41 protein-coding genes and 1 tRNA gene (1 of these 42 cut by a window edge) are annotated in these 57,671 nt (G+C 55.8%); 27 read left to right on the top strand and 15 right to left on the bottom strand.

All coding sequences use genetic code 11. From position 1 onward, the window contains the following. From B2R17_RS03720 to B2R17_RS03680, 9 genes are all read left to right on the top strand, one after another. A protein-coding gene (locus B2R17_RS03720; RefSeq protein WP_286762901.1) for a PDZ domain-containing protein crosses the window boundary here: on the top strand, positions 1-101 show its final stretch. 2,941 nt of this gene lie to the left of the window's left edge; only the last 101 of its 3,042 coding nucleotides appear in the window; the start codon falls outside the window, past its left edge; its stop codon occupies positions 99-101. A gap of 101 nt (positions 102-202) precedes the next feature. Beyond that, the gene (locus tag B2R17_RS03715) at positions 203-2,071 is read left to right on the top strand and encodes a sulfatase (RefSeq protein ID WP_286762900.1); all 1,869 of its coding nucleotides are present in this window, start codon (positions 203-205) and stop codon (positions 2,069-2,071) included. A gap of 71 nt (positions 2,072-2,142) precedes the next feature. After that, positions 2,143-5,700 carry a dienelactone hydrolase family protein gene (locus B2R17_RS03710; protein WP_339887290.1) on the top strand — a complete coding sequence of 1,186 codons (3,558 nt, stop codon included), beginning with the start codon at positions 2,143-2,145 and terminating at the stop codon, positions 5,698-5,700. Then, entirely contained in the window at positions 5,697-8,054 is a 2,358-nt protein-coding gene (locus B2R17_RS03705) for a right-handed parallel beta-helix repeat-containing protein (RefSeq protein WP_339887288.1), read from the top strand. Before B2R17_RS03710 ends, B2R17_RS03705 begins: the two co-directional genes overlap by 4 nt. After that, a complete protein-coding gene (locus B2R17_RS03700) occupies positions 8,051-9,577 on the top strand; it encodes a hypothetical protein (protein ID WP_286762897.1) in 1,527 nt (508 codons plus the stop codon). Before B2R17_RS03705 ends, B2R17_RS03700 begins: the two co-directional genes overlap by 4 nt. Before the next feature lie 410 nt (positions 9,578-9,987). Next, positions 9,988-12,180 (top strand): hypothetical protein, encoded by a 2,193-nt coding sequence (locus B2R17_RS03695; RefSeq protein ID WP_286762896.1) that lies wholly within the window; start codon positions 9,988-9,990, stop codon positions 12,178-12,180. Positions 12,181-12,287: 107 nt separating this feature from the next. Further along, positions 12,288-13,757: an arylsulfatase gene (locus B2R17_RS03690; protein ID WP_339887325.1), complete on the top strand. Its 1,470-nt coding sequence runs from the start codon at positions 12,288-12,290 to the stop codon at positions 13,755-13,757. 200 nt (positions 13,758-13,957) lie between these two features. Continuing rightward, entirely contained in the window at positions 13,958-15,496 is a 1,539-nt protein-coding gene (locus tag B2R17_RS03685) for an arylsulfatase (protein WP_286762894.1), read from the top strand. Next, positions 15,496-17,496: a vWA domain-containing protein gene (locus B2R17_RS03680; RefSeq protein ID WP_286762893.1), complete on the top strand. Its 2,001-nt coding sequence runs from the start codon at positions 15,496-15,498 to the stop codon at positions 17,494-17,496. Before B2R17_RS03685 ends, B2R17_RS03680 begins: the two co-directional genes overlap by 1 nt. Before the next feature lie 10 nt (positions 17,497-17,506). Here the strand turns inward: B2R17_RS03680 and araD are convergent, their stop codons facing one another. Then, a complete protein-coding gene (gene araD / locus B2R17_RS03675) occupies positions 17,507-19,240 on the bottom strand; it encodes an L-arabinonate dehydratase (RefSeq protein WP_286762892.1) in 1,734 nt (577 codons plus the stop codon). A 138-nt stretch (positions 19,241-19,378) separates the two neighbouring features. Between araD and B2R17_RS03670 the strand changes: the two genes are divergently transcribed. From B2R17_RS03670 to B2R17_RS03650, 5 genes are all read left to right on the top strand, one after another. Then, positions 19,379-20,062, top strand: a complete 684-nt coding sequence (locus B2R17_RS03670) for an MOSC domain-containing protein (RefSeq protein WP_286762891.1) — start codon at positions 19,379-19,381, stop codon at positions 20,060-20,062. Continuing rightward, positions 20,052-20,846, top strand: a complete 795-nt coding sequence (locus B2R17_RS03665) for an ATP-binding protein (protein WP_286762890.1) — start codon at positions 20,052-20,054, stop codon at positions 20,844-20,846. Before B2R17_RS03670 ends, B2R17_RS03665 begins: the two co-directional genes overlap by 11 nt. A gap of 45 nt (positions 20,847-20,891) precedes the next feature. Continuing rightward, positions 20,892-22,625, top strand: a complete 1,734-nt coding sequence (gene polX, locus B2R17_RS03660) for a DNA polymerase/3'-5' exonuclease PolX (protein ID WP_286762889.1) — start codon at positions 20,892-20,894, stop codon at positions 22,623-22,625. A 66-nt stretch (positions 22,626-22,691) separates the two neighbouring features. Further along, positions 22,692-22,982 (top strand): putative quinol monooxygenase, encoded by a 291-nt coding sequence (locus B2R17_RS03655; protein ID WP_286762888.1) that lies wholly within the window; start codon positions 22,692-22,694, stop codon positions 22,980-22,982. 130 nt (positions 22,983-23,112) lie between these two features. Continuing rightward, entirely contained in the window at positions 23,113-24,744 is a 1,632-nt protein-coding gene (locus tag B2R17_RS03650) for an FAD-dependent oxidoreductase (RefSeq protein WP_286762887.1), read from the top strand. Positions 24,745-25,024: 280 nt separating this feature from the next. On the opposite strand, the gene B2R17_RS03645 is transcribed toward B2R17_RS03650, so the two are convergent. Both B2R17_RS03645 and B2R17_RS03640 read right to left on the bottom strand, forming a co-directional pair. Continuing rightward, a complete protein-coding gene (locus tag B2R17_RS03645) occupies positions 25,025-26,440 on the bottom strand; it encodes a DUF58 domain-containing protein (RefSeq protein ID WP_008654965.1) in 1,416 nt (471 codons plus the stop codon). Next, positions 26,437-27,480: an AAA family ATPase gene (locus tag B2R17_RS03640; RefSeq protein ID WP_008654969.1), complete on the bottom strand. Its 1,044-nt coding sequence runs from the start codon at positions 27,478-27,480 to the stop codon at positions 26,437-26,439. Before B2R17_RS03640 ends, B2R17_RS03645 begins: the two co-directional genes overlap by 4 nt. A 292-nt stretch (positions 27,481-27,772) precedes the next feature. Between B2R17_RS03640 and B2R17_RS03635 the strand changes: the two genes are divergently transcribed. Next, positions 27,773-28,174 carry a response regulator gene (locus B2R17_RS03635; protein WP_008654971.1) on the top strand — a complete coding sequence of 134 codons (402 nt, stop codon included), beginning with the start codon at positions 27,773-27,775 and terminating at the stop codon, positions 28,172-28,174. 56 nt (positions 28,175-28,230) lie between these two features. Then, positions 28,231-29,361, top strand: coding sequence for a hypothetical protein (locus tag B2R17_RS03630; RefSeq protein ID WP_286762886.1), 1,131 nt, complete (start codon positions 28,231-28,233; stop codon positions 29,359-29,361). Here the strand turns inward: B2R17_RS03630 and miaA are convergent. After that, positions 29,341-30,351 (bottom strand): tRNA (adenosine(37)-N6)-dimethylallyltransferase MiaA, encoded by a 1,011-nt coding sequence (gene miaA / locus B2R17_RS03625; RefSeq protein WP_286762885.1) that lies wholly within the window; start codon positions 30,349-30,351, stop codon positions 29,341-29,343. The two genes, B2R17_RS03630 and miaA, sit on opposite strands and share 21 nt — an antisense overlap. Before the next feature lie 72 nt (positions 30,352-30,423). Here miaA and B2R17_RS03620 point away from each other — a divergent pair, with 72 nt between their 5' ends. Then, entirely contained in the window at positions 30,424-30,990 is a 567-nt protein-coding gene (locus B2R17_RS03620; protein WP_286762910.1) for a GNAT family N-acetyltransferase, read from the top strand. 67 nt (positions 30,991-31,057) lie between these two features. Here the strand turns inward: B2R17_RS03620 and B2R17_RS03615 are convergent, their stop codons facing one another. From B2R17_RS03615 to B2R17_RS03600, 4 genes are all read right to left on the bottom strand, one after another. Further along, positions 31,058-31,528 carry a hypothetical protein gene (locus B2R17_RS03615; protein ID WP_286762884.1) on the bottom strand — a complete coding sequence of 157 codons (471 nt, stop codon included), beginning with the start codon at positions 31,526-31,528 and terminating at the stop codon, positions 31,058-31,060. Beyond that, a complete protein-coding gene (locus B2R17_RS03610) occupies positions 31,525-33,144 on the bottom strand; it encodes a hypothetical protein (protein ID WP_286762883.1) in 1,620 nt (539 codons plus the stop codon). The genes B2R17_RS03615 and B2R17_RS03610 overlap by 4 nt, the downstream gene beginning before the upstream one ends. A gap of 307 nt (positions 33,145-33,451) precedes the next feature. Continuing rightward, complete coding sequence (locus B2R17_RS03605; RefSeq protein WP_286762882.1) at positions 33,452-34,339, bottom strand: DUF58 domain-containing protein; 888 nt, start codon at positions 34,337-34,339, stop codon at positions 33,452-33,454. Then, complete coding sequence (locus B2R17_RS03600) at positions 34,336-35,025, bottom strand: ABC transporter ATP-binding protein (protein ID WP_286762881.1); 690 nt, start codon at positions 35,023-35,025, stop codon at positions 34,336-34,338. The genes B2R17_RS03605 and B2R17_RS03600 overlap by 4 nt, the downstream gene beginning before the upstream one ends. Before the next feature lie 657 nt (positions 35,026-35,682). On the opposite strand from B2R17_RS03600, the gene B2R17_RS03595 reads away from it, so the two are divergent. From B2R17_RS03595 to B2R17_RS03580, 4 genes are all read left to right on the top strand, one after another. Then, a complete protein-coding gene (locus B2R17_RS03595; RefSeq protein ID WP_286762880.1) occupies positions 35,683-36,804 on the top strand; it encodes a DUF1559 domain-containing protein in 1,122 nt (373 codons plus the stop codon). Then, positions 36,801-37,115, top strand: a complete 315-nt coding sequence (locus B2R17_RS03590) for a hypothetical protein (RefSeq protein ID WP_286762879.1) — start codon at positions 36,801-36,803, stop codon at positions 37,113-37,115. Before B2R17_RS03595 ends, B2R17_RS03590 begins: the two co-directional genes overlap by 4 nt. After that, the gene (locus tag B2R17_RS03585) at positions 37,112-37,282 is read left to right on the top strand and encodes a hypothetical protein (protein ID WP_286762878.1); all 171 of its coding nucleotides are present in this window, start codon (positions 37,112-37,114) and stop codon (positions 37,280-37,282) included. The genes B2R17_RS03590 and B2R17_RS03585 overlap by 4 nt, the downstream gene beginning before the upstream one ends. Positions 37,283-37,398: 116 nt before the next feature. Further along, the gene (locus tag B2R17_RS03580) at positions 37,399-38,385 is read left to right on the top strand and encodes a YdcF family protein (protein ID WP_339887280.1); all 987 of its coding nucleotides are present in this window, start codon (positions 37,399-37,401) and stop codon (positions 38,383-38,385) included. Positions 38,386-38,459: 74 nt separating this feature from the next. Here the strand turns inward: B2R17_RS03580 and B2R17_RS03575 are convergent, their stop codons facing one another. Next, complete coding sequence (locus tag B2R17_RS03575; RefSeq protein WP_286762876.1) at positions 38,460-39,239, bottom strand: SGNH/GDSL hydrolase family protein; 780 nt, start codon at positions 39,237-39,239, stop codon at positions 38,460-38,462. A 48-nt stretch (positions 39,240-39,287) separates the two neighbouring features. Between B2R17_RS03575 and B2R17_RS03570 the strand changes: the two genes are divergently transcribed. Both B2R17_RS03570 and B2R17_RS03565 read left to right on the top strand, forming a co-directional pair. Beyond that, positions 39,288-40,679 (top strand): B12-binding domain-containing radical SAM protein, encoded by a 1,392-nt coding sequence (locus tag B2R17_RS03570; protein ID WP_286762875.1) that lies wholly within the window; start codon positions 39,288-39,290, stop codon positions 40,677-40,679. Continuing rightward, the gene (locus B2R17_RS03565; RefSeq protein WP_286762874.1) at positions 40,676-42,064 is read left to right on the top strand and encodes a hypothetical protein; all 1,389 of its coding nucleotides are present in this window, start codon (positions 40,676-40,678) and stop codon (positions 42,062-42,064) included. Before B2R17_RS03570 ends, B2R17_RS03565 begins: the two co-directional genes overlap by 4 nt. Positions 42,065-42,105: 41 nt before the next feature. Here the strand turns inward: B2R17_RS03565 and B2R17_RS03560 are convergent, their stop codons facing one another. After that, positions 42,106-44,022, bottom strand: a complete 1,917-nt coding sequence (locus B2R17_RS03560) for a serine/threonine-protein kinase (RefSeq protein ID WP_286762873.1) — start codon at positions 44,020-44,022, stop codon at positions 42,106-42,108. Further along, positions 44,015-45,199 (bottom strand): aldose 1-epimerase family protein, encoded by a 1,185-nt coding sequence (locus tag B2R17_RS03555; RefSeq protein ID WP_008665614.1) that lies wholly within the window; start codon positions 45,197-45,199, stop codon positions 44,015-44,017. The genes B2R17_RS03560 and B2R17_RS03555 overlap by 8 nt, the downstream gene beginning before the upstream one ends. A 194-nt stretch (positions 45,200-45,393) precedes the next feature. Between B2R17_RS03555 and B2R17_RS03550 the strand changes: the two genes are divergently transcribed. Further along, positions 45,394-46,644 (top strand): hypothetical protein, encoded by a 1,251-nt coding sequence (locus B2R17_RS03550; protein WP_008654990.1) that lies wholly within the window; start codon positions 45,394-45,396, stop codon positions 46,642-46,644. A 94-nt stretch (positions 46,645-46,738) separates the two neighbouring features. Here the strand turns inward: B2R17_RS03550 and B2R17_RS03545 are convergent, their stop codons facing one another. After that, on the bottom strand, positions 46,739-48,208 hold the full coding sequence (locus B2R17_RS03545) for a Y4yA family PLP-dependent enzyme (protein ID WP_286762872.1): 1,470 nt from the start codon (positions 48,206-48,208) through the stop codon (positions 46,739-46,741). A gap of 186 nt (positions 48,209-48,394) precedes the next feature. Between B2R17_RS03545 and B2R17_RS03540 the strand changes: the two genes are divergently transcribed. The 3 genes from B2R17_RS03540 to B2R17_RS03530 all read left to right on the top strand — a co-directional run bounded on the left by B2R17_RS03540 (position 48,395) and on the right by B2R17_RS03530 (position 53,658). Beyond that, positions 48,395-48,479 (top strand) — tRNA-Leu (locus B2R17_RS03540). A 245-nt stretch (positions 48,480-48,724) separates the two neighbouring features. Continuing rightward, the gene (locus tag B2R17_RS03535; protein WP_286762871.1) at positions 48,725-52,501 is read left to right on the top strand and encodes a secretin N-terminal domain-containing protein; all 3,777 of its coding nucleotides are present in this window, start codon (positions 48,725-48,727) and stop codon (positions 52,499-52,501) included. 269 nt (positions 52,502-52,770) lie between these two features. Continuing rightward, positions 52,771-53,658, top strand: a complete 888-nt coding sequence (locus B2R17_RS03530; protein ID WP_286762870.1) for a hypothetical protein — start codon at positions 52,771-52,773, stop codon at positions 53,656-53,658. Positions 53,659-53,973: 315 nt separating this feature from the next. Here B2R17_RS03530 and B2R17_RS03525 read toward each other — a convergent pair whose 3' ends face one another. The 3 genes from B2R17_RS03525 to rpe all read right to left on the bottom strand — a co-directional run bounded on the left by B2R17_RS03525 (position 53,974) and on the right by rpe (position 57,085). Then, entirely contained in the window at positions 53,974-55,398 is a 1,425-nt protein-coding gene (locus tag B2R17_RS03525; protein ID WP_008655003.1) for a Gfo/Idh/MocA family protein, read from the bottom strand. A 401-nt stretch (positions 55,399-55,799) separates the two neighbouring features. Beyond that, complete coding sequence (locus tag B2R17_RS03520; RefSeq protein ID WP_007332332.1) at positions 55,800-56,381, bottom strand: histidine phosphatase family protein; 582 nt, start codon at positions 56,379-56,381, stop codon at positions 55,800-55,802. Continuing rightward, complete coding sequence (gene rpe, locus B2R17_RS03515; RefSeq protein ID WP_286762869.1) at positions 56,378-57,085, bottom strand: ribulose-phosphate 3-epimerase; 708 nt, start codon at positions 57,083-57,085, stop codon at positions 56,378-56,380. The genes B2R17_RS03520 and rpe overlap by 4 nt, the downstream gene beginning before the upstream one ends. Positions 57,086-57,671: the final 586 nt, after the last annotated feature.

The following is a 57,671-nucleotide window of genomic DNA, read 5'->3' as shown; positions in this document are numbered from 1 at the left end:
AATCGCTGGGCCGTTTTCGATGGGTCGTTTGGAAAGTCCAACCCGTCACCCAACGCGGTGAGAACACTGCCTTTCAAGAACTGCAAGTTCTGACGCGGTGAGCTGGTGCATTCGCCGCTCGCCGCGATTGAAGTCCGACCAAACAACCTCCCTCCTTCCCGCCCCCACCTTCACCTCCCTCCTCTCACCTCGGTGAACCCTCATGTCTTGCTTCTTGAAAATTCAGGCATTGGCCACGTGCGCCGTTCTTGGTGCGATCGGTTTCGCTGCTCCAGCATTCTCGCAGGATCGTCCGGACAAGCCCAATGTGGTGTTGCTGTTGACGGATGATCTCGGATGGCAAGACGTCGGTTGCTACGACATAGACGAACCCTGCCCCTATGAGACTCCCAACATCGATCGGCTGAGTCAGCAGGGCGTCTTGTTTTGGCAAGCGTATTCGCCGGCACCAACTTGTGCCCCGTCGAGGGCTGCGATTCTGTCAGGCAAGCATCCCGCCAGAACACAGAAGACTCATGTGGTTGGAGGAGCACCTCCGTCGCCTTACACCAAGAAATCGCCTCTGATCTCGCCGTGGTACAGCGGCCGAATGAAGTTGAGCGAAATCACGATTGCTGAGGCGCTTCGCGAAAACGGGTATCGGACGGGGCACGCGGGGAAATGGCATGTCGCGATCAATCATTTCGCGTTCCCACAACCGGAAGACCAAGGCTTCGATTTCACTCGGGCCGAACGAGGCGTGACCCGACCAATGCGTCCCAACCGCTTGTCCGGATTCGCGAGCGATGCGGACGACGATCCTTACAAGCTGGATGAGGATGGATTCCCGTTTCATCAGAATGTGGCTGACGCGATGTCGTTCATGGACGAAGCCAAAGCCGAACCCTTCTTTCTGTATCACGCGACGTACTTGGTGCACGCTCCGATTCACACGCGATCGGAACGGTTGCTGCGGAAGTACTGTGAAAAAATGAAGGTTCCGTTCCCGACTGATCCGAAGATCTGGGAGCTCGAAGGGCAACGCAATCCGTTCTACGGTGCGATGGTTGAGATGCTGGACCACTATGTTGGCAACGTGTTGCGTTACCTCGACACCACGGAAGACCCGCGTTGGCCGGGGCATCAACTGAGCGAGAACACGTACGTGATCTTCACGTCGGACAATGGCGGGATGGAGCGTCATCCGGGCGAAATCATCACCGACAACTATCCGCTCGACAAAGGCAAAATCAACGCGAAGGAAGGCGGCGTCCGCGTCCCATTGATCATTCGCGGCCCAGGGATCGCACCGGGAACGGAATCCAATGCGATGGTCAACGGTTTGGATTTCTATCCAACCATTTTGTCTTGGACCGGAACACCCAAACCGGCCGAGCAATATCTCGATGGAGCGGACCTGTCGTCGTTGCTTGCATCAGATCCAACGGATGCGTCCTTGATCGTTGGTCGCGACGGAAAGCCTCGTGATTCGATGTTCTGGCATTTCCCGCACTCGTCGATGCAGTCCACTCTTCGCGTCGGCGGCTACAAGCTGATTCGAAATTGGGACGATGTCTTGCAAGGCGATGACAATCCGCTGGAGCTGTACCGCCTCTATGACGAGCGGAACCAACGCGTGGACATCGAGGAGTCCAACAATTTGGCCGCTGACATGCCGGAGAAGGCAGCGGCGATGAACGAAGAGCTGCAACGGCGTCTCGATGAAACGGCCGCGAGTACGCCCTATCTGAACCCAAATTGTTTGCGTCGTTTGCCCAACAAAGACAAGGTTTGCCAGGTGGCCGATCACGGACGGGATGGAAACATCGTGTGGGCGAAGTTTCAAACGAACGGGGCGAAGGTGGTGAAAGCCAATCTGATCTACACGGACAACGGAGGCGAACGATACGAGGAATGGTATCGGCTGCCCGCGAAAATGGTGGGTGACCGTGTGGAGGTTGAATTGCCCAAAGAGGCGACGCATTACGTTTTCAACCTGATCGATGAAAATCATTTTCTGGTCAGTTACCCGACGATGAAAAACGGAAAGGATTCGTCGGAACCGTATTCGAAACGGGCGATCGCGAAATAGTTGGGTAGCCACGTCTGCCTCTCAGATCCGCTCTCATTCCCCATCCTTCCCACCAGTCCAATCTCGATCCTATGAAGTTCTCTCCTCGTCATCGATGTGCGTCGATTCGTTGCGTGTTGTTGGCTCTCATGGTTGTTTTGTGCGGCGCAGATTTCGCGCCGGCACAATTGGATGAGACTTTGCCGTCGCTCGTCGACGGACGTGCTCCGGAAAACTTTGAGGAGATGTGGCGTGGCTTCGATCCCACGAGCGAGCCTCTGAATGTGGAGGTGGTGAGAGAATGGGAAGAGGACGGCGTCGATCTCAAAATCGTTCGCTTTCGAATGGGTGTGTTCAAAGGACACGAAGCCAAACTCGCCGCGGTCTTTGGTGTTCCCAAAGGTGCCACGAATGTGCCGGGGTTGGTTCAAATTCACGGCGGCGGTCAATTCGCGGACTACAAGGCTTGCGTTGCCAATGCGAAACGAGGTTATGCGACGGTCTCGATCGCTTGGGCCGGTCGGATCTCAGCACCCGGCCACCGAGTTTCTCGCGACGAAGTGAAGCTGTTCTGGGATCAGAAAACGGATGATCCCGCTTACAGGCTTACCACCGACTGGGGCGTGGTGGATGGCTATCACGCTCCATCTCGCAATCCTGGGAATCAGTTCCCGAGTGCGAAGCCTGGGGAGTGGACGTTGGACGATGTGGAGTCGCCACGCAACAGCGGTTGGTTCTTGTGTGCGATCGCTGCCCGTCGAGCGTTGACGTTTTTGGAATCGCAACCGGAAGTCGACGCAAACCGACTTGGCGTCTACGGGCACTCCATGGGCGGCAAATTGACAGTGTTGACCGCGGTGGATCCTCGAGTCAAAGCCGCTGCGCCATCATGCGGCGGAATCAGCGATCGCTACAACGACAGCGAATTGTTTCGAAAGACATTGGGCGATGACGTGAGCCTGAGTGAGATCCAGTGCCCGATCATGTTCCTCAGCCCCGCGAATGATTTCCATGGACGGATTGGTGACCTGCCCAGTGCGGTGAGTGAGATTCAAAGTCAAGATTGGCGGGTGACTTGCTCACCCCATCACAACCACCAAGACACGCCCGCCTATGAAGCGGCGACGTTGCTTTGGTTTGATCAGCATCTAAAGAACGCCTTCCAATTTCCCCAGACACCAAAGGTGACGATGGTTTGGGATGGTTCCGATGGCGTTCCGAAAGCCAAGGTTCAGGCGGACGCGTCCATGCCGATCGAGTCGGTCGATGTGTACTACACCCAAAACGGCAAACCCGGCGAAACACCATCCGATCGAGACGACGTGGTGCATCGATTTTGGCACCATGTTTCCGCCGCCGAAGGTGATGACGCCTGGACCGCGAAAATGCCGATTTCAAGTACGAGCAAACCGTTGTGGGTTTATGCCAACGTGACCTATCGGTTGTCTGAAACAGTGGAAGGCGTTGGCTACTACTACCGAACGTATCGCACCGACGAAGTGAACCTGTCATCGGTGGTTCAAATGTTTGACTCCGAACAGTTGCGTGCCGCAGGTGTCAAAGCGACCAAGCAACACACCAACCTCATCGAAGATTTCGCGAGCGATTGGGAGCGTGAATGGTTCACCTATCGGCCGGAACAGTGGGCTCGGACGACGAATAAGCTCAGCGCCGATCAGTACAAAGCTCCCGCAAACGCGAAGCTGACTCTGGAGGTGCAGTCAGTGCAAGCGAATTCGTTGGTGGCCGTGATTGATGAATACGCGGCGACTGTCGAGCTTGATGGCGGTGAGACTTGGCAAACGATCGAGTTAACGCCTGGCGATTTTCAGAATGCCGCTGCAGAGTCGCTTGCCAATTGGGAAGGAATTCGTCAATTGAAACTGAGCGATGTCGAACGTCTCACCAGCGGCAGAGGCGAATCGGCTCAATCACGTATCGTCGGCCAGCGTTGGAAAGGCGAACCACCTCAATTTCGAAACTTGCGATGGACAACCCAAGCGGCCGACTCCGCCAATTCCAGATTGGACGTGTTTCCTGGGTCCACAGTTGGAGTCGAATCGGTCAACGGCGAAACCAAATTTCAGACGCAGTATTCGCCCAGCCCAAGCGTGTGGGACGACCGGATTGATGAAGCGGCTGTCTTCCAAGTCGAGATGCAACATCAACAATCTCCTGCAGATTCGTTTCGATTGCGAATGGGCAAAGGCGGTCAAATCTATTCGCTGCGAGGCTCGTTCGGTGAAAGTTTGCCGCCATCTTGGAGAAAGCCCGGTGGCAAACTGTCGCCTTGGAACGACGAGGTTTGGCAGTTCGTTGCTGTGTGCACCCAGTTCAACGGCATCAAGACAGAGCGGCCCAATCGACGTCGACCGGAACAATCATCGTCACAAGTCGAAGAGGTCAAGAACAAGCTGGCGGAACTTGGGCTGAGTGACACTTTCTTTGTTCACAACTCGGGGGCGTACATCCCCAATTCGTCGGAGCTGAAGTCTCTGTACTGTCCGCTGTTGGCCTACGAGATTGACGAAGACGCTCGTGCCATTCGAATGTTGAACTGGGGTTTGGTTCCGCAGATCCGAAGCGTGCATCGATCGCCGTTGCTGTACTACACACAAATTCGCGATGCGGGCGATGGCGTGATCGAGATGACTTGGGTGGTGCATAATTTCAGCCAAAGAGACGACGTCGTTTTTGATCACCTCAATGCACCTTGGGGCGGCACACGGATCAGCAGTCTGCCGCTTCGGTACGTGGCGTCTCCGGAAGGCGAATTGCTTGAGCGGGAAGGCTTTTTGAGCGAACACGGCACCGTGGACGTTCGCGAAACCGCGGGTTGGAATTTATCGTGTCAATCCAATGCGGAAGACAGCCCAAGTTTGGCGTTGGTGTACGGTCGCGACAAACATCTGGAACGCGAATTGGAACGCAAGGCCAACGGCGAAGCTTATTGCCAATTCAAACACTCGTTGTATCGCGATTGGCGTGCGAGCGATCCGCTCTACAAAAACGAATGGAAAGATTGGGCGACTCGGCCGGAAAATAGTTTTCGAAACTACGACGTTTGCGAGATCATTCCAAAGCTTCGCATCGTTCCGGGATCGACGATTTGGTTCCGCAGTTACCTGGTTGTTGGTGAAAAAGTGGAAACCATGAAGCGGGCTCAATCGCTGGTGGACCACGTCGATTATGGGCTGTTGGACTTCAGTGCGGACCAGTGCCCCATGACGACGGTTGTTCGTGGCGGCGTGTCGATGCAGTTGTTTGCGAAGCCGGTTTCCGGATCGTTGCCGGTGTTTGAAATCGAACATGCCGAAACCGGGCAAAACATTCTGACCACCGATCCTTATTACTTTGTCGAAAACCAACCGCTGGATCTGGATCTGCCGAGCGATCACCCACAGCGAGATTATTTCGCTAGCGTTCGTGGCTACTTTCTCGATCGCAACCACAGCAAGTGGAAACGTTTGGTGGGATACGCCATGGTCGAACCTCCTGCCGAAGGCGGCTCACATGCGAAAGGGACCTGGAAACGTCTGTCCAGCGTGCTGAACTCGCAAGTGGCGGCGGAGGACAACAAGTATCATCGAGATGTCTGGGTTCAATGCAGTGACACGGCATCCAATGTAGAAGCGAGGGCAACGGAATGAACGGCATGTATTGTTTGCTCCCTTTTCCAAATGCAAAGCTTGGTTCAATAGTCATTTCCATGCAGCGTTCTCTGTTTGCATCCCGTTTGTTCGTTGTTTTCGCCGTGTTGCTCGGCGGTGGTCACTTCGTCGTGGCCGGTGCTGAAACGGCGAGCCAGTTCGAATCGTCGGGAGCTGTTCAGACGGACGAGTCGTCGCCTGTTGTGCTCGGCTATGGCGTGGGGAACTTTCGTGTTGGCAAGTTGCTCGCGAATGACAACTTTGAAACGCTCGACGACTGGGTGGTGCAGATCGAAGACCGCAAAGGCTTCCCAGAGGCATCGGTTCGGGCGAAGGATGAGACGTTGGATTGTTTGGTTCCGGGACGCGGCTGCACGGTTTGGTACCGGGAAAAATTGCCGACGCGAATCGCGATCACGTATGACGTGGTTTGCCCCACCCATGATCCCGCCATTCGCGGTGTGGAACCGCGGGATTTGAATCAGTTTTGGATGGCGACCGATCCCGCGGATTCTGAGAAGGGATTGTTTGATGAGTCTCGCTATTGGGGGAAGTTCACGGACTACGACAAAATGCATGGCTACTACGCCAGCAGTGGAGGACGCAAGAACACGACGACTCGCATGCGCCGCTACCCTCGGTCAAAGAACGGCAAGCCCGTTCCGCATGTGGCTTTGAACGAACAAGACAACCACCCCGGTTATCTGATCCAGCCCAATCGCAAGATGACGGTCCAGTTGGTCGCTTATGACGACGTGGTTCAGTACATCCTGGACGGAAGGTTGGTCTATCAATTCCGGCAAGGCGACTCAGTCGGATTGGAAGACCGAGATTCTGATGGCAAGATTGTTCAACGTATGACGCAACTGGGGCCTGAAGGCGGCGTTGCTTATCGCGAAGGTTTCTTTGGTTTCCGCATGGTCGGAACCCACCATGTTTATTCCAGTTTTCGCGTGCACGAGTTGCTGCCGATCGAACCGGATGAGACGTCTGCCAGCCGACCTGTCATTCGAGTCCATTCCATTGAAGGACTTCGGCACGCTGCGAAGGAAAGTGGACAGCAGATAGTGATGACGCCCGGTGAGTACCTTTTGGCGGACCGCAAAGGGCTGAGGTTTTCCGGTTCCGACAATGACGTCGAGCTGACTGGCGTCAAACTGAACGTGCCAATTGAGGTTGCATCGGGGCGGAATCTCTTTCGGTTGTCAGGGAGTGGGATCACCATTCGTGGCGGTTTCGTGGAGGACACCTATCCGGATGGCTCAACGGAAGTGACCGACTTTGGAAGCTACAACCGAGGTCGCAAGTATGGCGGCATGAATGAGATGGTGATCCCCGGTGACAACAATCGCGTGTTCGGGATGAAGATGATCATTCGCGGGTCGTACCCGTACGGGTATGGCAATATGTACGGGATCGGTGCGGGCAGCGTGCTCGGATTGCGAAAGCATTGCGGCATTCAAATCACTGGCGACAACGTGGTGATCGACGGGTGCCAAATCAAAATGGAAGCCTTCGGCCACGCCATTTATGTGCAGGGCGGCAATCGAACAACAGTGAGAAATACGATCGTCGAAGGAACGTTGCGGCCCAGCAACGATTGTTACGAGGAACGCAATGAACGTGATCTGGCCAAGCGATTTGACTATCAATTGCAATGGCCGGAAGACGTTCGTGGGCTGCCAATTCCTCGCGACCACATGATCAACTGCACCGAAGACGGCATCCGAGCCTACAAGGGCGCCGGAGAAATGATCGTTGATAACTGTGTAGTGAAAACATCACGTGGCGGAATCAAGCTTTACATGGCGAAGAAGGCGACGGTGACGAATTGCACCGTGCTGGACTGCGTTGTGCAAGGGTATTCGTTGCCCAGCCGAGGTGTGATTGAAAATTGCCGTGGCAACGCAGCGTACGGGCCTCTGTTGTACGTGCACTCCGATTCTCACTCGGGTCAGCAAATTGATCTGGAGGTGCTGCCAGCTCCTCATTCACTCGGTGATCACCCCTTGGCGGCGATTAAAGGCAAGGGGCATGACATCCGGCTGTGGCAACGCTCGCCTGCGGAAGAAACACTGCGTCCGATCATCATTGGCTACGCTTTGAGGTTTGATTTCTTGAGCGTTGACTTTCCAGATGTTCCAAAGGGGCATGAGACGCTCTTTGAAAAACACGCTCCGAAGACCTATCGAGCCTCTGATATCACGCTCACCAACGAGACACAGCACCCCGTTGTGCTGGCTGAACTGTCGAGCGGCAATCACGTCAGCAGTCTGGGCTCCGTGACGGATCTTGGCATCGACAATGAACTGGAATCAATTACCCACACCGACAACGTAAAGGACACACCATGAAATCACGACGATCGTTGAACGCCCTTTTGCCCTCATTGCTGCTTGGCATGGTCTGTTGTCCGAATCTCGCAGTGTCCGATGAGACCTGGCGGATTGAAACGCAGGAAGAGTGGACGTCGGGCTTGGAATCGAGTTCTGAACTCAAGCTGAAGGATGGCCAAGCTGTTCCGACGGCCAAGCTCGCGACTTTGAAGAGTGAGCTGAAAACGTTTCCGATGAAGCGGTCGGCCAAGTCCATCGTTGTGACTCAGTCGGCTGCTTGGTTGAACTGGGAACCAGCGGGAAACCTCGGACCAGTCAATTTGGGTGACGCGCCGGTGATGTTGAGTCTCGGACCAGACAATTACTGGATGTTTGGTCGATATGGAAATGGCCGAAACCGTAAAGACCGATCCAAACAAGCTCCGTTTCAGCCGGAGCCCGCCACGCTGGACGGATTTGAGATGCCGCTGATGACGACTCCGTTTGCCAATCAATACGACGCACCCGGCGGCAAGAAGAAACGCCTCGGTGGCTATCACGCTTGGCAGAGTCGTGACATGGTCAACTGGGTGCACCATGGCCCGATCACGGAAAGCTTTGCTAAGTGGATGACCACCGCAGAATTCGCGGACGGCAAGGCGTACTTTTACTACGATTTCCCCAACGACCAAGACCCGCATGTTTACGTGGATGACGATCTGTTCGACGGCCTGCCGGGCGAGAACAAGGGCATGGCCTACGACGACCCAACGCACGGATCGGATTGTGCGATCATCCGTGATTCGGACGGTCAGTTTCATCTGATCTTGGAAGATTGGAGTCCCATCAACGCGCAGACGCATGCGTGGGATTCGCCTTTGGCTGTGCACGCGGTCAGTCCCGATGGTTTGCAGGATTTCAAAGCGTTGTCGCCACCGATCGATGAACGCACCAAGCCAACCGGTAAGATCGGAACGTACAAACACCCGCACTGGTTGAAGGAAAACCCCGAGCGATTCAAGACCAACGTCGCGAAGTATGAAATTCACAAGCCAGAACAAAACGCGTACGGCGACTGGGCAGCGATCTCGATCGGCGGCGAGTACTACTTGTTCTGCGACTACGATCCAGCGGACAGCAAGTCGATGAGCGTCGGTTGGTTCACTTCCAAGAGCATCGATGAACCGTTCACTTGGTGCGGCAACATTGGCAAGGGCCATCCTGATCCGGACATCATGTTTGCCGAGGGCAAGTTCTATCTCGCGACGCAGCAGGCAATGGACTTTGTCAGCGATGGGCCTTGGGTGGATGGAGTGCAAGTTCGAGTCGGCGTGGATGTCGACCAAGATCAGTCGATTGATCAGTGGACCGAGTGGACCACCATCAAAGAAAGCTACGACCACGTGCCCGGCTTCGCCAAACAAGTTGCGAGAACACCTGCTGAGCTGGATTTATCCAAGTTGCCGGACGGGTTCGGCTACCAATTTGAAATCAAGATCGAAGACACCACCGAGAACGATTCGAAACCCGTGCTGGATGCGGTGGAGTTGATGTTCGACTGAGTTGGAGGCTGGTTTGGTGTGTCACCGTTCGACCTCCCCTCGCTTCGCTCGACCCTCCTGCCAGGAGGGTGAATTGAGGAAGTGTTCGAACGCTTCCGTCCGAATCACGCTAGAATGTCGCCACCCAACTTCACTTCACCGGCCAAAAAACTTCACCCTCCCTCTGGGAGGGGCGAGCGATGCGAGGGGAGGGAACACGCACGGAGCCAACCCAGAATGTCCCACGATCAGGCAAGCAATCGCCGCAGGGCGGTTGAGGGGATGACGAGGCACGGACCGGAAGAGCATTCCGGAGCACAACCAGGACGGTTCTGGTCTGTGCTAGAGTGTGGGTTGCTCCCGCTCGTTGGGGCCGAACTCGATGACGTCACGAAACACGACCTGAAAATGACCAGGCACGGGAGTTTCAAATGCAATTCCATGTTCCACTCGATATGAAGGGACCAATCGCGATGAGGTGTTTGATTCTGAATTCGGCTGGCTTGATCGCGGCCGTGCTGATGGGTTGGTTCTGGAGTTTCGAAGCCGCCGCCAACGAACTGCCGATCAGCTTCCCGCCCGATCAAGAGGTCGTCACCGTTCTTGATTGGAGTGAGCAGAAGTACGAGTTCAATCGTGGAACCATGATCGACGCCTATCAAACGCATGGTGATCGCAATCCCAAGTGGGATGAGCAAGCAATCGACTTTCTGGATGATGTCGCACGTTTCTTTTCAGGATTGGAACGAACCAACTGCGAATCAAAACCTCGCGGCGTTGGATCGGACGTCATCGAATTGGGATGCAAGGATCCGCTTGTGATTTATTGTTCCGCACGGATGATGTTGGAGGGCGAACCCTCGGCCGCAACCACCGGCAAAGCGATCCAGATGATCGAAGAAGCCTACCCGCTGTTGGTGATTCGCGGCTATCCGGCCAACCGCTGCTTCGCCGCTGCCGACCGCCTTCGGAACCACTACGGAAATTTGCCTGACGACAACGAGCACAAGCATGCCAAGGCCAAAGCGAAGAAGTACTTTGACAAGTGCTGGAGCCATTCGCTGCAAATGATTCTGCAGGACGATCCCAGCAACCCCGGAACGTTGGTGATCGTTGACAATGTGATGAAATTTTTTGGTGACATTCCCGCGAAGGTTCGCGGCAATTACTTCTTCACCGCCAAAAAATTGGAGAAGGAATCACCGTGGTTGGTCAACCTGATTGGCGGTGAATTGCATCTCGCTAAAGCGTGGGAAGGCCGAGGCGGTGGTTGGGCCTACGACGTGACCCAAGAAGGTTGGGAAGAGTTCGGTGACCACTTGCAGCGTGCCAGGAATTGTTTCACCCGCGCCTGGAAAATCACTCCGAATCGCCCCCAGCCTGCCGCCGGAATGATCACGGTCGCGATGGGATCGTCGGATCACCCCCAGCAAGAAATGCAACTTTGGTTCGAACGTGCCGTGAAAGCCCAATTGAACTACCTTCCTGCGTACCATCGGTTTTTGCGGGGGCTGATGCCGCGCTGGCATGGCTCACACGGGAAGATGCTGCAGGTGGGGCGGCAGGCAGTGGAAACCGACCGCTACGACACCGATGCGCCGTACATGCTTTGCGAAGCGGTCTGGCGAATCCTGCAAGACTTTCAAAACGATGAGGGAGAAGCGTTTCTTTCCCAACCTGGGTTATTCGATGAGATCGAGACCGTCTGTAATCGCTACATCGAATACCGAGAAGAACATGAGTGCGACACGCGATGGTGGAAAACCGTTCTGCTTGGTTTTTGCTACCTGACCGAACGTTGGGACAAGGCCAAGGTCCTGTTAGACGATCTCGACAAGGAGTTGGATGAGAATGCCTTGAAACGTTTCCCTCTGCAACGCGAGTCGGTCGTCGCCTCCGTCTTGATGCACAGGGGGCCCCAGCGGGATCGGATCGGCCTGGCAAATCAAGCGATTGAAGAGCGTCAGTTCGCAGAAGCGATCGTGCAATTGGAGGCGTTGTTGGAACAAGAAGACTTGCAGGAGGATCTCGCGTCCTTGCTTCGCGATCGACTTCAGATGGTTCGCTGGATCGTCGCTTTCGAAAGTGGCGAAGAGGTCTCTCTGCTATCAGGAAAAGGACTCCATGGTTGGAAAACCGTCTCCGGGAAATGGATCAGTCGTCCTACCGGTGCGATCCGTGGCGAGGCAGCGGGCGAGGGATTGTTGTTGAAGTGCACCGCTCAGTTCGGCAACCATTGGATTCTCGGCGGGGACTTGGTTCGCGGTGGCAGCAGCGGCTCCAAACGCACGGCCGGAGTTTATCTGTATGCCGGACGATCTCGCGAATATTCAATCGTGTTCAGCCCGACCTACAAGTGGCTCACTTTCGGCAGGCTCGAAAACCTGGATGTGAATGAACAATCGTTCCGCCCCAAATCCGACGTGGTTCCTTTCGAGGTCCATTTTGACGACGGCGTCATCGATGTTTGGTTGGACCATCGAAAAATTGTGGCGGGGTATTCGCTGAGTGGATACAACGCCGGTCAACGTCTTCAGATTGTCCTGGGGACGGTGGCCCACTATTCCGAAGCCGTGCTCACCTACCGAAACCTGAACATCCGTCGTCCCGCCGCGACGAACTGATGGTGCGAGTCAAATCACTCGCGGTACGAAGTTGCTGGCTTGCTGTGCTGAGCGTTCGGCGGCTGGCTGGCGGAATGTGCTTGGGCATGGTTGGAGAGAGCATGAATATGGTGAAACGACTTCGTGTTCGCTGCAGCAAGTGGGCGTTTGGTTTGCGAATCGGATATGCCGTCGCAATCCTTGGATGCTTTTTGGGGGCTGGTTCGAAGGTTTCAGCAGAGACCAATGGCAGCATTCAACCGCCGCACATCGTGTACATCATTGCTGATGACTTGGGGTGGAATGATGTTGGTTTTCATGGCAGTGATATTCGCACGCCCAACATCGATCGGCTGGCTCGTGAGTCGGTGGTGCTCGATCGGTTTTATGTGACCCCCATTTGCTCGCCGACTCGTGCAGGAGTGCTGACCGGTTTGTACCCGTTTCGTTTTGGAATCTGGGGCGGTGTGGTCTCGCCGACCAAGAAGCACGGTCTGCCGTCGGAGCTTGAAACGACACCGGAATATTTGTCGAAGCTGGGCTACGATCATCGGACGATGTTTGGCAAGTGGCACTTGGGGCTGGCGTCGACTTTGTTTCATCCATTGCGTCATGGGATGACGGAGTTTTATGGGCACTACAACGGAGCGATCGACTACTTCAGTCGAGAGCGTTTCGGCCAATTGGATTGGCATCGCAATCACGACAGTGTGCACGAAGAGGGTTACTCGACCGAATTGGTGGGCAACGCCGTTGTTGAGTTCATCGATCGACATGCAGGGCAGCAACCGCTGTATGCCTACGTTGCCTTCAACGCTCCGCACTCGCCGCTTCAAGCCTTGCGGTCGGATTTGGACGATTACGGATTTGATCGCACCGGCAAGCTCGCACCGAACACGGATCGCAAGATTGCCAAACGCGAAAATGCGTTGGACTATGGCAAGCGTGGGAAGGGCAATTCGATTCGTCAAACGTTCGCGGCGATGACGACTGCGATGGATCGACAGATCGGCCGAATCTTGGACGCGATCGATCGGAACGGGATGAGAGAAAACACGTTGGTTGTCTTTCACAGTGACAACGGAGCGGATCCCAAACATGGCGGGAGCAATGAACCTCTTCGCGGGAACAAGTTCACGACTTGGGAGGGCGGCGTTCGCGTTGTGGCGACGATGCGTTGGCCTCGCGAATTTCCGGCGGGCGTCACCTATGAGTCCGTGGCCAGCTATGTCGATTTGTTGCCAACCATGGTGGCCGCCGCGGGTGGACAACCGCCCGAGCGGACCGACGGCGTGAATCTGTTGCCGTTCCTGTCAGGAAAAGCTGCCCCGCCGGAGCGAACGATGTTGCTCGATGGAGAAACGGTGGTCTCGGACCGTTGGAAGTTGAAAGCGGGTGAGTTGTTTGATTTGAAGAACGACCCGAATGAAACCACTCCGGTGGAACTGGCTGAAAAGAATGTGCGAAGTCGGCTGGATCAGGCGTTGCAACGATACCCCTCGCTAGTCGGTCCCGCCGTGAAATCTCAACTACCCGATCCAGAAGTCTGGCCGCCTCGAGAATGGAAGCTTCCTGAAGAAGAGCCGGCCGCCCGTTGAAATCGCAATCCCCAACGGTGACGGAAGTCCCGTTCTGGATGAATTGCGGGGATGTCCAGATGAAATCGCTTGCGGGATCGTCCCGTGATTTGACTGGCGAATTTCAAACAGTGACACTGGGGTGCAGGCGGGAAGGCGTCGCCGCCGCTTTGGCGACGTGAATATGAGCCACGAGTCTTTTTTACAACTTGAAGTACAACATGAACCAAGCCGTCTCGATGCCCTCTCCGATTTTGGTCCGTTGGACCTTGCTGCTTGCCTGCGTTGCGGGCGTATCCAACTTGTTTTCGACCAAGGTCTCGGCCGAAGAGTCGGTTGCGAAGGAAGCCACCGCGTCGCGTCCCAACATTGTGTTGATCGTTGCGGATGATTTGGGCTACAGCGAACTGGGGTGCTATGGGCAAACCAAGATTCGGACACCACGGTTGGATCAGTTGGCCGCGGAAGGGATCAAGCTGACGAACTTCTATTCCGGCAACGCGGTGTGCGCACCGAGTCGTTGTTGTTTGATGACGGGCAAGCATCCTGGTCACGCCTATGTTCGCAACAACGGTGATCCCAAGATTAATCCGGCGGTTCGAGAGGACCTGAAGCTAGAATTTCCCGGCCAGTACCCGCTTCCTGTCGACGAGGTCACGATCGCGGAATACTTGAAGTCGGTGGGCTATCGAACGGGCGCGTTCGGCAAATGGGGACTGGGGCACTTTGGAACCACGGGTGATCCCAATGAGCAAGGCTTTGATCTGTTCTACGGTTTCAACTGCCAACGCCACGCTCACAATCACTACCCCAAATTTTTGTGGCGTAACCGAGTCAAAGAGGTTCAGCCCGGCAACGATCGCACGTTGCATGGTGAGACCTATTCACAGGATCAGTTTGTCAACGAAGCGTGTGAGTTCATTCGCCAAAGCATCGCTGAAGACAAAAGTCAGCCGTTCTTCGCTTACCTTCCGTTCGCGGTGCCACACCTTTCGATTCAAGTTCCTGAAAAAGAGGTCGATGCCTATGAAGGTGTGATCGAAGAGGCAGACTATGAACATCACGGCTATTTGAAACACCCACGACCACGTGCGGGCTATGCCGCGATGGTGACTCGCATGGACGAAGGCGTGGGCCAAATCGTGGACCTGATTGATTCGATTGGTTTGGGCGAAAACACGTTGATTCTGTTCACCTCGGACAACGGTCCCACCTATGACCGCTTGGGCGGATCGGACAGCGACTACTTTGATTCCGCATCGGGCATGAAGGGTTTGAAGGGGCAACTCGATGAAGGCGGGATTCGCGTGCCCATGATCGCTCGCCAAACCGGCGTGGTGCCGGCCGGACGAACTTCAGATTGGATTGGTGCGTGGTGGGATTTCTTGCCGACGATCACAGACGCCGCTGGTGTCGACGTGGATGCGAACGAGACGGATGGTATTTCGTTCCTGCCATTGCTTCATGGTGACGACGCCGCACAGCGGGACCATGAATTTCTGTATTGGGAATTTCCTGGTTACAGCGGTCAGCAAGCGGTCCGAATGGGCAAGTGGAAAGCGATCCGCAAAGACCTTTCCAAGCGACTGAAGAAAGGGCAGACCGAACCGCCCGCGTTTGCTCTGTATGACTTGTCGAAGGACTTGGCCGAGTCGACCGATGTGAGTGAATCGCATCCCGATGTGATGGCCAAGATTGAAGCGATCGCGAAACAACAACACGTTCCTAGCAAACAATTCCCCCTTAGGGCGCTCGACTGATGCGTGACACGTTGGCAGAGATTCGTTTGCACCTGAAAGATCATCCTTGGTTGGTATCGATGATCTTTCATACCGCCGCGTTGCTGGTGATGGGGCTATGGGTCTTTCCCGGCTGGATGGATCGCGAGGGACAATTGATCACCGCGAGTTTCGCGGATTTGGGTGAGCAGGACGCGGCATTCTCTTTGATGCCGATCGCGTCGCTCGAAATGCCGGATTTGGGTGATTTGGAATTTGAAGAGGAGCCGGTAGATACATCATCGACGTCGGAGTTGACGGAAGTCGACCTGCCTGAGTTGATGCCGGCCTTGGAAGGTTTGCAGGACACTTCGTTGGAGATGTTGCAATCGACACCGGAGACCCGATTGGCGTCGATTCGAAAGATGATGGCGGAAACTGGTGGCTCGCCGGCTGAAAGAATGGTCTCAACGACGCAGCAAATCGGTTCGGCCGATGGCATTGAATCGGCGACCCAGTCCATCGAAAACGCGATTCGCGGTGAGTTGAAGCAAGGCGACACGTTGGTGGTTTGGTTGCTGGATGCTTCGATCAGCTTGCAGCTCAACCGCGGTAGGATGGCCCGACGAATCCGCGAATTCTATGACGAGATCGGCGCGTTGTCTCGTCCAGACACGTCGGATGGGATCGAGCGACATCGATTGTTCAGCAGCGTCGTTGCGTTTGGTAGAGGGATCAAAGAGGTTTCGCCTCCGTCGCTGGTCGGTGTCAATGCGATTGATGCCATGACGCGAGTTCCCGTAGATTCGAGCGGCATCGAGAACACGATGACCGCGATCGACAATGTGCTGAACCATTATCGTCATAAAACGAAACGCAAAGAGCGATTGATGGTGGTGTTGCTGACGGATGAGTCCGGCGACGATGTTCAGAAGCTGGAGTACACCATCGCGAATTGTCGCGAAGCCAAAGCGGTGGTGCATGTTCTGGGACCGACCGCGGTGATGGGAATGCAAAAGGGATTGCAGCGATGGACATCTGATAAGCGAGGCGGCGGGGAATATTTTCTGACGGTTGATCGAGGTCCCGAGTCGGCGGTGCCGCAACGAATCTTTTTGCCGTACTGGCATGAGGCGTACGTTGAGTTGCAATTGGTGAAGGTTCAACCCGTGGCGGCTTTGCCGTCGTATGGAACCGCCTATCGCGAACGCGTGTTGTCAGGTTTCGGTCCCTACGGACTGACGCGGTTGGCGTTGCAAACCGGAGGGACTTTCACACTCTACGACGACGGCGTGTCGGATCAATACGACGTTGAAAAGCTGCGGCAGTATATGCCGAGTTATCGTTCCGAAACGGATGTTCGTATGTCGGCTCGCGATAGTTTGCTGCGGTCATTTGTGGTCCAGGCCGCCGATTTAACGATGCGAGAAAAAGAGCGTTTCGCCGCTCCTCGGATGTTGTTCATGGGCCAGCGGTCTGCGATCAATCCAATGCAGTTCACCGCGATGTATCTGACGCCGTCCGCTTTCCGAACTCAATTTGGCAACCGGTTGAAAAGGGAGCGGTCGAAAAGCGAAGACGCTCTGGAGTCGCTTGATGCTTTTTTGTCGGAATCCAACACCCACAATTGGCAAGAGTTGCTTCGTGAGGAGGAGACCGAGCGTTGGCGAGCCGCGTTCGTTTTGGCTCGGGGAAGAACGTTGGCGGCGATGGCTCGGTATCACGAATACATTGCGGCGTGTGAATCGGCGAGCGAATTTGTTCAGCCTGATACGAACATGGTGAGCTTCATGCCTTCGTATCGAATGAGCACATCGCGAGGCGCGGCGTTGGCTGAGCAGGCGACTCAGATGTTGAACGAATGTGCCGACCAACATCGAGGCACGCCATGGGCGGACCTTGCGAATTGGGAATTGGAGAAGCCGTTTGGAATTGAAGTGCAAGCTCGTTCGATCCCCAAGCCGACTCCGCGAATTGGCGTGCCGCGAATGCCGATGACTCGTTCTGGCGGCGGATCGGGGATGTCGGTCCCTTCGCTGTAGTCGCACTCGATCAGTGGATGGCGGGTTCTTCGCCCGGTGACCGACCGGCGAGGAAGTCGAAGTCGCATCCTTGGTCGGCTTGCGTGACATGTTTCGCGTAGAGCTTCATGTAGCCGCGAGCGGGTTCGGGTGCAGCGTCGGGGTGGTTCGCTTTGCGACGGGCCAATTCGTCATCGTCGATGTGCCAATGAATCGAACGCTCTGGCACATTGATCTCAATCTCATCACCGGTTTCGACGAGAGCCAACGGTCCGCCCGCGGCGCTTTCCGGAGCGATGTGCAGCACGCAGGTTCCGTAGCTGGTCCCGCTCATCCGCGCGTCGCTCATGCGGACCATGTCCGTGACACCGGATTGCAAAAGCTTCTTTGGAATCGGCAACATTCCCCATTCAGGAAAACCGGGGGCACCGAGCGGACCTGCCGAACGAAGAATCAAGACGCTGTTTTCATCCACGTCCAACTCGGGGTCGTTTATTCGTTTCTTCATCTCTGGGTAGTTGTTGAACACGATCGCTTTGCCACGGTGGTGCAGCAACTTTTTGCTGGCGGCGATGGACTTGATCACGCAGCCGGACGGAGCCAAGTTGCCACGCAGCAAACAGACGCCTCCCGCCGGAGATACCGGATTTTCGCGAGTCCGGATGACTTCGTTGTCGTGAACTTCGGCATCTTCGATTTGTTCGCCGAGAGTTGATCCTGCGACGGTTTTGCAATCCAGGTTCAGGAGGTCGCGAAGACGTTGCAGCAGGGCGGGCAGACCGCCGGCTTCGAAGAAGTCTTGCATGAGGAAACGACCGCCGGGACGCAGGTCACCGAGAACGGGCGTTTGCCGAGAGAGTTCGTCGAATCGATCGAGTGTGAGTGTTTCGCCGAGTCGGCCCGCGATGGCGATCAAGTGAACAATCGCGTTGGTGCTGCCACCGATCGCCAAAGACGTCGTCAGTCCATTGTCGATACTGCGAGAGGTGAAGAACTCGCTGGGTTTGAGTTGTTCCCACGCCATGTCGACGGCGCGGCGACCTGTCGCGACGGCGAGTCGCGAATGGTCGGCCATCACGGCGGGAATGGTGGCTGCGGATGGAAGTGTCCAACCCATCGCTTCGGCGACGCAGGCCATCGTGCTGGCCGTTCCCATCGTCATGCAGGTGCCGGCTGATGCGGCGATGCAGTTTTCGACTTGGTTCCAATCTCGATCGCAAAGGTTGCCGGCGAGGCGTTGGTCCCAATACTTCCAAGCATCGCTGCCGCTGCCCAGCGTTTGGTCTTTCCAGCGAGCTCGCAACATCGCACCGGCGGGCAGGAAGAGGCTGGGGATGTCGGCGCTGATCGCACCCATCAACATGGCGGGAACGGTTTTGTCGCATCCACCCATCAACACCGCAGCGTCGATCGGATGGCATCGCAGAACTTCTTCGACTTCCATCGCGAGCAAGTTGCGATAGAGCATCGTTGTGGGCTTCATCATCATTTCGCCCAGCGACATCACAGGCACTTCGACGGGGAAACCACCGGATTGCAAAATGCCGCGACGAACTTCATCGGCTCGATCACGAAAATGCGAGTGACATGTGTTCAACTCACTCCACGTATTTAAAATCGCGACGACCGGACGGTCGCGATAGTCAATGTCGTCGAAACCCATTCCTTTCAATCGAGAACGGTGCCCAAAGGAACGCAAGTCGTCTCGGCCGAACCAACGATGAGATCGCAATTGGGTTGGGTCACGGTCGGGAGAAAGATTCATGGCAGTAGACGGATCGAAGAGGAAGGAATCAAACGTTAGGATAGGGCCAAGCTTTTGGGCGAGGGGCAAGACGTCCAAAGTGGATTGCCGGACAGATTACCGGCAATGATTGTCGCCGTGTGCAAGAGGGGCTACGCCATGACTGATTCGTTTCGAATTGTTTCTGTTCAAATTGGAGCTTGCCGGTCTTTTCTCAAAGATGGCGATCCAGATCGACCCTGGGTTTCTGCGATTGAGAAAAATGTTGTGGCCGGACCCGTTCTAACTTCTGAGCTGGGACTCGAAGGAGATGAACAAGCAGACAAAGTTCATCACGGCGGAATCGACAAGGCAGTTTTGGGCTACTGCGAGTCACATTATTCTTTTTGGAAAAAAGAATTTTCTGAGACCAAATGGGGCTCCGGTGCGTTTGGTGAAAACCTGACGCTTTCTGGAATGCTCGAATCAGAGGTCTGTATTGGCGACGTTTTTGAGTGCCAATCTGCGAATGCTGATGGTTTGCGCCTGCAAGTTTCACAGCCACGAGAGCCGTGTTGGAAGTTGTCTCAGCGTTGGGGCCTCCCTAAGTTAGCGGTGCGAGTACAGGCAACGCGGCGGACCGGATGGTACATGCGGGTATTGCATAGTGGGAAAGTGCAGGCCGGCCAAACGTTGAAATTGATTCAGCGGCCCCACCCTGAGTTCACCGTCGATGTGGCCAACAACATCTTGTTTGCAAAACCTCGCGACGCGATGGCGGATCTACGGTTGGCTGGATGCCAGAGTTTGTCAGAAGCTTGGAAAGAAAACTTGATTCGCCGGAGTGCTAAACATGTCTCTTGAACCCCTGTCCGATGGATCGACCGCCAAATCGCTGCCGGAGTCGACGGAGGATTCGTCCGGCCCGGTGATCGATACGAAGTATCTGCGCCGATTGATGCACGACCTGAGTGCGCCGACGCGACACGTGGCGTTCTTTTCAGGGTTCGTCGACGAAGCTTTGACGGAGCCCTTGGATTTGGACGATGCACGTCGTTCTTTGCAAACGGTTCGCACAGCCGCCGAACGCATGCAGCAACTGACCCAGATGGTGACGTTGCACATGAAGTGTCTGGAGTTGTTGCATTCGACGTCGAGTGATCCCAGTCAACGGTATGGAGCGGACGAATACAGTGTCGCAACCATGGTCGCGGACGTGTGGCAAAAAATTGGTGGTGATGTCGCCACGTTGACGGTGCAAGGTGACACGAAGACGTGCGTGCAGCGTGATCTGATGGAGATCCCATTGACTCAACTGCTTCGCAATGCATTGATGTTCAACTCGGAGTCAAGGCCGCTTCTGGTGGTTGTCGCGATCAGTAAAACGAATGAGATGACATCGGTTGCCATTCAGGACAACGGTGTTGGGTTTGACACTCGGTATGCGGAAAAGATCTGCGAACCGTTCGAGTGTCTAGGAACGGGCAAAGACCGACGCGACGGAGCTGGATTGGGATTGACCGTGGCGTCGTTGGTGATCGATGCGTTGTCCGGATCGTTGCGAATGGAATCGGACGGGCAATCGGGAACCAAGGTGAGCATCAGCTGGCCACACCATTGCAAGAAAAGCGTCTCCGACGTCGAATGATGGCTTCTGTTGACCGCCCGAGAAGCCTTTGTTCGAATCGTTCCCATGGACAATTCCGCCGTTGCCGCCGTCTTCGAAGAGCTCGCTGAGCTGCTCGAGTTTCGGGGTGAAAACCCATTCCGTATTCGCGCCTACCAAAACGGTGCTCGTGCGATTCGCGACCTCGACGAACCGATCGAGAATTTGGCGGCTGATCCCGAACGAGATCTCTCGAAACTGCCTGGGATTGGCAAAACAATTGCGGAAAAGACCAAGGTTCTGCTCGAAACCGGATCGCTTCCTCAATTGGAGGAACTCCGTGAAGCGGTGCCGGAAGTCGTCATTCAAATGTCTCGCATTCCGGGGCTGGGGGCGAAAAAAGCCAGCAAGCTTCGCGAAGAGTTGGGTATTGAATCGCTGGAAGATTTGGCCGCCGCGTGCCGCGAAGGCCGAGTTGCCAGTTTGAAAGGGTTTGCCAAAAAAACTGAGGCCGCGATTCTGGACGGGATGGCGATTGCGAAAGCCGCTTCGGAACGGATCTATTGGTCGAAGGCGGACGAGTTGACGCGTGATATTGGCGGGCACATGCAGGCGTGTGATGCGATCGAACAAATGGAATGGGCGGGCAGCTATCGAAGAGGTCGCGACACGGTCGGCGATTTGGATTTGCTGGCGGTCGCGTCGGACCGAGAAGCAGCGATGGATCACCTGGCGAATTTTCCTGGCTTGGTTTCCATCATCGGACGTGGTGACACGAAGATGTCGATCCGAGTTGGCAAAGCATTCCAAGTCGACATGCGTTTGGTCGACGCGGAGGAATTTGGCGCCGCTCTGCAGTACTTCACGGGCAGTCAAGCACACAACATTCACGTGCGGCGAATCGCGAAGGATCATGGGTTCAAAATCAACGAGTACGGTGTTTTCAAGCTCGACGATGAATCTCGCGTTGCCGGTGCGACGGAAGAGGATGTCTACCAGTCGATCGGTTTGCCATGGATTGCACCGGAGTTGCGTGAAGATCGAAACGAATTCGAATGGGCCAAATCGGACTCCTTGCCAAATCTGATCGACACCGATGACGTGCTGGGCGACTTGCACATGCACACGTCGGCGACGGATGGCCAGAACACGATTTCCGAAATGGCCGACGCGGCGATCGAGCGAGGTTTGAAATACATCGCAATCACTGATCACAGCAAACGAGTCTCGATGGCTGGTGGATTGGATGCCGAGCGTTTGCTGAAGCAATGGGAAATCATCGACGAAATTCGTCCGCAGTACGAAGGTCGTTTGGTGATCCTGAAAGGTATCGAGTGCGACATTCTCGAGGCCGGCGGGATGGATTTGCCCGACGACGTTTTGGAACAGGGCGATTGGATTCTCGGTAGTGTTCACTATGGTCAGAAACAGCCACGCGATCAGATCACGGATCGAATTCTGGGGGCAATCGAAAACCCGCATGTTGATTGCATCGCTCACCCGACCGGTCGAATTTTGAATCGCCGCGAGGCTTACGATGTGGACATGGATGCGGTGATGCAAGCGGCGAAAGAGAACAACAAGTTCTTGGAACTGAACGCGAATCCCGCTCGTTTGGATTTGAACGATGTTCACTTGTCGGCCGCGAAGAAACGTGGCATTCCGATCGTGATCAACACCGACGCGCACGTCACCGATGGTTTGTGGGTGATGCGGTATGGTATTCGGCAAGCTCGTCGTGGTGGACTGACAGCAGCGGATGTTGCCAACACGTTGCCCTACGAATCGTTCGCGAAAAAGTTGGCCGAAGTCGGCAGCTGAAACAGTCTTGTCGCACCGCGGATTGTCCGTCGGTGGAAATTCCCTTCAACCATTCATTGAATTCTCATGGCAAACCTGACCATCGTCGCACACATCACCGCGAAAGAAGACCAAGTCGAACTCGTCAAAAGTGAATTGGTGAAGCTGATTCCGCCGACGCTGAAGGAAGAAGGCTGCGTCAACTACGACTTGCACCAGGACAACGAAAATCCGGCTCATTTCATGTTCTTCGAGAACTGGGAAACGCGTGAATTGTGGCAGCAACACTCCGCCGGTCAGCCGCTCAAAGATTTTGGTGCGGCAACCGAAGGAGCTTTGGAAGGCATCCAAATTCATGAGATGACGCAGATCGTCTGACCGCCCGTTTGCGATTCCAAGCGGCGCAAATTGAGTTCGTTGGCTGGTTCTGCGGAGGGGATTTTTATCGGCCGAGATCTGGTCTATTGGGGCGAATCTCAAAGGCTCTTCATCCGTACGGATCACATCCATGCTTCACGAACCGTCTGACAATGCAGCGTTTCCTCGTTTGACCGAAGAAGAATTGGCTTGTTTGGAAGACATCGGAACCGTTCGTCGATTTTCCGATGGCGAACAGTTGTTTGATCTCGGCGAAATGGACTATTCGTTTTTCGCGGTCAAATCGGGTGCGGTACGCATCCTGGATCATTCGCACGGCGAACCTCGTGAGGTCGCCCTCCACGAAGCCAATTCGTTCGCCGGCGATGTCGACTTGCTCACCGGGCGTCCGGCCGTGATCAGTGCCGTTGCCAAAGGTGACTGTGAAACGATCGAGGTGACCGCGTGTCGAATTCGACGCATGCTGGGTGAGATCCCAACGTTGAGCGACAAATTGCTCGATGCGTTTCAACTCCGCCGTGCGCGATTGGAATCGTCTGGGTTTTTGGGCATTCGTCTGGCTGGATCGAGTCATTCGAAAGAGACGATGCACTTGCAAGAGTTCTTTTACAAGAACAAGGTTCCGCACACGCTGTTTGACACGGACACCGATGCGGGCCAGAAGTTGCTGCGAGAGTGGGACGTCACAGAGGAGGACACTCCGGTGTTGGGATGCGGCAAACGTGTCGTTTGCAAACCATCGCTCGCCGATGTCGCTGAGTGTTTGGGGATTTGTCGAGACATTCCTGATGAGCTTTACGATGTGTTGATCGTTGGCGCGGGGCCGGCTGGTTTGGCCGCCGCGGTTTACGGAGCATCCGAGGGTTTGCAAACATTGGTCGTCGATCGAATGGGGCCGGGTGGCCAAGCGGGACAAAGTTCGCGAATTGAAAATTACATGGGGTTTCCGTCGGGTTTGACCGGTGCGGATTTGGCCAATCGCGGCTATTTGCAGGCTTTGAAGTTTGGAGCACAGTTCACCGCGCCGGTTTCGGTCGCGTCGATCGTAAAGGACGACAGTGGTGTTCACGTCGTCAGCTTTTGCACTGGCCAAAAGGTTCGAACACGCACCGTGTTGATTGCGACCGGGGCGTCGTACCAACGGTTGCCGCTGGATGCTTGCGAACGCTTTGAAGGCAGGGGCGTTTATTACTCCGCCACATCCGTGGAGGCGAGATTGTGCCGGGAATCGACCGCGGTCGTGGTGGGTGGCGGGAACTCTGCCGGCCAGGCCGCAATGTTCTTGTCGCAGCATGCCGCCGATGTCCGTTTGTTACTTCGTGGGAACGATCTTCGCAAAGGCATGTCCAGTTATCTGGCGGACCGAATTGAAAAGCAGTCGAACATCGAAGTGATGTGTCACACCGAGCTTTGTGAGATGGCGGGTGACAAGCATTTGGAACGAGTTGAAATTCGAAACAACCAAACCGAAGAACGCGAGATGTTGGATTGCCCCTCCGCGTTCATCTTTGTCGGTGCAAAGCCGCACACGGAATGGTTGCCGGATTCGGTGGCGCTCGATGACCGCGGTTTTGTGATGACGGGGCCGATGATCCATCATCACGAAAAACTTCCCGAGGGACGCACGCCGTGTGAGCTGGAAACAACCAGTCTGGGCGTGTTTGCTTGCGGTGATGTTCGCAGCGGGACGACCAAGCGGTGTGCTTTCGCGGTAGGTGATGGGGCGTTGGCGATCACCTGCGTGCACCAGTATTTGCAGTGAGTCGTGACGGTGTGCTTTCTCGCTGACTCGTGAATACATCAGCTACATACAGCGATCGCATACAGCGAAAGAATGCAATGAAAAAGAAGGCGTCGAGCGGCGGGAAGGCTCGATAGCGGTGAAGATCTTCGGCATCGCCGTACTGACCGTCGCGAAATTCGTCAGGAATTTCGATCTTTCGCCACGACTTCCATCAGTCTTGATGACCCCCGCTACGGGTCAACTCTGAAAGAGCGATTGAATTGCTTGCAAGTGCATTTGATCGAGACAAAGTCAGCCGTCAACGAGCCATCTGGGCTCGGCAGACATCCATGATGCTATCTTCGGTTTGCAAGTGGCTGACGTGAATGCGTTCGGCGAGCAGCGGGCCCGCCATACGTGAGTAGCGATCGATATCGAGCGTGTTGATGACAACCGCGATCGCCCATCCGCGACGCGAAAGTCCGACGAGCGCGGCGATGTCGGCTTCGGTGGCTTGTTGCAGCATCACCAACATGGTTGTTTCGCTGGAAAGTTGCGATTCGGTTTCGACGAGGAATTCGGCCAGCGTCAGGCCATCGGTTCGCTCGAGACGAGCCAGCGTGCGGAACATTTCTTTCAGGTGCACCGGTCCACGATCGACGTTGACGAGAACCGGTCGCAGTCGTTCGTTGAGTTGTTTGAGCGAAGCCGCTTTGACGGAGGCATCACGCACTCGGTGATCACCGCGAAAACCTTCGGTGCGAATTCGGTCGGCGGCGTCGCGGCCATTGGTGGCCAAGCCAAAGGGCTCGCCGGCGTCATGCAGTGCCGCGGCGATGGATGCTGCCGCGGTTATCGTCAGATCCGTGCGGAGTGGTTCGTGCTGGTCCGGATTGGTGTCGACGTGCAAGTCCAGAATGATTGTTGCGCCAGCGACGGAAGATGGCTCATAGACTTTGCTGTGCAAGGTTCCGGTTCGCGCAGTCGCGGCCCAGTGAACGCTGCGAAGTGGATCACCGATCTGCCATTGCCGGATGCCTCGCAGACGCGTCGGATCGGTCATCGAAGACGCGCGGATTTTGATCTCGCCAATCGGCCGACGCGAGCCAATTTCATAGGTCGATAGCAATTGGACCTTTGGCAGGACGGTCACAAACATCGGGCGTGCACCCAACCGATAACGTCGAAACATCCCGACGGGGTCTCCGGTTTCCAACACCGTCGGACCGATCTGGAAATAGCCTCGCCGGAGACAACGCACCGAGTATTCGATGCGTTTGGATTGGCCGGGCAGCAGTGCCATGACGGCCAAGCGGGCGCCCTCGATGGGGAGCGGCGTGGTGCGTGGATCGATTGCCATGCCGTCGGCCTGGCGGGCTTGTTGTGTGGCGCCGCGAGGGATCAAGTCTTCGGCGAGGACCCACGCGACTGGCAATTTGCCTTGGTTGGTGACTTCGACGGTGACGGGAACCAGCGATCCAATCACGACCTCGAGATCGCGGCCTTCTTCGGGCGAGTCCAAACGGACGGCAACGACTCCGGCGGACCACTGGGTTGCGACCCAGTTGCCGATTGCGACGACGGAGGCCACGGTGATCGCGGCGGTCATCCACAATCCTGCACCGGCGACCATTCCTAAGAAAACAACGATTGCGCATACAACGATGATCGTCAGCCAACGCGATGGAGCGGGCGGATCGGATCGCGATTCCGCTGCGTTGCCTTTGTCCGTCATGATGAGATCGTGGGCACCGCGATTTCGCTGAGGATTTCTTCCAGGACCTTTTCCGTGGTTAGTTTCCGCAGCCTGCTCTCGGGGCGCAGGATCAATCGGTGGTTCATCACGGGCGCGATGATTTTCTTGACATCGTCGGGAGTCACGAAGGTTCGGCCGCGAATTGCTGCCATCGCTTGGCTGCATCGGAACAAGGCGATCGTTGCACGGGGGCTGCCTCCGAGAGCCAAGTTTTCGTTGTGCCGAGTCTGGTGAACAATTTGAAGCAAGTAGTGGCGAACTCGCGGATCGACGTGAACGGACCGAATCGCTTGTTGAGCCGCGACCAATTGTTCGGCGGTGGCGACGGCGGTCATCGAATCAACCGGATGTTTGAACTGCAGCAGGTCCAGCATCCGCAGCTCTTCTTCGATGGACGGGTATCCAAGCGAGAACCGCATCAGGAAACGGTCGAGTTGGGCCTCGGGCAGCGGGAACGTGCCTTCGTGATCGACGGGGTTTTGAGTGGCGATGACAAGGAATGGCGGATTCAGCGTGTAGGATTTTCCGTCGACGGTGACGCGGGCTTCCGCCATGGCTTCCAGCAAAGAGGCTTGCGTTCGCGGCGTGGCTCGGTTGATTTCGTCTGCGAGCAGGATTTGCGTGAACACCGGGCCGGGACGGAATTCGAACTCAGAGTTCTTTTGGTTGAAGATCGATGTGCCGGTGACATCGGTGGGTAACAAATCGGGTGTGCACTGGACTCGTTTGAAGTGGCAACCAAGACTTTTCGCGAGGGCTCGGGCGAGCATCGTTTTGGCCACACCGGGAACGTCTTCGAGAAGAATGTGTCCGCCGCTGAGCCAAGCGACCATCGAAAGAACGAGCTGTTTGCGTTTGCCCACGATCGCATTTTCGACGTTGCCGATGACGCGTTTGGAAAGTTCCGCGACCGCGGAGACATCGACGGGGGCACCGTTTGCGGACTTGGACGCGGGAGCAGGCGGTGGCGGGGTTGCGTTGCCGCGAGAAGCAGCGGGCGGGGTCGCTTTGGAATTCAAGGGCAAACGCTCCGGTGACGGATGACTCCGATGGACGAGGTCGCGAGGCGGTCCGAACCGTGCCGCGATGCACCCATGATAGCCGGGAAACGCGTATGGCGTGGTGGTTTGGTGGTCCCGCGACGGCCGCAGTTGCCGGTTGGGAACAATCGGTTGGACCGGGTGGGTGGATCCTGCGGAAAACTCTGTTGGCAGGAGACCAACCCAACAACGAGCTCGTGACGTATAATGGATGGATTCACAATTGACAGTGAACAAATTCTTTTTCTGTTTGCGGGGGTGTGGATGAGCCATGGTCGACGCTGGCATGATCCCAACAGTCTTGGTAACCGACGACGACGCCGATTTTCGCGGCGTGGTTTGCGAGGCTCTCGTGCGCGGTGGCGTGCAAACGCAGCAGGCCGCTGACGGCGACGAGGCTCTTCGCGTCATTGAAAGGACCGCCATTCACATGGTGCTGCTGGACGTGCACATGCCGCGAGTGACGGGGCTCGATGTGATGCGAATTTTGTCACAACGTCCCAACGCGATGCCGTACGTCCTGATGAGCGCATTGATGGACGAAGCGATCGAGCGAGAAGCGGCTCGGATGCGAGCCTACAAAATTCTTCGTAAGCCAGTTCGATTGGGCAAGCTTCGTGAAATTGTGTGTGGCGGGTTGGCGGAAGCCTACGGTTGGCGTCCGCCGGAATGACGGATGAGGGCAGTGACGCCAAGCCAACGTCGAGGACCGACATGGAACGAGCGTCGGTGAATCCGTACGCGACTTCGATGCGACCGAGCGGATCGGAACCGGAGCCTGCTGCCAGCTCCGATCAAACCGGTACGGTTCTGGCGTTTGATGGCGAGATCACCGAAACCGACATTCGGATGTTGATCCCTGAACGTGGGTTGTGGATTCTGTTGGCGGTGTTGATGTGGGGAATGATCATTCCCGCGTTTGCGATCGGAATCGTGGTGGCGACGACCAACATGTTCTTCAGTGGCGTGGATTCCGAAACCGTTTTCGGAATCTTGATCGGCGTCTTCGTCGCCATTGGGTTTGCGGTTGCAACTCAATACGTTGCACCGTCTAGACGAACACGGCGGGCGTTGAAGCAGCGGCCTGACTTAGTGGGGCGTGCGGTCGGCCGGTTTGTGCCGTCGGGTTTACTGTTCAACGATGGTGAACGGACCCATTTTCTGAATGGGGACTATTGCAAGCGAGCCGAGACAACCAAACATGGCATTCGAGTTCCATTGTTAGAGGGACCCTACGTTCAGCTCTATCTTGCCAAGCGATTGTTCGAGCGATTCGACGAGACGGTTTGGAAAGAACTGCAAGCGATCTGGCAACAACCCGATGCGAAACCACTCGATCGCGATGCGGTCATGGAACGAAATTGCCAGCAGTTGGGCAAGCGTCCTGAGTCGGCGATTTCCTTTGACGGACAAGTCACGTTGCATGTGCCGGTGGACCACGCGGCGGTGCGGAAAATCATGTGCCGAAACGGTGGCATGATCTTCGTTTACGGAGTCGCGACGTTGTTGGCTTGGCATTTCGGACACTGGTTCATCGCCTTGGGAGCTCTGATTTTGGCTCTGAATACCGTGCGATACTTTTACAACAGTTGGCGATGGATGGCGATTCCAACTCAGGACACCACATGGCATCAGCATGGATGGATCAGCCCCGATGAAGTCGCAAGCGTCACTGAAACGAACGGTGTTCGCTTGTTTCGCAATGAGTGCCAAAGAACCGAGTGGATTGGCGAGACAATGGTTTGGCACCTGCCAACCAACCGAGCGATGTATTTTTCTCGCGAACACTTTGAAAGCGACGAAGATTGGAACCAAATCAGCGAATCCAGTTCGCTCGAATCAGTTCCCTCGATCGAATGACAAGATGGTTTCGACCGTCGAATCGACGCATTGGTCAATGTCCGGTGCCGAGTCAGATTCAAATGACCCGAGGCCGCGAATTTCGGAGAACGATCGCAGCCAGGTTTCTTGTCGTCGAGCCAAACGCCGGGTGTGGAAGACGACTTGTTCAGCCGCGGTTTCAGGTGCGTCACCCGCCGCGATTGCTTCGATGATCTCACGGTAGCCAACCGCTTGGCGTGATGTCTTGGAAAGCGGTCGTTCGAGCGCCAACAAACCTTGCACTTCGGTAACCAGGCCTTCGTCGAACATCTCTTCGACGCGTTGTTCGATTCGTTGATGCAAAACCGGACGAGGAACGCGCAGTGCAAAGACGAGTCCTTCGTGGCTGGATCGAGCGGCATCGAATTGCAGTTGTCGGTGGCTGATCGGCGTCCCCGTCGCTCGCGCGAATTCGAGGGCGCGAATCATCCGACGCGAATCACCCGGATCAATCTTGGCGGCCGATAGCGGGTCGACTTGTTGCAAACGTTCTCGAAGTGCGCCAATGCCATGTTGCTTCAGGTCTTCTTCGACAGCGTTTCGAAACGCTTCGTCGGCGGGCGGACCAGCATCAAAACCTCGCAAGACGCCTTTTAAATACATCGGTGTGCCACCGACAAACAACGGGCGTTTGCCTCGGTCGAGGATGTCCTGGACGCAGGCGTGAGCGGAATGCAGGTACTCCGCGACGCTGAATTCTTCCCAAGGATCGACCAAATCGATCAAGTGGTGGGGGGCTCGGGCTAGTTGGTCGGAGGTGGGTTTGGCCGAGCCGATGTCCATTCCGCGGTAGACGGCGATGGCATCGAGAGAAAGGATTTCGATTTCTTGCCGGCCATTTGTTCTGGCCGCCAGAGTTTCCGCGACCCGCAGAGCCAGTTCAGTTTTGCCCGAAGCGGTCGGGCCGGTCAGAACGATCACGTCGTCGAACAAAGGGGCAAAGGGCTGGGATCGCGTGTCAGGATGCATCTCGAAAGTCAGCTGATGTGGTAAACTGGATTGTTCACAAGAGACCGTGATCCTGGAAAGGGGGCAACCCGAGTGGGCATGACTTACTTTCGCCGCTATCGCATGGAGATGAATCTGCGCGATTGGAGCGGATCTTGGGACGCACCCGATATGGCCGCTCGCGGATACGAGTGGGTGGCGTTCGACGAGGGATTGGTCCGTGAACATGCGGCCGCGAAATTTCAATCGTTTCGCAGCGAGATGGATGCAGATGTGTTCCCGTGTTTGGGCCGCCGTGATGGTTGTCTGCGTTTGATGCGAGAAATCACCAGTCGTGCCGCATTTGTGCCGGAGGCGACTTGGTTGATCCGCTATCGAGATCGTCCGGGAGGCCGTCCCATTCCCGTCGGCACGATCCAAGGTTTGAATTTGGACGAGTGGGGCGCGGTGCAGAATCTAGGCGTCGTCCCAGAGCACCGCGGCAATGGACTTGGGCGGATGCTGATGATGCGATCCGCAGCGGGATTCAATTCCGCGGGGCTGGAACGAATGCATTTGGAAGTGACCACCGCGAATACGCACGCGGTTCGGCTATACGAGCGAATCGGGTTTCGCCAGGCGAAGGTGGTCTACAAGGCTTGCGAAGTTGCCGGGGTTTGAGCCGATTCAGCTCGCCCGTTCATTGGCCAAGTGACTCAGTCGAACAGATTGACGTCGCCGTTGATTCTCAAGAGTCGAAGAGCGTTCGACGAATTTCGCCCAACCATCCATGATGATGTCGACGCAGTCGGACGGCTTTTTTTGCTTCTTCGATCGCAGCATCAAAGTGCGAGGGAGACAAGAACATTTCGGCCGTGTGAGACAGTTCGGCCGCGGCGGCCAACCGATCAATTAAACCGCGGTGGTAGATCGACAAACCGTGAGCTCGGCAAAGGTCCATCGTGACCGCGTCGCTGGTTGGGACTTCCGGTTCGCGTGTTCGGTAGTACCAGAACACGCCGCCTGCGATCGCAGCCAAGATGAGTACGGCACCGGCGATGAGAACGATCGGGATTGATGAATCGTCCGAGACGGCTTGGTACTGAGGCGCCAAGTCGGTCATGCGGGTAACGTTCATCAATGGCATCGAGTAAGCAGCCTCCATGTCGGCGAGCGCATGGACGGTTTGCGTGAAAACGATGTTGAATGGTGAACTCATACCGTTAATCCTCGTTCTGCCATGGACGCGATCGCGGCGTCGCGAAGCGATCCATCTTGGATGCTGCAAAGATCTCGTAGAACCGCTTCGGACTGGGATCCGGTACCGAGCGCCAACGCTTGCGCGGTTCTTAGTTTTGCAAGTTGGTGATCGGTTTGAGCGATTTGTCGAAGTGGATCGATCATCAGATCAATCAAACCCAATGATTCAGCAAAAGCGATGGCGTCGAGTCGGTTTTGCATGACCGCGTGCCGCAATCCCTGGCGAATCATGTCGAGAGTGCCGGAATCTGTTTGCATCAGAATTCGCCCGAGTTGCTTTCCGACTTCCGGTGACAAATCCCCGAAAATTGGAAGCACTTCGGCAGTGTTCAAATGAGTGAGCAGTGACTGTGCCGCGGCGGCCAGCGGTTTTGATTCGTGATCGGACAGCGCAATCAAGTCGTCGAGAAGCTGAAGGGGGCGATCGAAATCACTCTTCCGACCAACCGTTGCGGAATCGTCGTTGGCAGCATCCGCGGCGGTCTGTTGTTCGAGCGAATCTTCCAGCACGTCGATCCAGTCTGCCAATTCCGGTGCTTCGATGCGTTTAAGGCAAAGTTCGGCGGTGCGGATGGCGGAGGGGCCGCCTCGTTCCAGCATTGCAATCACCAAATGGATTGATTCTGGTTCGTGGGGCATCGCGATGGAGTAGGCGTTGCACATCGCCCCGTCGCGATCGCTTCCGAGTGAACGCATGAATGACTCGCCGCCACGCAGACAATCCGGCAGGCCGTATTCGCGCAGATTGATCGCGGTGACTGGCGTCGGAAGGTCACTGATGGTTTCGAGCAGTGTCTCGCAGAACTTGGCATCGTGACGGCGCAGCAGCAGACCGATCACCGGTCCGGGGATTTTGCGCCGCCGAATGAAACCTGCCAGTAGTTGCAGCACAGATTGATGTTCGCTGGTACGCATGCGACGAAGCAGCGTCTCTTGGGTCGGCGATTCGTCACTCATCAAACGTTGGAACAGTGCATCGTTCCAATCCGAGATGACCAGAAACGCATCCAGTAGATCGGTGTTTCGGTGATCGTTGTATCGCTCGACCGCTTCACCCAACAGTTCCGCGATGGATTGGCGAAAACGTTCCAATTCAGGATTGATTCGTTCTCCGTCGCCACGGTGTCGAACCGCTTTGGACAGCGGGCTGGCGAGTGACAAGGTGACTTCGCCCGAGGCCGCTCGGATGAGCGAGTCTTCGTGGTTTTGTGCGAGGTCGATCAGTCTCGCCAGTGAAGCGGTTTGATTGAGGCAGTCGACCATGTCGATCAGTCGCAATCCGATGGCTTGGTTCCAACCGTCCTTGCCCAGTTGCTTGGTGACCGCCGTGCCCAAGTAGCCTGCATCGAGTTTGCCGGACTTGGTCGTCAGCGCTGAAAGCAAGTCGTCGTGGTATTTCTCAAAGCGATTGATCAACCAGTTCAACGACTTCACGTCTTTGCGATGTGCCATTGCTCGCAAGCAATTTTGACGTGTTGGTTGGTCGTCACTTGTGGCACCTAGCTGCAACACTTCGCCAGCGCTGGGCGATGAGTGTGTCGTGAGGATATCGAACGTGACGCCCAGGGAAGACATGACTCGCGTGGCCGGAAAGGAGAAAGCGTGAGACCGGGGCGTTGTCTCGAGATTGAATTGGAAGGTTGTTTGATGTGAGCTGGGGAGCGATTGCTGGGCCGCTCACACGTTTCGAGACAGTGCCCAGACAAAAGTACCCCTTGGTTGGTGAGGGTCGGTCAAACGCTCCCGAAAAAAGTGGCTGTCGCGGTTTGCCACCCGGCACAATCGATCCATTGTTCGCAACAGGTGCGTGGAATCGCTCTGGTGTTGCGTACAGTTGGGATGGCGCCGATGGCAAGGTTTATGCCGGCGCGGATCCGACTACCTAGAACCTTGCTTGGCGTTGCTGCAGGTACTCGGTCAGCGCACGGTCAAACGGCATGCTGGTGTCCAGCGGCACGTAATCGATTCGCAAGGCGGAACAGCCTTGGGAATACGTTTCGCGAAAAGCGGCGATTTGATCGAGGTACTCGGCTCGGAACCCGGTCGCATCGACCGTGACCAGTTCGCCTGTCTCGGGGTCTTCGAATTCGACGGGACCGTCGTAAGGAAAACGAACCTCGGCGTCGTCGAGGACATGAAAGACGATCACGTCATGGCCACCGTGCCGCAAACGAGCGAGCGCCGCGAGCGTTTCTTCCGGATCGCCCAGTAAGTCAGAGAATAACATCACGAGGCTGTGTTGTTTCAGCATCGCGGCGACCTGGACCAAGCATCGCGGCAGTTCCGTGGTGCCCTCGGGAGTCATCCCGGATAGGGCCGCCAAGACATCTCCGAGGTGCCCGCGTCGGCTGCGGGCGGGCAAGATCGCTCGCAGTTTGTCGTCGAAGGTTAGCAATCCGACGGGATCTTTTTGCAAAGACATCAGATATGTCAGTGCGGCCGCCAAGCACGTCGAGTACTCGAACTTCGTCATCGAGGTTCCTTGGCGGAAACCCATCGACTTCGATAGATCCATCAACAGAAAACCGTTCAGGTTGGTTTCCGCTTCGAACCGTTTGATGTAGTGCTTGTCCGTTTTGGCATACACCAACCAATCGATCAGCTTTGGATCGTCGCCGCGATTGTACAAACGGTGATCGCTGAACTGGACCGAGAACCCTTGAAGCGGACTGCTGTGCAATCCTTGCAAGAACCCTCGCACGACCATGCGGGCACGCAGATCGAGTCGTTTGATCTGTTGCAGTGTTTCTGGGGAAAGAGTCGATGTCATGCGGTGATGCCGAATCGTTCGCGGCGTACCAATGCACCATCGACCAACTCGAAACGCTCGTTCATGTCATCGGCCAACGACAGCGAGTGAGTGACGGTCACCAACACCGTGTTCTGCTCAGCTTGCAAACGCAGCAACAATTCCGTGATCGTCTTGGCGGTTTTCGAATCCAGGTTGCCGGTCGGTTCGTCCGCCAATACAACGGACGGTTGCATCAGCAAGGCTCGGGCGATGGCGACACGTTCGCGTTCCCCGCCCGACAATTCGCGAGGCAGGTGGGTGGCTCGATGAGACAATCCAACGGCATCGATCAGTTCCGCTGCACGCGTCGCGTCATCGCCGGTTGGTTTTCCATTTGCCAATGCGGGGATGAGAACGTTTTCTGTTACCGACAGTTGTGGCAACAAATGGTGATCCTGAAAGATGAAACCGATCGTTTGGTTTCGATAGGCAGCTCGCTCGCGTGCATCGAGAGCAAACGGATCTTGGCCGTTGATTTGGACGGACCCGGAGTCGGGTTCGTCGAGCGTTCCAAGAATTTGAAGCAGCGTAGTCTTGCCACTTCCGCTCGGGCCAACAATCGCGGCAGATTGTCCGGGGGAAAGCTCGAGGTTGACGCCTCGCAAGACGGACAGCGGTTCGCCCGCGGTGGGATACGATTTCGACAGCTCGGAAACAACCAACACGTCCGTGGACTCCGTTTTAACGACTGGGATGCAACCAACTCAGTCTAGCAGTCTTCCGCCTGACCGTCGCGATGCGGACGAGCTGGTTGAAGTTTGCTGTCTGTGTGACGTGGCTTTCGATCAACTGGTGTTCGATTCAACTGCTGCTGAGTTGTTCGTTGTCGCTGACACACATGGAGCGAACTAACAGGATGAGTTGCCGGCTCAAACTCAAGCCGATGAATTGCGGGCTGGTGGAGCAGATTGAAACTGAGTGATAAGCACCGCCAATCCGTGGCGACAGGTCGCTTGAAATTTGGGCGTTGCCGCAATGTTTTTAAACAAGAATGCGAATCTGCCATGCAGGCTGGAAGTTTCGAGAGAAGTGGGAGCCGCTCGCCCCGCAAACGAAATGTAAGAACTGACCAAAAAATAAAGATTTTGCGTTCTATAGAGGGCGAATTGCGACACCTAGCGACTCGCTTTAAGTCGGTTTGCAGGGCGTTAGTCGAAGCCGATTTTCTCGTGTGCGCATTTTTAAGCGAATGGTTTGTAAATGGTGTGATCGCGAAATCGAGGTTTTGTGTGTCGGAATGATGGTTGCGTGACACCAGGGAATCCAAAGGCTCGAGTTCGCTTGATGCCTTCCCACCAAATCCCTGTCTTATCGAGAGTCCGATGTTGATGTATCCGACTATGTCATCGCGTTGCCACGTTTGTACGGACGGCGCCGATCACACGATTCCCACACGACGTGGTTTCACCTTGGTCGAGCTGCTGGTCGTCATTGCGATCATCGGAGTGATGGTCGGTTTGCTGCTGCCTGCTGTGCAGTCTGCTCGCGAGGCAGCTCGCCGGATGAGCTGCAGCAACAACATGAAGCAGATCGGGTTGGCACTTCACAACTATCACTCCGCGTTTAAGTCCTTCCCGGCCTCGGGGCGACCTGAGAATTACACCGCCAATGGTTGGGCAAGGAAGTCGTCATGGTTCATCGCCATTTTGCCGCAGTTGGAACAATCAGCCATCTATGACGGGATCGATTTCTCTGCGTCGTCGTTCGACAATGTGAACGCGGGTTGGGCCGCACCGGTTGTCCACTGGGAAGAAATGAATCAAGCACGCGTGCCAGGGTTTTGGTGCCCATCGAGTGTGCTTGCGAAAACGAATCTGTATCCCACAAACGATGCGACTCAAGCGTTGGGAGCTCCTGAAAATCTGGAAGTTCAGATTCCTGACTATGCCGGCAATAGCGGTTGCAACTTCACCGGCGGAACCATCGACGATCACCCGACCGCAGTTTGGGATTGGGGTGGAGTTCATGCTGACAACGGTTTCTTTGGTATGAAGTTGCGATTTGGTACACCGTGGCCCGGTACTGAGACCCGATTCGCTTCGCTGCTAGACGGGACATCACACACCATCGCGGTGGGTGAGCAAGGTGGAGTTCACGGAGGCTTCAACGATCACCGTGCCGGATCGGCTCTTGGCGGCATGTGGTCATGTGGAACCGCAACTGCCGCAAGCTCGAAAAACAATTACGTCGTGACTCGTTATCCCATCAACTACTCCGGCGATGATTGGCCATCGTGGGGCGGATTGAGATGGAACGGCGGTTGGGAAAAGAACGGAATGGAAACCGCATTCAATAACACCGCGTTTCGATCGCAACACAACGGCGGTGCCCAGTTCGTAATGGCCGACGGGTCGGTGCAATTCATCACCGACAGCATCCAGTTCGAAATCTACACGGCGTTGATGGATCGAGCAGACCGGTCGGCGATGGAAGGACTTGAATGATGAACCTGAATCAAGTGGCAATGTTGAATAAACAGAATCGAAGTCGACGGAAACAGTTGCTGGGCTCGTTCGTCTTGCTCATCGGTTGTTTGGGTGCTTTGTCCGGATGTGGCCCATCGGGGCCCGAGATCGGAGAGGTTTCTGGTGTGGTCAGCATGGGAGGGACGCCGGTTCCTGGAGCCTCGATCACGTTTTATCCCGTCAGCGGCCGGCAGTCGTTTGGCAAGTCGGATCAAGAGGGACGATACACATTGGAGTACGCTCAGGATCAACCGGGAGCAGTCACGGGCAGCACCGAGTCAAGATCATGACCGGAGGTATGGGAGCACCCAGCATGCCGAGCGGCCCCGCGGAAAGTCCCAGCAAATCGCGATCGCGTTCAAAGGGGATGGAACCACCAAAGGAAGTCACGCTTCCAGACATGGTGACGGTCGAGTCCGGTTCGAACGAGATTAACCTGGACATTCCTTCGGCTTGACCAGTCGGCTAACGACGAAATTCCGATTGCCTCGGCTGCGATTGTTCGGTTGATCGCGGTCGGGGTTTTTTGTTGGCTGATTGCCCGCAGGGCAGGACATTTTTCGGTGTGTCAGTATGATGGTTGGGATGAATTCATCTTCATCTCATGCGGCTAACGCCGACGAACCGGTTCACTCTTCCATCGGATCACGAACCTCCTGGTCCGACGTGGTTGTGTCATTGATCGTTCCGGCTGCTCTTGTTTTGTTGCTGGTTGTGGTGACCTGGATGCAACAAGGCTTCGTGGCTGGAATGCGATGTGGAACGGATCTGATCCAGCCCGTTGGTTTGGTGTGGCTGGGGATGTTGGCATTGACGGTGTTTGCGGTCCGGCAATGGCGACGTGGAACACAATCCGCGGCCAAGGCCCTCGGTTGGTTCGCCTGCTTCATTCTTTGGTGGATCGTCGGCAACGGCGATTTCGCGAACTGGATGAGCGGCCGCGTTGAGAGTCCGTTGCAAACGGAACCAAGCCCTGCGTTGGAGCAACGCGATCTCGATCGACCGTTTGATGCGGTCGTCGTGCTTGGTGGCGGTTCGTCCGCCATCGCACCCGGGTTTTACGAATTGGGGCGAGATGGCGAACGAGTCATCTCGGCGGCTCAGGCGTATCATGCGGGGGCGACACGGAAAATCATCGTGACAGGATCTTCCACCGATGGGTATGAACCGCCGTGGAAACAGTCGACTCAGTTGCTGATGTCGCTGGGCGTGCCGGAAGACGTGATCGTACGGATCGAAGGCGTTAACACTCAAGCGGAAATGCGTTCGCTCAAGCAGTTGATGGATTCACCGTCGTCGGAAATGAACGAACTTCGCCAGGGCAACGGCGACTCGCCGGAAGAGCTCAAGGTCGGGTTGATCACCAGCGCGTTTCATATGCCGCGAGCGATGCGGTTGGCCAAGGCGTCTTCGCTCGAGCTGATCCCTTTGCCTTGTGCCTTTCGTGCCAGTTCCAACGAACGGCCTTGGATCGCTTCATCGTTGGTGCCGGGGGCAGGAAACCTCGAGACCGTCGCGAAGATGATCAAAGAGACCATCGCGAAAATGGCTGGGCAGTGATTCGCTGGGCAGTGATTTAGCAGGCGAGGACTCGTCGCGTGATGGTTGGTCGGCGATTTGATGCCGGATGGCTATTACAGATTCAGTCTGTTCAAAGTGGGTTCGAGTGCCGCCTGCCACTTTTGATAGCCCGCATCGTTTGGGTGTAGCAAGTCGGGAAACTCCTCTTTCTTGGCGTCGCCATTTTCGTTTGCGAATGGCGTCCATGTATCGACCAGGTGCACGCCATCGTTTTCATTGGCGATCTCGGTCAGCAATTTGTTGAGGCGTTTGATTTTGCCAGCGGGACGTGACTTCGTTTCACTGCTTGGCATCACGAGGCAAATCACGATTGGCATCTCCGAATCGTGCGTCTGCAATTCTTTGAGAATCAACCGAACGTTTCCGGCGATGGTCTTCGGCGTGGCATGCTCCTCCAAGTCGTTTGTTCCCATCAGCATGACGACCGCTTCGGGATTCACGTCCAGCACGTCTTCTTTCAATCGATACAGCATGCCGCGAGTCGTATCGCCGCTGATGCCGCGGTTGGCAACTTTACGATCGCCGAACGCTCCACGGAAATCGTCTCCCCAACCTTGAGTGATGGAGTCACCAAGGAAAACGATTGCGTTTTGGTCTTGTTGCACGCGCGAGGCAAAAGTGGATCGACGTTTCTGCCACAAATTCTTCATCCAGTCATAGCGACGGACGGGACCCTCACCGGCCATCGAGTCGTTGGTTTCCGGAATCAAGAATTGTCGTTCGACCGTGGCGGCATCTTGGGCCATTGCCGAAGAGCCGAAGCAAAACAAACCGGCTTCCAAGCCAACGCAAACACACAAGAGACGCAAACAGGACGATCGACGTTGATTCATTGAAACAGACTCACGGAGCGAATTCGGACGGGACCCAGGTAGTTTATCATGAACGTTCAGGGCGATGATGTCGCCATCCAGTTCACGATGGAGGTGCCGGTGCCGAAACCAAAATTGACGTTGGTCTCGATGAGTGGATTGCGAGTGGGGCATGAGGAATTGCTTCAACGCGGATTGAAGCTGCCCGGATTGGCTCGCCGCGCGTCCGCTCTGTCGCAATTGCCTCCGCTTGGCTTGCTGACCATTGCCGCGTTGGTACCGGAGACGTGGGATATCGAACTGGTCTTGGATGACGGTGTCACACGAGAACGCGAGGTGGCCGAACGGATTTTGTCTGGGAAGTCTTCGTCGACTCCGCCGCGAGTTGTCGCTTTTTCGGCGCTGACTCCCTCGGCCGATCGTGCGGCACGAATCAGTCGACTGGTACAGCGTCCCAACGTGACAACTGTGATCGGCGGATTGCACGCGACGGCGGCACCCGAACATTGTCGCCCGCATTTTGATGTTGTCGTTCAGGGCGACGGAGAAAGCACGTTCGCGAATTTGTTGGCGGATGTGATACAGGGAACGACCACTGCGTCCTATCGAGCTGATGGATCGTTCTCACTCGCGGATTCGCCATTGCCGCGATGGGATTTGTTGGGAGAACACTCGCCACCGCGGTACACGATTCAATCAATGCGAGGTTGTCCATGGGCGTGTTCGTTCTGCGCGGCAAGCCGAATGCTTGGGCCGGCCAGGGTCAAACCGGATGAGCGGTTCGAAGCGGAACTGCAGGCGATCTCACTCCAGCAATCGCGACCGTGGATCGAGTTGGCCGATGACAATACTTTCGCCAGTGGTCGCGATCATGGACCGATGTTGGAATCACTCCGTCGCCATGGTGCGCGTTGGTTCACAGAATCCGATTGGCGAATCGCGAAGCAGCCGAAATTGCTACAGCAAATATCGGAGAGTGGATGTCGACAGATCTTGATTGGGTTGGAGTCCAGCGTGTTTCGCTATCCAGGCATGGGAGCCAAGAACGCGGATTGGGAACGTCTGCTGGAGGCGGTCGTTGCGATTCAAGAAGCTGGCATCGTCGTCAACGGCTGTTTGATCGTCGGAGCGGACGGAGAAACGAAGGCATCAATCGCTCGACTGGGAGACTTCTTGGAAGAAGCTCCGATGGGTGAGATTCAGTTGACGTTGCAGACACCGTTTCCGGGAACCAGCCTTTACAAATCGTTGTCGCAATCGAAGCGGTTGCTTCCCGGTGACTTCTCCAGGTACACGTTGTTTGACGTGGTTTATCAGCCAGATCAGATGACGGCCGAGCAATTGCAAAACGAGTTCAATGACTTGGTCGAGCGAGTGTTTCGTCCGGAGGCTCAGGCACGACGCGATTCCATTCAAAAGAAGATTCGATCCTCCCGACGCACCGCGAGAAACCAGGTATGAGCGACTCACCTGACAGTGAGCCAACGACGATGCGGCTGCGAGATCCGTTGCTGTTTCTGTTCGGAGTCGAAACGTCGATCCGACGCGTGTTGCGTTGCCGAATGTCGCTTCTGCTGGCCTTCGCTTTGGTTGCGACCGCGGCCATGGCTCGCGAATACGATGCGGTCAGTTGGATGCATGCACCGCAAGATTTGCTTGGGCCGTTTGCCGCTTCGTTGGTGATTTGCACCGTTTTGTTTTTCACTGTGCAAATCTGTTTGGCATTGACCGGTGTCAAACGTGATCCGCGAAGCAATTCGATCCGGGATTACCGGATCTTTCTGGTTGGATATTGGATGACCGCGCCGCTGGCTTGGATGTACGCGATTCCAATCGAGACCATGGCGGATGAAGTCGTGTCGCTGCGTTTTAATTTGGCGCTGCTGTCAATCGTTTCAATCTGGCGAGTGTTGTTGTTCAGCCGTGTCGTTGCCATTCAGTTTGGTCTTCGATGGTTCGTGCCACTGTTTTGGATCTTGGTCCCGTGCATGGTCATCGCGTTCTTCGCACTTCTTTCGGCACAGTTGTCGATGGTGTCGTTGATGGGTGGGATTCGGTTGACGCAAACTCAGCAGATTCTGGTGAACTATCAGTCGACGGTCGCGGGGGGATGTTTCTACGGCATCATTCCGGTGTTGCTTGCCGCGTTGGCTTCCATCGGGATGTCGAGCAACCCGAAACATCGTTTCGAGGAGGTTGCCTCACGCAACGTTTCAATGCCAAAGATCGTTTGGCTTTGGCCCGCTGTTTCGGGTGCAGTTCTATTGTTCGCCGCGATGTTCTTTCAACCAAATCTGGTTCGCTCGGCACAGGTGGATTCGTTGCTTCGCGAGGGGGCCGTCGAAGAAGCGATCGCGACGATGCAAGCATCGGGAGAGGACGCGTATCCGGAGGTATGGGATCCACCACCGAAGTATCCAGATCGCGGCGATGGATTGCCGGAAATTTCGCTCATTGCCGACGCGATTCAGAAATCCAATGCGGACCGCTGGATCGTTGACAGGTTAATGGTGCAAGCCGACGAAATCGCGATGCGACAGAAAGGATGGTATCAGGGTACAAGAAGTCTGGAATACCTACGCGAACGTCTCATGTTTGAGGACGAAGAGACGCTCGCCCACATGCTGGATACGTTTGAGAAACTTCGCGAGTTGGAGGTTGGAGACCAAGAAACTCGAGAGCATCGCAACGAGTTGATTGAGATCATCGAAGAGGCGAGTGAGGCAGTGATCCAAGCGAAGGAATTGAAAGCGAGCGAGGGCACCGCTGAAGACGAGAGTCTCTCGGAGAACCAAGATGCCGAAACCGCTGAACTAGTCGTTTCAGAGAATGAGAGCGGTGAGTGAGGTGGATGCGGCGAGTGATCACGGATGTCGTCCCGTTTGGTTCACTCCATTGTTTCCAATTGTTGTTTGGTCTCGCTGACAATTTCTGCCGCCCATTCTTGGTCTCCGTAGAGCGTGATGATGCCTTCCAACACTCGCGTTTTCTGATCGCGCGGGAGTCGGAGTGCGGTCGTGAGACGTGAACGCAGGGCGAGTTCCCGCTGACTGTTGGCAATGTGGTCGGATGGATCTTCTTTCAATCGCTTGAGTTCATCACGAACCAGTACTTCCAATTGCTCAAGCTCTCGTTGCCGAAGTCGGTGCTTGAGTTTGTCGCCGGGAGACATGACGTACCCGGCGGATTCGGGATCCACTTCGATGGAGTAAACATCCAGCCACGCTTGCAGTTGTTCTGCCGCGTCGGCGGTGGATGTTTCTCGCAGGGACAAGGCTTGTAACAGTGACTGTTCCGCGGGAGGCATCTTGGATGAACCACCCGCCGTCCTCGCTCGGTTCTTCAGCTGTCGATAGGTCGATTCGAGTTCGACCGAACGTTGCCACTCGCGAACTTGGTCGGCACGTTCGTCATCCGGATACGCATTCAAGAACTGAGTCATGCGTGATGATTGTGAGCCGAGGTCTCCGTTCACTTCGGCGGCTTGAAAGGACTCAAACAAAGTCGATGCGGAAGGAGTTCGGATCGAGTAAGCGAACAATCCCAGGCCACCGAAAAGAATCAAAACCATGCCGGCGATCGAAGCCCACTGGACCCAATTGGATTCCGAGCCTTCAGCGCGATGCAGGTCTGACAGATAGCCACCGGGAGGCGAATTGGAATCAATCGTTTGAAAATGAGTCTTGACCGGTTCGTTGTTTCCTTTGGATTGAGTCGCCGAATCGTTGGTGCTGGTCATCGCCGGATCGGTCAGCGGATCGGCAAGGTTGCTCGGGTGGTCGCCCGCCACAACGCGTCGTCCGGTCGGATGATCACCACCGGTTTCATTGGTCGGCAAATCTGGCGAAACCTCGCGAGAGGCGTCGGTGTGATGGTGGCCTCGTGTGTCCAAATCGCCAGCCAAGTTGGGTGGCAATTCGGGCGTGAAGTCTTCGTCGCCGAGTTGCGTGCGGGAGGCTTGTTCGTTCAGCGTGCGGCCACGCTGCAATCCCGCGCGGGTGGCCTTCAGGCGATTCATCACCGCGAGGGCGGTCGGGGGACGGTCGGCCGGATCTTTTTCTAGCAATTGGTGGACGATCTCGACGACTTCGGCCGGGATGTCTGGGTTGATCAGATCCAATGGAACCGGACGATCGCGTTGCAGGGCCTCGACGACTTGCGTGACTTTTTTTCCCGCGAATGGGGCTCGCCCAGCCAGCATCGCATACATCACGCTGCCGAGTGCATATAAATCGGTGCGAGGTGTGATCGAATGGCTGCCGGCTTGTTCGGGAGCCATGTAGTCAGCGGTCCCGAGCACCGATCCGTGCAGGGTTTGTTCGCCGAAGCCGAATAGTTTGGCGATTCCAAAGTCCACCAGTTTGACTTCGCCAGCGTCGGTCAGAATCAAGTTGGCTGGTTTGAGGTCGCGATGGATCACTCCAATGTCGTGAGCGTGTTTCAAAGCGGAGCAAACCTGCGTTGCGATGTCCAAGGTTGGTAACCAACCCAGGCGTTTGACATCGCGAATTCGTTTTTGGAGTGTTTCGCCGCGAACCAGTTCCATGGAATAGAAAAGTTGTCCGGCCTCTTCGCCGTAGCCGATCAAGCGAACGATTCCCGGATGCCGCAATCGTCGCAGGGTTTCGACTTCCGCGTCAAATCGTCGGCGAAAACGCATGTCGTCGGCAACGTGTTGAGCGATCAACTTCACCGCGACTTCTTCGCCGGACTTCGCGTGCTTGGCTCGGTAGACCGATCCCATGCCACCGCGACCGATGACGCTTTCAATCTGGTAAGGCCCCAGCTGTTCTGGCTCAGCCATTGAGGTCCGTCCAATCGCTTCGCGGTTCTTGCGAAATCTCAGTCGGCTCGCCTTCATCGGAGAGCGATTGGATCTTTTGTCGGGTGGCTTCGACGGAATCCGCATCCATCAGAGGACGCAATTTGATGCGGAAGGATTTTGTTTCGCCGGCACCGATGTCAACCAATCGGCCCTGTTGTTCTTCGAATCCGCGTCGGTTTGGGAAACCGGTTGCAGGTTCCAATCCGGTCACGTAGCCATCCGTTTCGGCCGCGGTGTTTTTCCATAAGACGAAGGCGGGCAAGGTGGACGTTTTGAAGCTGACCGCGAAGCCGCGTTTCTGTTTGGGAGACATCAACATCGCGTGTGTGTAACCGGTTTCATCGGCCCGAGGTCGGCCAAAGTAAACACGTTCGGTTTCGCCGGTGGTTGGACCATCGAATTCATCCCAACGGTCAATTTGTTCTGCCGCGTGAGCGTCTTTGGGAGCCAGTTCATCAAGCGTTGAAACGAGGCGACTGTTCTCGCCAAGGACGGGCGATCCCAGATTGATGTGGTAGAGCATTTGCATCGTTCGCGGCATGGCGAGTTCGTTCGTCACGTCGTCGAGCAGTTCAACTTCCGTACGATCGGCATGGACGCGAATTCGCGAACGCATTCGAAAACGCTTGAAAAACAGGCGTGTTTCGATGGTTTCGGCGATCAATTCGACGCGGCCGCTAGCTTCGTCAAACTCAAGCGACAACGAATCCGCGGGCGTGTTGGCGATGTGCCCGTGCAGCGGGTATTCGAGTTTTCCGTTGGCATCGTGCTGAGGGGCACCGTTGCTTTCTAGCCCGCATCGCACGACAAGTTCATCGAATCCCGACAACCAACCCAATCCGCTGGGTTCCGATACGGGAACGTGGTTCGGGTGAACCGGTCCGTTGACTGGTGAATGCCAGCCAAAACGAATTCCATCGCACTCGATTCGCCAAATCGACATGCCGCGCGTCGGAAGAACGTCGACGTGCATGCGACTGTTCTTCAGACGTACGATTTCGACGCCTTCGCTGACGCCGCCGCGAAAGATTCCGTGCCGGACCGTCCAATCACCGACTCGGGTCGACAAATCCAGGTGCAGCGGGCTGTTCGTGTCCCACTGGATGCGTTGGTCACGGTCATCGACTTCTCGGACAACGATGGATTCGGTGGCCATGAAGGGCTTCCAATTCAATTCGAGGGTGGCGTGCGAAGCCGGGGCATTCTGGACCCGGCCTCTGAACTTGTATAGACCTTCGCTGCGGCCTAAAACATGTCCTGGAAACGGTCTGGGCGCAATTCGTGCTGATTGTGTTCCATGCTAATTATCATTCATCATCCCATCTCCACCGCCTCCCAACCGAGCACCCGATGAGCACCGTGAAGTTAGACGAAGGATTAATCCAGGGCGACAGCGTTTCCAGTATCCTCGATTCTGCCATGGACGCCCATGGTGGTGTACTGCGGTTGACTCCGACCTGGGTTCCGCGTTCGTTCCTGCACCCTGGACGCCGGATCAAACTGCATCCATCGGATTACTATCGCTTTGGTGCGGATCGAGGCGGAATTGACGAACGTTGGTTCGGCAGCACCACCGACGCGGCCAACGAAGGCCGAGTGTGGCACGAAGGTCAAAGTTTTTGCTTGTTCGAAGGCAAAAAATTCATGTTGAAGGATGCGGTCGCCGAACGCGGCAACGACATCGTCGGCGAAGCAATTTATTCGAAGTACAACCGTTGGCCGGTGTATTCGAAATTCTTTGACAACATGGGCCCCATCCCCCACCACATGCACCAGTCGTTCGAAGACGCGGAGCTGGTCGGTCAGGAAGGCAAGCCGGAAAGTTATTACTTCCCGCCACAGCTGAACAACGTCGACAACAATTTCTCGTACACGTTCATGGGCTTGGAGCCAGGCACCCAACCCGAAGACGTTCGTCGTTGCTTGGAAAATTGGAACGAAGGCGACAACGGCATTTTGGACCTCAGCCGTGCTTACCGCCTGAAACGAGGCACGGGTTGGTTGATCCCACCGGGAGTCTTGCACGCACCGGGTTCGTTGTGCACGTACGAGCCACAATGGGGCAGCGACGTGTTCGGCATGTACCAATCGATCGTCGAAGGCCGCTATGTGCCTTGGTCGTTGCTGGTCAAAGACATGCCCGAAGACAAACACCAAGACCTCGATTTCATCGTCGGGCAGTTGGATTGGGACAAGAACGTCGACACCCACTTCAAAAACAGCAATTATCTCGAGCCAGTTCGCGACGAAAAACGCAGCGGCGATGGCTATGAAGATTTGTGGATCGTTTACGGCACGGTCGATGGCGAGCAATTGTTCAGCGCCAAAGAGCTGACGATTGCTCCCGGTGCCAAGTGCGTTTTGAAAGACGGTGCGGCGAGCAGCTGGATCACCGTGCAAGGCCGCGGCCGAATCGGAAACTTGGATCTGCAAACGCCTGCGATGATTCGCTTCGGCGAGAACACGACCGACGAAGTGTTCATCAGCCACGTTGCAGCCACCAACGGTGTCGAGATCGAGAACCTGGGCAGCGAACCTTTGGTTGGTCTGCGTTACTTCGGCCCCAATGCCCACACCGATCTGCCCAAAGCGGGTAGCTGATCCGAATCGTTAAGTCTGAGTCAACTGTTCAATCTAGCAACGCGAGCGTCCCAATCCGGGGTGTTCGCGTTTTTGCTTTGGTGACGGTGTTCAATCAGATAAAAACGTTTTCCGCCAATGGCATTTGGTGAGCCCGACTCTCGGCAAAATGCATCTGATAGGCGGCGGTGTTGGGAATGAGCACGAAGTCGCCACGCGAAATACCGTTTGGAAATCGAAACTTTCGCTGCATCAGATACTCTGACTCGGTGCAGTAGCCACCGACGAAGTAGCCTTCCATCTCTGCGTGATCAGTCTTTTTCGTTTGCTCCGCTGATGCCTTCGAGGCGGAGATGACGATCGGATCGACCAGAAAATCATCGCGGGTTGTTCGGCATTGCGAGCTGTTCATCATCAGGCCGATCAGATGGTCTTGATTTCGGTCGCGTTTGACGAACAAGACCTCTGCGACCGTCACGCCGCATCCATCCAGCAGGGCTCGGCCAGGTTCGCATTTCAAAATCAGTTCTCGCCGGTTGATTTCGTAAGAGAGTGATGGCGTGAGCACGGCGCGAAACCAATTCGCCGCGCTGAGCGGTTGCCATGCCGGATCGATGTCGGCTAGCGGACGCTGGTTCCACGTCAGTTTTCGATCCGAAGCGAAACGGCCGTTTGTTTCCACGGAGGCGAGAGCTTTTGTGAAAAAACGCTTCCACTGCATTTGATCGCGGAGATAGTTGACGGGAAAGCCGCCGCCAATGTCCAACCACGCGACCGTGTGCCCAAGTCCTCGAACTCGATCGACGACGTGGAGTGCTTCTTCAATTAGCGATGTGGTGAACGATGGTGCGAATTGCTCGTGAGACCGGTGGACGTGGAAATGGATGCCAACGACCTGAATGCGAGCGTCTCCACCAATTGATTTTGCCAGCAGAGTCAATTCGTCGGCTGGCATTCCAAACCGCGACGGCAGGCCGGGGAACTTGTTCGGACAATGCTGCAGACGGAACGCGATTCTGGCTTTCGGTGCGGTTGGTCCCAAATCAGCAAGTGTTTCACGCAGGGTCGCGAGTTCATCTTCGTTGTCGATCACAAGCACGACGTCGTTCAACACGCACGAGCGAATCAAGCTGGCTGGTTTGACCGCAGCGGTGCACAGAATTGGATCCTTCGAAGGATGCTGCGGCGATCCATGTAGCTCATCGAGTGTTTCTTCCAATTCGGAATCGCTGGCGACATCAAAGCCGATGGATTCCAACAGTCCGGTGCGGACGAATTCGGCACACTTGTTGGCTTTGCGAGCGAAGTGAATATGCAGCAGCACGTTGGCACGCTCGGCGACTTTTTGAAGGTCGGCGATGTTGGACCGCATGGGATCGGCCGACAACACGTTGACTGGTGAGCCGTGAAACTCAATCAGCTGTTTGACTTGATCGGCTTCGGCAGCCAACTGCATCATCCACGGCGACCAAATCGCATCCAGCGGAACCACTCCTCGGCAACGACTGCGTAGCTCAATCGCGTGGTCGGGGGCTGAGTCTGGAACGGATGATTTGGGGCGGCATGGAAGGGGGCTGTGGTTCATCCGGTCGAGGTTACCAGTGAGCGGGAGGCGAGCGTCAGGTGCCTAGCAGACAGAGCATTCAATCGGTGATTCCGGCACAAAATACTCAACAGTTATTTTTCAACCGTTCCTCGGCGAGAGGTGTCCACGACCAGCAGGAAGCGACTTGTCGACATCGAGTTGAGACGATATCCTGCCGCTTTGCCCGCGGATGTGGCGGAATTGGCAGACGCGCTAGACTCAGGATCTAGTGCCCGATAAGGGCGTGGAGGTTCGAATCCTCTCATCCGTACTTGATTGAAAATTTCAACGAATTAGCCCCCTGTGTGGTTGCCGTTTTTACAAGCGGTGCCTGACGAGGGGGCTTTTTTTGTGCCGTTTTTGTGTCCTTGCGTTTTGTAACAACCGACGCTGCCTCTCAATTTGATTGCAGTGATTGGTCCGGTTGTGACGAAGTAACGGGTTGTGCAGAGGAGCTTTCTGCACCGGTGAGCGAGAAAACTCGGTCGCCGATTCATTCGAACACAAGGTGGCACCGTGACCGGCAAGCTCATTCGATTCAATCAACGGAAGCGTTCCGCAAAGTTGGCGACCGCAAAACGAGTCGCACTTGCTCTGGCAATCGCGACGTCGACAGCCATGGGCGTCTCCGCTCAGCGTCCCAATGAGCCGCAGCTGAAGCATCTCAAGGTGCCAGCCTCGGTGGCCGATTCGGTGGCGACACGTCTGAGTCTGCAATATCTCGATCAGCCGGGTGTGACGATCACTCCGGACGATCGTCCAGGTGGAGGACTGTTGGTTCTGGCACCGCCGAATCTGCAAAGCCGCATCGCCGCAGACGCAGCGACCTTGTCCAGCAACATGGCTCAAGCCGCCGGTTCACAGGCCGCAACGCCGATTACCGTGCACTTGGTCAACATCACTTGGCGAGAAGTCGAAGACGCTCTGCGAATCATCGCTGGCGAAGACGTTCCGGTGACGACCAGCCGAAACGGCGAGCGAGCATCGTTCACGTTGACGATGGAAAAACGTGGCGGCAGTGCGACTCGAGTTGAAGTCGATCGTCGTGCCAACGCGGTCACGCTGACGACCAGCCCGATGATGCACAACACGTGGCGCAAGACGATCCAAGCGATCGACCAAGCACCGCGTTTTGCCGGTGAAGAAACTCGCGTCTACATGTTGCAGCATGCGAAGATCTCTTCGGTGCAACGTGCGATCCGTTTGTTGCGAGATCTGGATCCCAAAACGGGATCGGGCACATCAGCACGACCCGCATCCAACCGAACCCAGCCAAACTTCCGCACCGCGGCCTTCCAAAACGAAGGCGGGAACGCGGCACCGGATGGGGCAGCAGATGTTGCCGCGGCTGATCCCAACGCGGAAGGCGAAGATCCCGCCGGCCCAATCGGTGATCCCGAGATTCAGTTTGTTCCTGAATCGGGACTGATCATCGTCAAAGGCAACAAACGCGATATCCAACGCGTCATGGATATCGTCAAAGACATCGAAGAGAAGAGCAAGCTGACTCAGCCTGAGATCGAAGTGCGTCAGCTTCAGCACGCCGATTCCAACGCCGTCGCGGCATTGTTGACGCAGCTTTACGAAGACGTATTGTCGGCTCGCCAAGGCGATGTCAGCATCACCGCTCTCGACTCGCCCAACGCGTTGTTGTTGATCGGTCGCAAGGAAGCCATCGAAGCGGTCAACGACTTGATCGAGAAGATCGACCAGCCGATCCCCGAAACGGATCGTTTGCGAGTCTTCCGTTTGCAACACGCATCGGCCACCGACGCCGAAGCCACCATTCAAACGTTCTTCACCAACCAGCCCGGTGGCGATGAAGAAAATCGGCCCGGTCTAGGCGTTCGCGTTCGGATTTCTGCCGACTATCGAACCAACTCGCTGATCGTCAGTGCATCGCCGCGTGACCTCGCCGAAGTCACACGTTTGGTGGAAGAAATTGACGTTCAAAAGATTCCCTCGACCGCTGAGATCAAAGTCTTCCCTTTGACCAACGCTCGAGCGGAAGACATGGTCGAGGTGTTGCAAGATGCGATCTCGGGTGAGCCCGAAAACATCGCTGGTGACACGACGACCGCGGCAACTTCGCTGTCAATCGTTTCGCTCAATTCGCCCGGCAACCCGATTCTCGATTCGGGAATTTTGAACGGTGCTGTGATCACCGCCGACAACAACGTCAACGCGGTGGTGGTTCGTGCTCCGGCCGGCGGCATGCCGCTGATCGGCGAACTGATTCGCCAGCTCGATCAAACACCCGGCATTGATTCGCTGGTCAAAGTGTTCACGATCGAGAATGGTGACGCGACGCAGTTGACCACCGCCTTGCAAAACTTGTTCGGCGATGATGCGGCGACCAATGGTACCAGCGTCGGAGCAGGCAACCTTGGTGAGTTGCCATCGTTGTCAGCGTCCGAGAGTGCTTTGACTCCGCTCGTTTTTTCAACCGACATCCGCACCAACAGTATCATTGCCAGCGGGTCGGCGGAAGATTTAGAAGTGGTCGAAAGCATCTTGTTGCGACTCGACAGCGAAGGGTTTGCCGAACGCATCACCGAAGTGATTTGGCTGAAACACCAAATTGCTGAGAACGTTGCAACCGCGATCACCAACTATGTGACGCAACGAGCTCAATCTCGAAACAACATCACGCAGTTCCAACAGGGCCTTGGTCCGTTGGACCTTCCCGATCGTGACATCGTCGCAGTTGCGGAAGCTCAAACGAACAGCGTCTTGCTCAGCGTTTCGCCACGGATCTACGAAGAAGTCCGTCAGTTGATCGATCGCTTGGACCGACGTCCACCGATGGTGTTGATCAAAACACTGATTGCGGAAGTCCAACTGGATGACGGATTCGAAATCGGCGGCGAGTTTGGATTGCAAGATTCGTTGTTGTTCGATCGTGGCAAGGCAACGGGTGCGATCGCCACTGGGAATCCAGCCTCGACTCCTGGGTTCAATTTTGGTGGAACCAACCTACCCAATGCGAATTCGTTTGGACAGGAGAACGTTGCCTCCCAAGGTTTAACCAGCTTTGGCGCGAACGCCAGTCAGTTGACTAATCTGAGTGGCCTTAACTCTGGAGGTTTCGTCTTCTCAGCTGCTAGCGAATCCGTCAATCTGTTCTTGCGGACCTTGCGAGTTGCCAACCGTCTGCAGATTCTCAGCCGACCTGAAATCATGACGGCCGATAACACGGAAGGTTTTGTCCAAGTCGGTCAGAATTTCCCTCGACCATCTGACATTTCGTTTACCCAGTTGGGGCAGCCTATTATCGGTATCGAAAATGTTGACGTAGGGATCATTCTTCGGGTAACGCCACGCGTCGGCGCAGACGGTTTGATCTTAATGGCGATTGACGCAAGTCGCTCCGACATCAACCAGAGCGAGGGACAAAACATCGGTTTCGATCAGAACAGCAATCCGATTTTCGTGCCAGCGATTGATACAACCAAGGCTCAGGCCACAATCACGGCCTTCGATGGACAAACGGTCGTCTTCGGTGGATTGATCCAAAAGGTTCGTCAGAACCGAACGCGTCGAGTGCCTTACCTGTCGAACATTCCCGTTCTCGGCACGTTCTTCAAGTTTGACTCTGAGATTGAGCAACGCAGCGAATTGCTGGTGGTCATGACACCGATTTTGGTGACCGGTCACGAAGATCTGGAATATGTCAAACAGGTTGAATCCAGCCGCATGAGTTGGTGCTTGGCCGACGTCGTCGAAATGCACGGGGACGTTGGATTGTCGGGCGGTTATGGATTGTGGGGACCCGCGGTTGGGCCAACGATCTATCCCGATATTCATCCCACGGTCGATGTCTTCCCCGCGGCTGATATGCCCGGTGGTGGCCGCGCCGTGAAGGGAGGCATGGTTCCTCCTGGTACCGTCATCAATTCAGTCGAAGGACATGTGGTTCCCGGAACAACGAACCAGTTGCCATCGGACGTGACGTTGAATCCTGGTGAGTCGATCATCCACAACGATTGGATCGAGGCTCCTCAGGGATCGATGCCGACGCAACAAGGTTTGCCCGTGGATCAATTGCCGCCACCAGTGCTGTCGGCTCCGAATGAAATGTTACCGGCACCCGTGTCAGGCGGCGTGCCAGCGACGGGAGCGGGCTTCTCCGGATCGGTACCGACCAAACAAGCGACGACGAACGGATCGTCCTCGCAGGTTCCTGCTAAACAGGCATCCGTTCGGACATCTTCCAAACCAGAAGCGGAGAAACCCGCTGGTGAAGAAGCCGCGACCAAGAAACGTTGGTTCAACTTCAACCGTTCTAAGTAATCAGTCCATTGCCATCGCACACTCGCGTGATTCGCGTCCTGCAATCACGCAAGTGTGCAGTGGCAAAGTAGAAGAGCATCCGATTGGGGCCGTCCCGACACGGATGAAAGATGACGGCGTCGTTGTCATGTCGACGAGAACTTTCCCGCAACTGTTCTCGTTGAAGCCAACCTCGCTTGTAAATATTTGTGTCGTCGTGAATTTGAATCCGAACGCTTTCCGCGTTGGGAAAAAGATTCGCGGTCAACCCTCAAAGCAGAGACCCAGACATGTCATTGAAATCTCGCGCCCGAAATGCATCCCGAGTGACACTTGGGGCTTGCTTGGTCAGTTTGACACTCAGCACCGGATGTGCGTCGATGACGCAGTCCGAAAGTGCGGCACCGAAAAAGAGTCTGCTGGAACGGATGCCATGGGCGAAAAAGGACAAGGCGCCTGAGCCCTATCCCAACCCCGCAAAATTGGCTGCGGTATGGTCAACCGAATCGTTGACGCAAGTCGGCCGAGTTCCAACACGAGGATTTGGCGGACGGATCTTCTTCTACGACGAGAAAACTCGTTCGGTACCAGTCGACGGCACGCTGGTGATTCATGGTTTCGATGACAAGGCCGAAGACCCCAAGACTGCGGTCAAACGGTTTGAGTTCACACCAGAGCAATTGACCAGCCACTTCAGCCAGTCAGACGTCGGCGCATCGTACAGCGTTTGGATTCCGTGGGACGCGATTGGTGGCGAACAGCGTCACATCTCTTTGGTTGCATCGTTCAAAACCAAGGAAGGCAAAACGTTGCAGGGACAACCGACCAACGTTCTGCTGCCAGGAACGAAAGCAGACAGTGCGATGGCACTCGCCAACCGCTATTCACCTGACTTTCGGGCTTGGCAACAAGCTTCGTCAGGCAAGACATCGCCTAGCAGCGGTTTGACCACGACCACGATTTCGCGTCCGACGGTACGAGAACGAGCGAGCGAGTTGCCGCCGTCTGTCGGGACGTGGAACATTGCTCGTTCGAGTTCATCCAACTCGGTCGACATCGCAATGGTTGACCGAAACGATGCACCGGAGAATGGTCAGGGTGAACCCGCCAACGCAATCGCCTCGCCTGCGAAAACTGGAACGCCACAAGTCATGCCGGCATCGACTCGCTTGAAGTGAGTTGAACCCGGGGTGTTGTTTGTAGGCCAGGTTGCACCTGGCTGGGTGATTGATGGGCTGCGTTGAGTGTTGTGGGTAGACGCCTCGCTTTGTACCAAAGCATCGGTTGGTTGCCAGGTGAGACCTGGCCTACGTCACCTGGTGGCTGAGCTCTCCGGGGTTTCGTGTGGTCCCTCGCCTACGCGTTCGGGTTGTGAAGTGGGTGGTGACTGGGGAAGTGGCTGCTGGCATTGCAAGATTAAAAAAAGAGCCCGGTGAAAACCGGGCTCTTTGCATTTGTCATTCGTTGATTGGCTCAATCGGCCGCGAGGCGGATCAGCCCAATTCCCAACCGTCGCGGTATTCGCGTTGAACGAATTGGTTGACGGCTTCAACGTTGGGGCTCATCAATTCCTTGGCGTTCCACTCGATGCGTTGGCCTTCGCCAGCACGCATGGCCAAGTTGCCGACCAAGATGGTTTCGGTCAGGCGGCCAGCGTAGCCGAAGTTCGACATGGTGCCGGGCTCGTATTCGCCCTTGATGGTGCTAACGAATTCCCATTTGTGTCGTTCGTCGCCACTGGCGTTGAATGGGATGCGAGGCAACCAAGGTTCGGGCTTTTTGAAGTCGACGTATTTGTCTTCGGGAAGCAAGTAGTACTTGGCTCCGTAGTCGTCGGGTGAGAACACGAGGCCTTTGCTGCCGACGATGACCGCACCGGATTGTTTCCGTCCGCCGTCACGTTGTGCTTGGACGCGTTTCTGGAACGAAGCGGGCAACTGCGAGATGATGCTTTCCGGTGGCAGGTTGCCGCCGTCGTACCAGTAGAACTTACAAGGTGGCAGCATCTTGCCATCGGCACCTTCGCGTTCTGGGAACTCGAACATCAGCGAGCTGCTGCCGGGATACTGTTCGCCTTCGACGATGCCGGGGTTCTTCACAGCGGTGACCGCGATGGGGTCCCACAACTGAAGAGCTTTGACAGGCATGTTGGTGGTGTGACAGGCCATGTCACCGAGAGCACCGGTTCCGAAGTCGACCCAACCGCGCCAGTTGAACGAGTGGTAGGCGCCTTTGACAAACGGACGCATCGGGGCCGGGCCGATCCAAGCATCCCAGTTCAACGAGGACGGCACGGGGTCTTCGCCTTCAGGACGTCCGCCACCTTGTGGCCACACGGGACGGTTGCTGAAAATGTGAATTTCGCTGACGTCACCGATCGCGCCGCTTTGAATGACTTCCACAGCTTCGCGAAGACCATCTTCGCTGGTGCCTTGGTTGCCCATTTGGGTGATGACGCCGGTCTTCTCCGCGGTTTCTCGCATCAAGCGAGCTTCGCGAATCGACCAGGTCATGGGTTTTTGGCAGTAGATGTGCTTGCCCATGTTCATGGCTTTGACACATGCCGCCGCGTGCGTGTGGTCAGGCGTGCTGCAGGTCACGATGTCGACCTTATCGCCCAGTTTGTCCAGCATTTCGCGGAAGTCGTCGAACTGTTCTGCGTCTTTGAATTCGCGGCCCTTCTTTGCCAATGTGTCACGGTCGACATCGCACAACGCGGCGATCTTGACGCCTTGATTGGCGATGTGGCTGGTATCGCTACCGCCTTTGCCGCCGACGCCGATGCAGGCCGCTGACAGCGAGTTCAATGCGGAGGGCGACTCTTCTTGTGCCACGCTGGTACCGGCAAAGTAGCCGACTCCCGCGGTCAATGCGGCCGATTGGCCAATGAAACGGCGGCGGTTTGTTTTCGAGGTCATGGACAAACAGTTCCAAAGGAAGGGAAAGGTAGGTGGGCGAACAGGCGAACCGTCGTCGCGTCAGTTTGCAACAAGATATCGTAGACAGACGCGATGGGTGACGGAGATCCGTGAATCGAATTGTACTTCACCTGAGCGCCTAGATTAACAACTCAATAGAGGCAGGACAATCTTTCCGCAAGAACGATTGCCGACGTCATTTCGCAAAACGCAGATGCAATTGAGGATCTGTTCACCTTAAGAACACCTTGGGGGGACCGCTGTCCACTGGCACGAAAAAAGCCGCTTCCGTGAAGAAGCGGCTTGTTCGGTGGTACCACGGTTCAATTTTCGCGTGCGGGCCATTCGCTTGGATCGGCCGAGCACGCTAGAGAATCGTTGCCGGTGAAGCAAGTTCTCAATCAAGATGTTTCGATCAACTGCCAGTTGCCGGCGTCGGTTTCGACTTTCCAGATCTGTGGCAACGCTTCGTCTTTCAGTTGGCTGGCGACCAAGGATGCCAACGGATCAGGAATCACGAAGGCAACGACTTGGTTGCGATTGCGTTTCAAGATCCGACGCACCGCCTTGCCGACTCGATGGGCGGCTTCGTGCAACGGTTCACCACCGGGAGGACAAGTCGATTCCGGCGTGTCGCACAATTCGCGATACAGCCGTGGTTGGTTGCGGCGAATTTCTTCGATCAGTTTGCCATGCCACAATCCGTGGTCCACATTGCGGAACTCGTCGATCACCTTGGGACGCAGGTCACGTCCTTCGGAAAGACACGTCGCCGTTTCGACCGCGGATTGGCAGGGTGCACAGTAAATCGCATGGAGGCGAATGCCAGCCAGTTCGCTGGCGAGCGATTCAGCTTGCATGCGGCCGCGTTCGCACAACGGCATGTCCAGGTTGCCCTTCATGCGACCTTGTTCATCAAAGGTGGTCGCACCGGGGCGAATCAAAACCAGCTTGGAAGCGGCTTTGGGCCAAAGTGAAATCATGACTGGTCTCCTGCTGAAGGAGGCGAACCATGCATGGCCTGCGTCAATTCGTTGATCGCAGTTTCGTAATCGTGTTGTCCAAAAATCGCGGACCCAACGACAAACAGGTCGCAACCGGCGGCACGAGCCTCACCGATTGTCTCGGCTTTGATGCCACCGTCGATTTCCAGCAGCAAGTCTGGTTTGCGTTCTTTGAGGCTTCGCAAACGGTCCAGCGAAACTGGATTGAATTTTTGGCCGCCAAACCCTGCGTTGACGCTCATGACCAGGACCATGTCGACTGAATCAAGGCAGCAATCCAGTTTGGCAAAGTCCGTGTCGGGGTTGATCGCGACACCGACGCCAACGCCCATATCACGAATCTTTCCAGCGACTTCGACGGAGTCCTCGACTGCTTCCACGTGGAAGGTCAGCATGTCCGCGCCGGCATCGACCATCGGTTGCGCGTAGGTAACCGGATCGCTGATCATCAGGTGAACGTCCAGCGGCATGTCCGTGTGACGACGCAGACCTTCGACAATGGGCATGCCGTAGGTCAGGTTGGGCACAAAGTGGCCGTCCATGACATCCAAGTGCAACACGCGCGTTCCAGCAACGTTCAGCTTCTCGATCTCGGTGCGCAAGTCACCAAAATCGCATTGCAAAAGGCTCGGCAAAATTGCCGGCCCAGCGGCACGGATGGAATCGAGCTTCGCTCGGCTCATACAGTTGTCTCATCGGGGAATGGATTCACCACACAGGGAACACGCGATGTGGCCCATGGAAACGTCCAAAGACGTTCAACCGAGATCACTCTGCGAACACGGCAAAAACCGGGTTCACCTCGTTTCTCGATCGCACCTCGCCGCCTTGGCAGCCAAATGCCCACGTTGTGTTGGTGTGATGCGATCGCCGTGCCAATGTTCGCCAGCCAAAACCGATCCGATCGGGAGGCTGATTGCGATTTGACGACACACGATTGCATCGATGGGGCAACAGATTGATCAAGTCCCCGGGCCGCTGTCAATTGGCAGGCCAAATCCAGGGGGACTCCCCCAAGCCACAATGGCGGACGCAATGCAGAAATTCAAAACAACCGGCATTTGCTAGCAACCGCAATGGCGTCGAATCCTCCGTAAAAATTTGCTTTCGGCACCAGCGATTTTCGCGGATCGGGCCATTTGCGGTTCGAGAAGCATTCTGAGCGGTTCGTTCCACTAGGGGTAGGAGATCGTGCAGTTTTACATCTCCTTCCTTTTGAGAGGTCCGGACCGGGGAGGGAAGTGCACGCCGTTTCCCATGCTCGGCCCT

The sequence above is a fragment of the Rhodopirellula sp. UBA1907 genome, from assembly GCF_002337565.1.
GTDB classification, from domain to species: Bacteria; Planctomycetota; Planctomycetia; order Pirellulales; family Pirellulaceae; genus Rhodopirellula; species Rhodopirellula europaea.
The sequence above is the reverse complement of the archived record's forward strand: the minus strand, read 5'-3'. Positions and strand labels throughout refer to the sequence as shown.

Coding starts and splice junctions, on each gene's coding strand:
- B2R17_RS03530 (WP_286762870.1), top strand. CDS start 52,771: ATGTCATTGAAATCTCGCGCCCGAAATGCATCCCGAGTGACACTTGGG.
- araD (WP_286762892.1), bottom strand. CDS start 19,240: ATGAATCTTTCTCCCGACCGTGACCCAACCCAATTGCGATCTCATCGT.
- B2R17_RS03575 (WP_286762876.1), bottom strand. CDS start 39,239: ATGAATCAACGTCGATCGTCCTGTTTGCGTCTCTTGTGTGTTTGCGTT.
- B2R17_RS03700 (WP_286762897.1), top strand. CDS start 8,051: ATGAAATCACGACGATCGTTGAACGCCCTTTTGCCCTCATTGCTGCTT.
- B2R17_RS03690 (WP_339887325.1), top strand. CDS start 12,288: ATGGTGAAACGACTTCGTGTTCGCTGCAGCAAGTGGGCGTTTGGTTTG.
- B2R17_RS03525 (WP_008655003.1), bottom strand. CDS start 55,398: ATGACCTCGAAAACAAACCGCCGCCGTTTCATTGGCCAATCGGCCGCA.
- B2R17_RS03715 (WP_286762900.1), top strand. CDS start 203: ATGTCTTGCTTCTTGAAAATTCAGGCATTGGCCACGTGCGCCGTTCTT.
- B2R17_RS03590 (WP_286762879.1), top strand. CDS start 36,801: ATGATGAACCTGAATCAAGTGGCAATGTTGAATAAACAGAATCGAAGT.
- B2R17_RS03580 (WP_339887280.1), top strand. CDS start 37,399: ATGATGGTTGGGATGAATTCATCTTCATCTCATGCGGCTAACGCCGAC.
- B2R17_RS03710 (WP_339887290.1), top strand. CDS start 2,143: ATGAAGTTCTCTCCTCGTCATCGATGTGCGTCGATTCGTTGCGTGTTG.
- miaA (WP_286762885.1), bottom strand. CDS start 30,351: ATGCATCCTGACACGCGATCCCAGCCCTTTGCCCCTTTGTTCGACGAC.
- B2R17_RS03645 (WP_008654965.1), bottom strand. CDS start 26,440: ATGACGGACAAAGGCAACGCAGCGGAATCGCGATCCGATCCGCCCGCT.
- B2R17_RS03520 (WP_007332332.1), bottom strand. CDS start 56,381: ATGATTTCACTTTGGCCCAAAGCCGCTTCCAAGCTGGTTTTGATTCGC.
- B2R17_RS03550 (WP_008654990.1), top strand. CDS start 45,394: ATGAGCACCGTGAAGTTAGACGAAGGATTAATCCAGGGCGACAGCGTT.
- B2R17_RS03565 (WP_286762874.1), top strand. CDS start 40,676: ATGAGCGACTCACCTGACAGTGAGCCAACGACGATGCGGCTGCGAGAT.
- B2R17_RS03635 (WP_008654971.1), top strand. CDS start 27,773: ATGGTCGACGCTGGCATGATCCCAACAGTCTTGGTAACCGACGACGAC.
- B2R17_RS03680 (WP_286762893.1), top strand. CDS start 15,496: ATGCGTGACACGTTGGCAGAGATTCGTTTGCACCTGAAAGATCATCCT.
- B2R17_RS03545 (WP_286762872.1), bottom strand. CDS start 48,208: ATGAACCACAGCCCCCTTCCATGCCGCCCCAAATCATCCGTTCCAGAC.
- B2R17_RS03610 (WP_286762883.1), bottom strand. CDS start 33,144: ATGTCTTCCCTGGGCGTCACGTTCGATATCCTCACGACACACTCATCG.
- B2R17_RS03555 (WP_008665614.1), bottom strand. CDS start 45,199: ATGGCCACCGAATCCATCGTTGTCCGAGAAGTCGATGACCGTGACCAA.
- B2R17_RS03595 (WP_286762880.1), top strand. CDS start 35,683: ATGTTGATGTATCCGACTATGTCATCGCGTTGCCACGTTTGTACGGAC.
- B2R17_RS03685 (WP_286762894.1), top strand. CDS start 13,958: ATGAACCAAGCCGTCTCGATGCCCTCTCCGATTTTGGTCCGTTGGACC.
- B2R17_RS03695 (WP_286762896.1), top strand. CDS start 9,988: ATGCAATTCCATGTTCCACTCGATATGAAGGGACCAATCGCGATGAGG.
- B2R17_RS03705 (WP_339887288.1), top strand. CDS start 5,697: ATGAACGGCATGTATTGTTTGCTCCCTTTTCCAAATGCAAAGCTTGGT.
- B2R17_RS03655 (WP_286762888.1), top strand. CDS start 22,692: ATGGCAAACCTGACCATCGTCGCACACATCACCGCGAAAGAAGACCAA.
- polX (WP_286762889.1), top strand. CDS start 20,892: ATGGACAATTCCGCCGTTGCCGCCGTCTTCGAAGAGCTCGCTGAGCTG.
- B2R17_RS03615 (WP_286762884.1), bottom strand. CDS start 31,528: ATGAGTTCACCATTCAACATCGTTTTCACGCAAACCGTCCATGCGCTC.
- rpe (WP_286762869.1), bottom strand. CDS start 57,085: ATGAGCCGAGCGAAGCTCGATTCCATCCGTGCCGCTGGGCCGGCAATT.
- B2R17_RS03665 (WP_286762890.1), top strand. CDS start 20,052: ATGTCTCTTGAACCCCTGTCCGATGGATCGACCGCCAAATCGCTGCCG.
- B2R17_RS03585 (WP_286762878.1), top strand. CDS start 37,112: ATGACCGGAGGTATGGGAGCACCCAGCATGCCGAGCGGCCCCGCGGAA.
- B2R17_RS03560 (WP_286762873.1), bottom strand. CDS start 44,022: ATGGCTGAGCCAGAACAGCTGGGGCCTTACCAGATTGAAAGCGTCATC.
- B2R17_RS03650 (WP_286762887.1), top strand. CDS start 23,113: ATGCTTCACGAACCGTCTGACAATGCAGCGTTTCCTCGTTTGACCGAA.
- B2R17_RS03670 (WP_286762891.1), top strand. CDS start 19,379: ATGACTGATTCGTTTCGAATTGTTTCTGTTCAAATTGGAGCTTGCCGG.
- B2R17_RS03570 (WP_286762875.1), top strand. CDS start 39,288: ATGAACGTTCAGGGCGATGATGTCGCCATCCAGTTCACGATGGAGGTG.
- B2R17_RS03605 (WP_286762882.1), bottom strand. CDS start 34,339: ATGACATCGACTCTTTCCCCAGAAACACTGCAACAGATCAAACGACTC.